The 57,671-nt window shown below is 45.7% G+C and carries 42 protein-coding genes (1 of these 42 cut by a window edge); 14 read left to right on the forward strand and 28 right to left on the reverse strand.

Annotation, left to right across the window (positions count from 1 at the left end; translation table 11 throughout):
* Window positions 1-110: 110 nt before the first annotated feature.
* The 3 genes from minE to minC form a co-directional block, all read right to left on the reverse strand.
* On the reverse strand, window positions 111-482 hold the full coding sequence (gene minE / locus QT994_RS05200; protein ID WP_333172300.1) for a cell division topological specificity factor MinE: 372 nt from the start codon (window positions 480-482) through the stop codon (window positions 111-113).
* A 209-nt stretch (window positions 483-691) separates the two neighbouring features.
* Complete coding sequence (gene minD, locus QT994_RS05205) at window positions 692-1,498, reverse strand: septum site-determining protein MinD (protein WP_006635273.1); 807 nt, start codon at window positions 1,496-1,498, stop codon at window positions 692-694.
* Between the two features lie 407 nt (window positions 1,499-1,905).
* Window positions 1,906-2,709 (reverse strand): septum site-determining protein MinC, encoded by an 804-nt coding sequence (minC, locus tag QT994_RS05210; RefSeq protein ID WP_333048523.1) that lies wholly within the window; start codon window positions 2,707-2,709, stop codon window positions 1,906-1,908.
* A gap of 103 nt (window positions 2,710-2,812) precedes the next feature.
* Here minC and QT994_RS05215 point away from each other — a divergent pair, with 103 nt between their 5' ends.
* Together QT994_RS05215 and QT994_RS05220 are read left to right on the forward strand one after the other, a co-directional pair.
* Entirely contained in the window at window positions 2,813-4,363 is a 1,551-nt protein-coding gene (locus tag QT994_RS05215) for a leucine-rich repeat domain-containing protein (RefSeq protein WP_333172302.1), read from the forward strand.
* Window positions 4,364-5,079: 716 nt separating this feature from the next.
* Window positions 5,080-6,810: an NAD(P)H-quinone oxidoreductase subunit 4 gene (locus QT994_RS05220; protein ID WP_333172304.1), complete on the forward strand. Its 1,731-nt coding sequence runs from the start codon at window positions 5,080-5,082 to the stop codon at window positions 6,808-6,810.
* 67 nt (window positions 6,811-6,877) lie between these two features.
* Here the strand turns inward: QT994_RS05220 and QT994_RS05225 are convergent, their stop codons facing one another.
* From QT994_RS05225 to QT994_RS05240, 4 genes are all read right to left on the reverse strand, one after another.
* Window positions 6,878-8,500 (reverse strand): NB-ARC domain-containing protein, encoded by a 1,623-nt coding sequence (locus QT994_RS05225; protein ID WP_333172306.1) that lies wholly within the window; start codon window positions 8,498-8,500, stop codon window positions 6,878-6,880.
* Window positions 8,501-8,931: 431 nt separating this feature from the next.
* Window positions 8,932-10,896 carry an ABC transporter ATP-binding protein/permease gene (locus tag QT994_RS05230; protein ID WP_333172308.1) on the reverse strand — a complete coding sequence of 655 codons (1,965 nt, stop codon included), beginning with the start codon at window positions 10,894-10,896 and terminating at the stop codon, window positions 8,932-8,934.
* Window positions 10,897-11,124: 228 nt separating this feature from the next.
* Window positions 11,125-11,964 carry a DUF1361 domain-containing protein gene (locus tag QT994_RS05235; protein WP_333172310.1) on the reverse strand — a complete coding sequence of 280 codons (840 nt, stop codon included), beginning with the start codon at window positions 11,962-11,964 and terminating at the stop codon, window positions 11,125-11,127.
* A gap of 247 nt (window positions 11,965-12,211) precedes the next feature.
* Window positions 12,212-16,867, reverse strand: coding sequence for a PAS domain S-box protein (locus QT994_RS05240; RefSeq protein ID WP_333172312.1), 4,656 nt, complete (start codon window positions 16,865-16,867; stop codon window positions 12,212-12,214).
* 516 nt (window positions 16,868-17,383) lie between these two features.
* On the opposite strand from QT994_RS05240, the gene QT994_RS05245 reads away from it, so the two are divergent.
* The gene (locus tag QT994_RS05245; RefSeq protein ID WP_333106075.1) at window positions 17,384-18,751 is read left to right on the forward strand and encodes a TldD/PmbA family protein; all 1,368 of its coding nucleotides are present in this window, start codon (window positions 17,384-17,386) and stop codon (window positions 18,749-18,751) included.
* A gap of 362 nt (window positions 18,752-19,113) precedes the next feature.
* On the opposite strand, the gene QT994_RS05250 is transcribed toward QT994_RS05245, so the two are convergent.
* The 7 genes from QT994_RS05250 to bioF all read right to left on the reverse strand — a co-directional run bounded on the left by QT994_RS05250 (window position 19,114) and on the right by bioF (window position 31,162).
* A complete protein-coding gene (locus QT994_RS05250) occupies window positions 19,114-20,505 on the reverse strand; it encodes an ATP-binding protein (protein ID WP_445243872.1) in 1,392 nt (463 codons plus the stop codon).
* A 157-nt stretch (window positions 20,506-20,662) separates the two neighbouring features.
* A complete protein-coding gene (locus tag QT994_RS05255) occupies window positions 20,663-22,000 on the reverse strand; it encodes a response regulator (RefSeq protein ID WP_333172314.1) in 1,338 nt (445 codons plus the stop codon).
* Between the two features lie 152 nt (window positions 22,001-22,152).
* Window positions 22,153-22,524 carry a response regulator gene (locus tag QT994_RS05260; protein WP_333047325.1) on the reverse strand — a complete coding sequence of 124 codons (372 nt, stop codon included), beginning with the start codon at window positions 22,522-22,524 and terminating at the stop codon, window positions 22,153-22,155.
* A gap of 22 nt (window positions 22,525-22,546) precedes the next feature.
* A complete protein-coding gene (locus QT994_RS05265; RefSeq protein WP_333172316.1) occupies window positions 22,547-25,465 on the reverse strand; it encodes an ATP-binding protein in 2,919 nt (972 codons plus the stop codon).
* Window positions 25,466-25,618: 153 nt separating this feature from the next.
* Window positions 25,619-28,558: an ATP-binding protein gene (locus QT994_RS05270; RefSeq protein ID WP_333172318.1), complete on the reverse strand. Its 2,940-nt coding sequence runs from the start codon at window positions 28,556-28,558 to the stop codon at window positions 25,619-25,621.
* Between the two features lie 985 nt (window positions 28,559-29,543).
* Window positions 29,544-29,693, reverse strand: coding sequence for an arginine synthesis PII-interacting regulator PirA (pirA, locus tag QT994_RS05275; RefSeq protein ID WP_172185012.1), 150 nt, complete (start codon window positions 29,691-29,693; stop codon window positions 29,544-29,546).
* 296 nt (window positions 29,694-29,989) lie between these two features.
* Window positions 29,990-31,162, reverse strand: coding sequence for an 8-amino-7-oxononanoate synthase (gene bioF, locus QT994_RS05280; protein ID WP_333172320.1), 1,173 nt, complete (start codon window positions 31,160-31,162; stop codon window positions 29,990-29,992).
* Between the two features lie 66 nt (window positions 31,163-31,228).
* Between bioF and QT994_RS05285 the strand changes: the two genes are divergently transcribed.
* Window positions 31,229-32,164, forward strand: a complete 936-nt coding sequence (locus QT994_RS05285) for an exopolyphosphatase (protein WP_333172322.1) — start codon at window positions 31,229-31,231, stop codon at window positions 32,162-32,164.
* Window positions 32,165-32,287: 123 nt separating this feature from the next.
* On the opposite strand, the gene QT994_RS05290 is transcribed toward QT994_RS05285, so the two are convergent.
* The 7 genes from QT994_RS05290 to QT994_RS05320 form a co-directional block, all read right to left on the reverse strand.
* On the reverse strand, window positions 32,288-32,521 hold the full coding sequence (locus QT994_RS05290) for a hypothetical protein (RefSeq protein WP_333047315.1): 234 nt from the start codon (window positions 32,519-32,521) through the stop codon (window positions 32,288-32,290).
* Between the two features lie 11 nt (window positions 32,522-32,532).
* Window positions 32,533-33,654 (reverse strand): glycosyltransferase family 4 protein, encoded by a 1,122-nt coding sequence (locus QT994_RS05295; RefSeq protein WP_333172324.1) that lies wholly within the window; start codon window positions 33,652-33,654, stop codon window positions 32,533-32,535.
* A gap of 127 nt (window positions 33,655-33,781) precedes the next feature.
* On the reverse strand, window positions 33,782-36,595 hold the full coding sequence (locus QT994_RS05300; protein ID WP_333172326.1) for a chloride channel protein: 2,814 nt from the start codon (window positions 36,593-36,595) through the stop codon (window positions 33,782-33,784).
* A gap of 123 nt (window positions 36,596-36,718) precedes the next feature.
* Window positions 36,719-37,141 (reverse strand): HAD-IA family hydrolase, encoded by a 423-nt coding sequence (locus QT994_RS05305; RefSeq protein ID WP_445243873.1) that lies wholly within the window; start codon window positions 37,139-37,141, stop codon window positions 36,719-36,721.
* A 295-nt stretch (window positions 37,142-37,436) separates the two neighbouring features.
* The gene (locus QT994_RS05310) at window positions 37,437-38,393 is read right to left on the reverse strand and encodes a GDSL-type esterase/lipase family protein (RefSeq protein ID WP_333172330.1); all 957 of its coding nucleotides are present in this window, start codon (window positions 38,391-38,393) and stop codon (window positions 37,437-37,439) included.
* 93 nt (window positions 38,394-38,486) lie between these two features.
* Window positions 38,487-39,782: a TldD/PmbA family protein gene (locus QT994_RS05315; RefSeq protein ID WP_333172376.1), complete on the reverse strand. Its 1,296-nt coding sequence runs from the start codon at window positions 39,780-39,782 to the stop codon at window positions 38,487-38,489.
* A 447-nt stretch (window positions 39,783-40,229) separates the two neighbouring features.
* Window positions 40,230-41,090, reverse strand: coding sequence for a Tab2/Atab2 family RNA-binding protein (locus tag QT994_RS05320; RefSeq protein WP_333172332.1), 861 nt, complete (start codon window positions 41,088-41,090; stop codon window positions 40,230-40,232).
* A gap of 271 nt (window positions 41,091-41,361) precedes the next feature.
* On the opposite strand from QT994_RS05320, the gene QT994_RS05325 reads away from it, so the two are divergent.
* The 3 genes from QT994_RS05325 (at window position 41,362) to QT994_RS05335 (ending at window position 44,406) form a co-directional block, all read left to right on the forward strand.
* Complete coding sequence (locus QT994_RS05325; RefSeq protein ID WP_333172334.1) at window positions 41,362-42,147, forward strand: nucleotidyltransferase domain-containing protein; 786 nt, start codon at window positions 41,362-41,364, stop codon at window positions 42,145-42,147.
* 62 nt (window positions 42,148-42,209) lie between these two features.
* Window positions 42,210-42,932 carry a pyridoxine 5'-phosphate synthase gene (locus QT994_RS05330; RefSeq protein WP_333047305.1) on the forward strand — a complete coding sequence of 241 codons (723 nt, stop codon included), beginning with the start codon at window positions 42,210-42,212 and terminating at the stop codon, window positions 42,930-42,932.
* 727 nt (window positions 42,933-43,659) lie between these two features.
* Entirely contained in the window at window positions 43,660-44,406 is a 747-nt protein-coding gene (locus tag QT994_RS05335; protein ID WP_333172336.1) for a hypothetical protein, read from the forward strand.
* A 92-nt stretch (window positions 44,407-44,498) separates the two neighbouring features.
* Here the strand turns inward: QT994_RS05335 and QT994_RS05340 are convergent, their stop codons facing one another.
* Window positions 44,499-45,521, reverse strand: a complete 1,023-nt coding sequence (locus QT994_RS05340) for a tetratricopeptide repeat protein (RefSeq protein WP_333172338.1) — start codon at window positions 45,519-45,521, stop codon at window positions 44,499-44,501.
* A 351-nt stretch (window positions 45,522-45,872) separates the two neighbouring features.
* Complete coding sequence (locus QT994_RS05345; protein ID WP_333047302.1) at window positions 45,873-46,235, reverse strand: hypothetical protein; 363 nt, start codon at window positions 46,233-46,235, stop codon at window positions 45,873-45,875.
* Between the two features lie 389 nt (window positions 46,236-46,624).
* Here QT994_RS05345 and deoC point away from each other — a divergent pair, with 389 nt between their 5' ends.
* From deoC to QT994_RS05370, 5 genes are all read left to right on the forward strand, one after another.
* Window positions 46,625-47,302, forward strand: a complete 678-nt coding sequence (deoC, locus tag QT994_RS05350; RefSeq protein ID WP_333172340.1) for a deoxyribose-phosphate aldolase — start codon at window positions 46,625-46,627, stop codon at window positions 47,300-47,302.
* 187 nt (window positions 47,303-47,489) lie between these two features.
* Window positions 47,490-47,651 carry a four helix bundle protein gene (locus tag QT994_RS05355; protein ID WP_333172342.1) on the forward strand — a complete coding sequence of 54 codons (162 nt, stop codon included), beginning with the start codon at window positions 47,490-47,492 and terminating at the stop codon, window positions 47,649-47,651.
* 211 nt (window positions 47,652-47,862) lie between these two features.
* Window positions 47,863-48,738, forward strand: coding sequence for a DNA repair protein RecO (recO, locus tag QT994_RS05360; RefSeq protein ID WP_333047300.1), 876 nt, complete (start codon window positions 47,863-47,865; stop codon window positions 48,736-48,738).
* A gap of 231 nt (window positions 48,739-48,969) precedes the next feature.
* A complete protein-coding gene (locus QT994_RS05365) occupies window positions 48,970-50,532 on the forward strand; it encodes an MFS transporter (RefSeq protein WP_333172344.1) in 1,563 nt (520 codons plus the stop codon).
* A gap of 24 nt (window positions 50,533-50,556) precedes the next feature.
* Window positions 50,557-51,783, forward strand: coding sequence for a glycosyltransferase family 4 protein (locus QT994_RS05370; RefSeq protein WP_333172346.1), 1,227 nt, complete (start codon window positions 50,557-50,559; stop codon window positions 51,781-51,783).
* A 136-nt stretch (window positions 51,784-51,919) separates the two neighbouring features.
* Here the strand turns inward: QT994_RS05370 and QT994_RS05375 are convergent, their stop codons facing one another.
* Window positions 51,920-53,599, reverse strand: coding sequence for a phosphatidylglycerol lysyltransferase domain-containing protein (locus QT994_RS05375; RefSeq protein WP_333172348.1), 1,680 nt, complete (start codon window positions 53,597-53,599; stop codon window positions 51,920-51,922).
* 11 nt (window positions 53,600-53,610) lie between these two features.
* The gene (locus QT994_RS05380) at window positions 53,611-54,531 is read right to left on the reverse strand and encodes an alpha/beta hydrolase-fold protein (protein ID WP_333172350.1); all 921 of its coding nucleotides are present in this window, start codon (window positions 54,529-54,531) and stop codon (window positions 53,611-53,613) included.
* A gap of 179 nt (window positions 54,532-54,710) precedes the next feature.
* Between QT994_RS05380 and QT994_RS05385 the strand changes: the two genes are divergently transcribed.
* Window positions 54,711-55,139 carry an NUDIX hydrolase gene (locus tag QT994_RS05385; RefSeq protein WP_333047295.1) on the forward strand — a complete coding sequence of 143 codons (429 nt, stop codon included), beginning with the start codon at window positions 54,711-54,713 and terminating at the stop codon, window positions 55,137-55,139.
* Between the two features lie 110 nt (window positions 55,140-55,249).
* A complete protein-coding gene (locus tag QT994_RS05390) occupies window positions 55,250-56,167 on the forward strand; it encodes an NAD(P)H-dependent glycerol-3-phosphate dehydrogenase (RefSeq protein ID WP_333172352.1) in 918 nt (305 codons plus the stop codon).
* A gap of 261 nt (window positions 56,168-56,428) precedes the next feature.
* Here the strand turns inward: QT994_RS05390 and QT994_RS05395 are convergent, their stop codons facing one another.
* From QT994_RS05395 to QT994_RS05405, 3 genes are all read right to left on the reverse strand, one after another.
* Window positions 56,429-56,659, reverse strand: a complete 231-nt coding sequence (locus QT994_RS05395; protein ID WP_333137261.1) for a hypothetical protein — start codon at window positions 56,657-56,659, stop codon at window positions 56,429-56,431.
* 82 nt (window positions 56,660-56,741) lie between these two features.
* The gene (locus QT994_RS05400; RefSeq protein ID WP_333172354.1) at window positions 56,742-57,047 is read right to left on the reverse strand and encodes a small RNA NsiR4-regulated ssr1528 family protein; all 306 of its coding nucleotides are present in this window, start codon (window positions 57,045-57,047) and stop codon (window positions 56,742-56,744) included.
* An 82-nt stretch (window positions 57,048-57,129) separates the two neighbouring features.
* Window positions 57,130-57,671 carry the 3' portion of a threo-3-hydroxy-L-aspartate ammonia-lyase gene (locus QT994_RS05405; RefSeq protein ID WP_333172356.1) on the reverse strand. It continues 436 nt past the right edge of the window, so only the last 542 of its 978 coding nucleotides appear in the window; its start codon lies off the right edge, out of view; its stop codon occupies window positions 57,130-57,132.

Below are 57,671 nucleotides of genomic sequence, written 5' to 3' on the forward strand. Positions count from 1 at the left end.
TTTGTTTTTGTAGCGATCTTCAAGAACTCGCTTGGACAAAACTCACGATCGCTTGCGAGCTCGCAATCAAATAAAAAAAATATTTTTACCAAGGCGAAAATGCACCCCTGTTAATCTCTAGTGTCCGGGAGAATTTCGACTACATACTCCGGTACATATTCGGGTCGATTTTCTGACGGATTCGGGGGCACATTCTGGGGCACATTCTCCGGTGGATGTTCGAGCCTGACGCGCCTGATCGGGAGATTTGCAATTAGTGCTGTGGCCCGTTGGTCGCTCTCCAGCGAGAACTCAGACCCGGTGGTATCGATTTCCACGTAGCGAGATACCACCTCTAGAATTTCTCGGCGCATCGACTCAACCATTTCTGGGCTGAGCTCTGAGCGATCGTGGGCTAGAACCAGTTTGAGGCGCCGTTTTACCTCGTCGCGGCTGTTGTCAGGGGTGCGCGGGAAAAGTCGTTCGAGAAGTGTAGATAGCATGGGTCTGGCGGGTTTTTCAAGGGTTAGGCATAGAAAAGGTCATACCATTTTCGATTTTCGATTTTCGATTGGGGAATCACTAATTCCCTAAGGGTTGGGAGTTGACATACAGTTTCATTTTTTTGGGGAACGGGTATCACTCGGGGAAAATCTTGACCAGTTTTTGTGATGCACTTGCTGCGGTTGAAAACCGATCGCCAATGAGCACATCACATAATTTTAGTATTTAAGAACTTGCGGAGGCGAGTAAAGAAGTTTTCGCGACGGGGATTGAGATCTAGAAAATCAACTTTTTCGCCTTCTAAGCGGCGGGCAATATTGTCGAAGGCAGTTCCAGCTAAAGAGGCCGTTTCCGACAATACTAATGGTTCGCCTCGGTTGGTGGAAACAATGACGCGCTCGTCGTCGGGAACGACGCCTAACAGCGGAATGGCGAGGATTTCCCGCACGTCTTGTACCGACATCATATCATTTGCCAGCACCATTGCGGGTCTGATCCGGTTGACGATCAGGTTGATTTTCTTGACGTTGTTGGCTTCCAGCAGGCCGATGACTCGATCGGCATCGCGGACAGCAGCGATTTCGGGAGTGGTGACAATGATGCCTTCTTGGGCCGGGGCGATCGCATTTTGAAAACCTTGTTCAATTCCAGCAGGAGAGTCGATCAAAATATAGTCGTATTTTGCTCCCAACATCCCCACAAGCTGCTTCATTTGCTCGGCGCTGATGGCATCTTTCATCCGAGTTTGGGCAGCCGGCAACAGCACCAAGCGCGGCTGTCGCTTATCTTTCACCAAAGCTTGCTCTAATCGGCACTCTCCTGCGAGAACTTCTAATGCCGTATAAACAATCCGATTTTCTAAGCCCAGCAGCAAGTCTAAATTTCTGAGACCAAAATCGGCATCAATTACGGCAACGTTGCGCCCCCGCTTAGCTAAAGCCATGCCGAGATTGGCTGTGGAGGTGGTTTTTCCTACCCCGCCTTTCCCTGATGTAACAACAATAATGCGAGCCATAAGCGATTTTAGATTTATTGGGAATTGGGAATTAGTGATTGGTAATTGGTAATGGCTAAGTGGTAATTGGTCTTATTGTTAATTGATAATTGGCAATTCTTCTTTGGTAATTAGGCAGCAATGGGTTATTCAGGAAATTACAGCAGATGGCAGGTTTATGAAAGACACCGCGCGATCAATCTATCCCCGCCGTAGGGACACGGCGAAAGCCTTTGCCCCTACTTCATAAACTCACAACTTTCCTTGTTCTACTAATTCTTTTTAATCCTGCCCTTAATTTTTAAAGCGTCCTTTAGTGACTGATTTAGCCCCGGCAAAAATTATCAAGTGCAGGATTAAAGAGAAAGAGTATCACCAATTACCAATTAGCACTGACCAATTACCAATTATCACTGACCAATTATCGATTACTCATTACCCCCGACTAACTGCGATTTGTCAAAATCAGAGGCTCTGCCGATCCTAATCCCCTGAGGCGTCACATAGGCGACTTCCGGGAAAAACTGAGCGGGTGAGGTTTCTGGGCCTCTGGCAACATACTTAGCAATCCTAATCACCATCGGTTCCATCTGCAAGGTCATAATCACACTTTTGGTATTGCCACCGGCACCGGCGTGCACGACGCCCCGCAAACGGCCCCAAACTAGGATATCCCCTCCGGCGATGACTGAGCCGCCGGGATTTACGTCTCCTAAAAGTACGACGGTGCCTGGATGACGAATTTCTACGCCCGATCGCACTGTCATCTGCAAATATAAAGGTTCCGCCAGCGATTGCGGTTTTTCGGCAGTGGCTTTATTCAGGGAAGAAACCGGAGGCTGCTGTTCTACACAATAGCCTGCCGTAGCTGCGGCAACGGCTGTTTGGCGGCGACTGGTGTGGACTCGTTTGAGTTGCAGTTCCACTTCGGCTAGTGCATCAGCGATTTCTTGGAGTTGGCGGATATCTAAAAGTCGATCGCTCGCCATCAATTGTACTTCTGCGTTTGGCTGCCAAAAGCGTTCTCCCGCATTCAGCCTGACTTTTAGCTGCTGCCAAAGTTCAGTCCAAGTCGAGGCGGAGGCTGTTGCAGGTTCGCTATTGGTTTCTGGGGGGAGTAGCAACAGTAGCTGTCCATCTTCTGTCTTGAGTCGGACTTGCAACTCTAAGCTGACTTCGGGTGTTGATTGAGGGGCGGCAGCAGCGGCTGCGGCGGAGGCATCGGGTGTCATGGGACAGTTTGATCTCGGGTAGGGACAGGTTAACATCAATATTAGCCTGAGTGGTCAGATTTGCCATTTAACGCCATCTTTAAAGATATCTGGTGACAGAAAAATGACTTCTTACAAAATTCGCTCAAAAATTCAACAAGTCAAGGAACAACGCCTCACTGAATTAGATTTGAGCGCTAAATCATTAACCGAAATTCCTACGGAGGTGTTTGAGTTAGCATGGTTGGAAACGTTGAATTTAAGTTACAACAAACTGACTACTGTACCAGAAGCTATCACCCGTCTGACCAATTTATCCCAACTCAATTTAAGTCACAACAAGCTGACAAAACTACCAAACTTCTTCAACCAACTGACCCATTTGTCCCACCTCAATTTAGGTACAAACAAACTAATATATTTACAAGAGACTACCCCCCGTGCAACCAATTTAGCCGTAGTTAAATTACGTGTAAAAAAAGTGGTAGCCGTACCAAAATTTATCACGCCACTGACTAATTCATTAGATTTGAGCGGTAATTTATTAAGCGGAATTCCGACAGAGGTGTTCGATTTAGAATGGATAGAAAAGTTGGATTTAAGTTACAACAAACTGACTACTGTACCAGAAGCCATCTCTCGTCTGACTAATTTGTCCCAAATTAATTTAAGCCACAATAAATTGACAAAGTTACCAAAATTTCTCACCCGGTTAACCCATTTATCTGTACTTAATTTAGCTTCCAATCAACTAAAAAATGTTCCCGAAGCTATCACCAATTTAACACATTTATCCGTACTTAGTTTAGGTGGGAATAAACTGACTGGTCTACCAGAAGCTATCACTCGTCTTACCAATTTATCCCAACTTAATTTGGCTGCCAATCAACTGACGAGCGTACCAGAATCGCTCACCGATCTCACCAATTTATCCCAACTAGATTTAAGTTACAACCAACTGACAAGTGTACCAAAAACGCTCAAACTTCTGACCAATTTATCTCAACTAGATTTAGGTAACAACCAACTGCTGAGCGTACCAGAAGCGCTCACTCATCTCACCAATTTATCCCAACTTAATTTGCGTTCCAATCAACTGACGAGCGTACCAGAAGCGCTCACCCGTCTCACCAATTTATCCCAACTTAATTTAAGTTTAAACCAACTGACAAACCTGCCAGAAACGTTCAACCTTCTGACAACTTTATCCGAACTTAATTTAAGTTTCAACAAACTGACAAGCTTACCAGAAGCGCTCACCCGTCTGACCAATTTATCCGAACTTAATTTAACTTTTAACCAACTGACGAGCCTACCAGAGGCTATAAACAGGATGACCAGTTTATCGGAACTTAATTTAACTTTAAACCAACTGACGAGCGTGCCGGAAGCTATCACCCGTATGACAAATTTATCCGTACTTGATTTACGTGGAAATAAACTGACAAGCCTACCAGATGCTATCACTCGCATGATTAACTTATCTTATCTCGATTTAGCTTGCAACCAACTGACGATAGTACCATCAACTATCACCCGTCTAACCAATTTATCCCAAATTTATTTAGGTCGCAACCCCCTCGAAGACCCCCCAATTGAAATTGCCGAACAAGGTATTGATGCGATCCGCGAATATTTCCGTCACAAGCAAGCAGGAGAAGACAAACCGATTTAAACTCAAAAGTGTGTGGGCTAATGGATGATCATCAATACTTCGGACAGTTTTAGATATAGTCAAGTCTCCGAAACCCTTGCTGGCTATATGCTGGACTATTTTTTCAAGGTTTAAGTAAGCGCGCTAAGTTTCAGAAAATGCGTAAAAAATGGCAGGGCTTCCTCCATAAGGCTTACAGGGCCGTTAAAAAACTGTCCGAAGTATTGGATCATGAAAGTTTCTAATAATTAATGAAAATGGCGATCACCCCATTACTGTTAATTGGTAATCTGTTAGGCAAGGTTTTAAATCAAGGGTGACAATTCCCAGGAACCAGATAAATAATTGGCGTTGCTTAATCAGGGTATGAAAAACATCAATTGAAAATCCCGAAGTTTTGTGAATACTGGTTTCTATGACTTGCATATTTAGCCTTTCATACCCTAAATCAGCAACGCCAGCTAATTTGCGATCGCCCTTAATACACAGGACTTACCCAACCATCTACCAGAATACGCGCAACCACAGGCAGATTGCGTCTACAAAACGCTATATTTTGTTGTTCGTAAGTCCGAATCGAAAATCAAAAATCGAAAATCAATTGACGTGTGTAGCAATTCGTGATACTATTCTACGCATTTGTCTCGATATAAAAAATATTTATGAATAAATCTTAAGTTTTAATTAAATTTAGTATTATAATTTTGGTAACTTCCAACTAAGTATTTATTCTCACTATGATAGCGGATCAATTTCCTTGGCTGACCGCAATTGTCATCCTACCCCTCCTCGCTTCCCTCGCCATCCCTTTTGTGCCCGATACAGACGGCAAAACCGTCCGCTGGTATGCGCTAGGCGTAGGTATTGCAGATTTTGTATTAATGTGCTGGGTGTTTTGGACTCATTACGATCCGAGTATCTCTAGTTTCCAAATCGTAGAACAATATTCCTGGATACCTTCTTTAGGCCTAAACTGGTCTGTTTCGGTTGATGGGCTTTCAGTTCCGTTGGTACTGTTGGCGGGATTGGTGACGACGCTATCTATTTTTGCTGCATGGGAAGTCGATCGCAAGCCCCGACTCTTCTACTTCCTGATGCTGGTGATGTACTCCGCACAAATAGGAGTGTTCGTCGCCCAAGACATCATGCTGCTGTTCATTGTCTGGGAACTAGAACTAATTCCGGTGTACCTACTAATCTCGATTTGGGGCGGACAAAACCGCCGCTACGCAGCTACCAAATTCTTGATTTACACCGCAGGCGCTTCCATCTTTATTTTGATAGCTGCCTTAGCAATGGCATTCTACGGCGGAGGCACCCCCACCTTCGACATGGTAGAACTAGGCTTGAAGGACTACCCACTGGGTTTAGAATTACTGCTTTATGCGGGATTGTTAATTGCCTTCGGTGTGAAACTGGCGATTTTCCCCTTCCACACTTGGCTACCTGATGCCCACGGTGAAGCATCTTCTCCCGTGTCGATGATTCTGGCCGGCGTATTGCTGAAAATGGGCGGATACGGACTGATTCGCCTGAATTTGGAACTTCTTCCCAAAGCACACGTTTACTTTGCACCGATTATGGCGGTGCTCGGCGTGGTCAATATTATCTACGGCGCGCTGAATTCCTTCGGCCAATCGAACATGAAGCGCCGCTTAGCGAATTCGTCGATTTCTCACATGGGATTCGTGTTGTTGGGTATTGCTTCCTTCACGGATTTGGGAATCAATGGGGCGCTGTTGCAAATGATTTCCCACGGTTTAATCGCCTCAGTATTATTCTTCCTGGCTGGCGTTACTTACGATCGCACCCATACAATGATCATGGACGAGATGGGCGAGATTGGAAAAGTCATGCCGAAAGTGTTTGCCTTGTTTACAGCAGGCGCGATGGCATCCTTGGCACTCCCGGGAATGAGCGGTTTTGCTAGCGAATTGTCAGTGTTTGTGGGCGTCGCAACTAGCGATATGTACAGCAGTTCTTTCCGCGCGGTGACAGTGTTCCTGGCTGCTGTAGGACTGATTTTGACGCCGATTTATTTGCTCTCTATGCTGCGACAGTTATTTTACAACTGTGGGACACTAGCGGCTTGCGACCTTGAGGATCTCAATTTGCAGAATCAGAGAAACAATCTGGATGAAGCGGTTTGTTTTGGTAATAGTTGCGTTTTGCCTGGTGATGCACAGTTTATTGATGCTAAACCTCGCGAAGTGGCGATCGCATTTTGCTTTTTGATACCGATTGTCGGCATTGGTTTTTATCCCAACATGGCGATGCAAGTCTACGATGCCAAGACTGTCGCAGTGAACGCCACAGTCCGTCAATCTTATATCCAAATAGCTCAAGACAATCCTCAGATTTATGCGAAGGGATTTTTGGTTCCCAGAATTGCACAAGCTCAAAAAGCGCCGACTTTGGGCAAAATTACAGGGTCTGAATCTGCATCGGTTTTTGGCATTGTCAAATAATTTTATCGAATTCTGTTTGTGTTGAAAATTAGGCGATCGCTTTTGTCAAAAAGCGATCGCTTTTTTCTTATCGCTGAATTTCTGAAATAATTGGCGCCAGATTCTCCCTAGCATATCCCACCTCAAGAATGGATTTATCCTCCAGATCAGAGGCAACTTTCTTCAAGATATTTAGCGGTTCTTCAGAGCCTGTCGTCTTCACAAACAACACTTGCAACCGATTTTTTACTACTGCTAAAATAGAGATTTTTGGTTCGCCTTTATCCCATTTCCGTTTAGCAACGTTGATGCTCAATTTGTGAGTTTTCAACAGCCGCATTCTTTCTATTCCTTGCGTCTTAACCGTCTCCAAAACCTCCGCTCGAATCTGCTCGACTAATCGGTCTGTCACATATTGCACGATCAAAGGTTGAAGCATAAAAACAGTTTCCCCGCCCTCAGTGATTTTGTCAATCAGCGAGCGACGACCCAGAGAATCGAGATTTTTCAGTAAATCCGAAAGCGATGAATTGACCAACATCTGCTCTCGTAAAGTTGCCAGGGAAATCGGGCTTTGAGCAATAGCAATCCAGTAGGCAATATCTTGTTCTGAACTCGACATTCGATCGAACTGCTGCGCCAGCAAATTGCTGATATGTTCTTCAATAAATAAAGCAGTTGCTTCCAAAAGCTTTAAAACATTTCCCTCGAAAAACTCGTTAATTGTTGTCGCTACAATCTTTAATGCTAAGAGATTGCCTCCGTACCGGGATAACAAGATTTTTAACTCTTGATCTTGAGGCGACAAACCTTTTTCTTGGAAAATTTCCCGGGCTATTTCCTCGGAAATAGCAGGTTTTAAAAACCGCACTTTTTCTCCCGCCAGCAAAGCCAGTTCCGTAGGTTCTTCTGAACTAACTACGACTACACAGCTATTGTGATTGACTTCACAGAGCCGCACAATTAAATCTCGATATCCTTCGTAGCCTTCGCGGTAGTGTCCCGCTAATTCTTCGGGTCTGAGAACCGCTTCCAAATCGTCTAAAATTACCAAACAGCGGTGTTTCCGCAGATACTCGACCAATCGCGTAATTTGGCTGTTGAGGTCGATGGGTACATCGGGTTTTTGTTGGTTAGAAAAAAGTTGAATTAAGCTTCCTAGGAAGTCGGATGGTGCTGGTGTCGATCGCAGCGATCGCCAAATCACAAAATCAAACTCATTCTGTACCTGTTTTGCCAACTGCACCGACAGAGTTGTTTTGCCGCTACCAGCCAAACCTAGCAGCGCTACCAGGCGACAATTATCTGATAGAATCCACTGCTTTAAAGTAGTTAATTCTTCAGTCCGTCCGTAAAAAACCGAAACATCCGGTGCTTGGCCCCAATCTTCCTGTCGGTGTCCAATCGCCATCTTCAATAGAGAGCCTTTACCTCGATTAAAATCGCTCGTTCCCTGATCGGTGTGGTATGAAAACAGCAACTGATGCCTCAATTCCGAAAGCTTTCCAGGGCCGTTCCCCCCGATCTGAAACTTTTTGTAAACTTCGCCGAGTCTTTTGCGAACGGCGATGTCGCTAATGCCAAGCTTTGTGGCGATCGTCGCCGTAGATTGACCGTCGAGAGCCATAAACACAGTTTCTAACTCGGCATCTGTGACACCGCGCTGTTTGGCGATCGTTTGCACAAAGTTTTGAGGAATCGGAGTAGTCAAAGTAGGAATCTCGCCTATACTAAAAATCTATCTTCTATTATATTGTGTGAGTTCTCGCAGACGAGCAATTGAATCGAATCTACAAACGTTCAGCTTGCTTTTTGTTGTTTGGGCAGTTTTAGATATTTATACCCCATTATCGATTGTGATATCAGTTTAAACAAAGAGTGCAACTGTAGGCCCGTGATCCAAACCCATACCGAATCAGTCATTCCCAATTCTTCAATTCTTTAATTCTTTAATCTAAAAGGGTAGGAGAAACCGGGAATGGCTCGGCATTAATTGTTGCTATTTCCCTACCCGTAAAACCTATTGTAGCGTGGAGGCACGGCGCTTAATTTATAGCACCAAACCATACATCTTCAACCGCGCCACCACTCACCGCCAACCACAAACCGGGTAAATTTACCATTTTTGAAAGCAGCCCTGTATCAGCCAAAAACCTTCGTACTAGCGCTGTATTCTTCCGGCGAAAGCAGTTGCCAACTTCCATCGCCCAAAAGTTCCAAAACCTGCTGGTGATATTTCACTAAACTCACTCGGTGGCCGACACTCACAAACATAGTTTTAGTGGCTTGCAACTGCTGGTATAAATGTTGCTCGTTCTTCAAATCCAAAGCACTTGTCGCCTCATCCAAAATAGCGTATCTCGGTTCCGTCAATAACAATCTAGCAAAAGCTAAACGTTGCTGTTCTCCCAGCGACAAAATCTCACCCCAATCTAAATCCGCATCAAAACCGCCCAATCGGTCTGGCAAATCTGCTAAGTTTACTGATGCTAAAATGCGGCGCAATTTTTCCTCATCAACCTCGCTGCTGGTATTGGGATACAAAAGTTGCGATCGCAAACTACCCAAAATCATATAAGGACGCTGCGGCAAAAACAGCATTTCCCCCAATTCCGGCCGCGCCAAACGGCCCGTTCCCGAGTCCCACAAACCCGCTATAGCCCGCAGCAAAGAACTCTTCCCAGCACCGCTTTGACCGACAATTAACAGTCCTTCCCCTGGCGACACCGCTACCGACAAGTCCCTAATCAAAGTCTTTTGATGCTTCGGAGTATCTAAAGTAACGTGTTCCAGTGTCAATTGCGAACTTATAACTGTATCGATTGTTCTGAAGTCTAGTTGTACAGCACTTTTTTCATTTTTTATAGACTCATTAAACGTGGCCAAACGATTAATTCCCGCTGCAAATAAACTCAAGCTTTCAATACTATATACAACCAAAGAAAATGCTTCTGAAGCCTGACGAAAAGCAAATTCAGCTTGAGTAATATCGCCGTACTTTATCTGACCAGCAAAGTAGATAGAAGCCAGGAATAAAGAGGGAATAATATAAGTTGCATATCTATAGCCAACTCTAAAATATCCCAGATTTCGCTGCCAACCAATTAGGAAATTAAAGTTCCGAACTGCTGCCAAAAATCGTTTTTTTACCTGAACAGATTCCTGTGCTTCTCCCCGGTAAAAAGCAATTGATTCTGCATTGTCCCGAATGTGAATCAATCCATAGCGAAAGTCCGCCTCTTTGGAGAGCTGATTGAAGTTCAAAAATATCAACTTTTGGCCAAAAAATATCATGACTGTCGTGCCAAAGACAGCATAAATAATTAGTCCGAGCGAAAGACCTTTGGAAATAGACCACAGAATGCCTGTAAAAGAAATAATATCGATAACTGCCCCCAATATGAGCAGCAAAAACTCTAAACTTGTGCTAGTGAAAGATTTGATATCTTCAGCAATCCGCTGGTCGGGATTGTCGATTTCCTTCTGAGAATTGATTTCGTAATAAGCGCGGTTTTGAAAATAACTACCTAGGAAACTATCAGTCATCCACTCTCGCCAGTACAATCCCAGTTTATCTTGGGTATACCCGTAAATAACAACTATCGGGGTACCGACAATAAAAACTCCAGCATAAACCCACATAAACCGCCAAAAAGTAATCTGATCTTTTTCAGCCAGCGCTGTCGTGAAAAAATTACTAATATAGCTAATGACTACGTTAATTCCGCTAACAGACAGCGACAAAAATAGCAGCAGAGCTAACATTATCCACTGCTTCCAGCGCGGTATCAACTTGCTTCTAAAAAAGACAAAAGCAGCCAGCGGGAGGATGAGCATTAAACCAACGATCGCAATTGTCGGTGAGTAGATAATTCCTCTGATCAAAGTAGCTAAGCCAGCCGCAACCCCGTTAAAAGCCTCTGGAAAAAAGAGTTGAGTACCCAAACTGACAACACTGACAGCCACAAACATAGCAGCGAACAGAAATATCAACAACAGCGCCACTAATCCTAAAAAAATTCTGCCGCCTCCAGGCTCTAAAGGATAAAAGTAAGGTTGGGCGATCGCAATAAATCTCTGCCACAACTGACGGTCAAATCGATTCATCTTTGCTGTTTACAAAACTACTTTCACTGTTCTAACATATCAAGTCTTGTGACAAACGGCCGCCGTAATTTATTTCGGAGTTTGGCGAAAAAATTTGTCTCACCCACAGACGGAAACTTGTTTTCCGAGCTAACTGGTGGAGACAAAAAATGGGGGAGCTTAGTTCAAGCTCTTAGATTCATCAGTTGAATCAATTCTTTAATCTCAAATCTCCAATCTCAAATCGCTCTAGCTGGAAGAAGTTGCGCTATCGCCGGCTAAGTCCGACTGCAATTCGCTCCTGTAAAATCGCTGGCTAATTCCTAAAATTACTTGTTTCATTAACCAATATAAAACAGCAATTACTACAAAAGTTACAGCCATTACTAAAACCGGACGCTTGCCTATCAAATCGTTCATTACGGTGTTAACCAGCACATCGGGGTTAGTCAGAATATCCCAACTGTTGAAGCGGATAAATCGCCCTAAATAAATGCCGATCGCCGAAAGTGCGTGTATAGTCATCTCGGTTGCCAGGATAAATCTACTCAAACCCTGTTGCTTCAAATAGTAACCCAAATTCATCACCGACAGAACGTAAGCCCCAAACCCCGCCAGCATAAACACCAGATACTGCGGGATCAAAGCTAGAGCCACAATCCACACCGAGTTCCCCTCTTTAATCTGCTCAATCAGATGAATGATATCAGTTAAAACGTAGGGCGCATTGGGCAAAAATGCGATAAACCAGAAAAAAGCGCCCCACCACCGGAGAGAGCGAACTCCACGCTGCCGCAGTACCCAGATGTCTAAAGCCATCAGTGCCAGCGTAATCGCGATCGCCCCCAAAACGTAAGTTTTGCCCACATCTTGCACAATGTGCTTCAGATAGGACAAAACATGGCGCGTACTGGGCAAAAAAGTAGCGCCTAGTAGAATGCCCGTACCCCACAGCAGCCAGCGCGATCGAGGTTTGCGGAACAGCCAAAAACTCAGGCCCAGCGGTACTAAAGCCAAAAACAAATTCCAAGACATCCAGCGGACATTGTGTCCCATTGCTTGCAGCGCTTCCAGGATTAATCCCATCATGTCAATTTTTATACAATTAAAGGTTTGATGCAGCACCGCTTCATTCGCAGCTTGCGTCTATTTTAGTCTTTAAGTTGTAGGTGAGTCAGCTTATCGCTGCGCGCCTAAAAATCAAGAACTGGGGACGCATAATACCACTGTGGAGTCAATCTCAAATCTCAACTCTCAAATCGACTGACGCATCCTACCACTGTGGAGTCAATCTCAAATCTCAACTCTCAACTCTCAAATCGACTGGTGTACCCTACTATTTATACACTTTGTTGATCGGAATCTCAATCTTAAAAGTTGTTCCGTATCCTATGGACGAAATACAGTCAATCTTGCCCTTGTGCTTTTCCACCACAATCGAGTGCGCGATAGACATTCCCAACCCCGTACCTTTCCCCACAGCTTTCGTAGTAAAAAACGGGTTAAAAATTCGATCCAGTATTCCCTGCGGAATGCCCGTACCGTTGTCCGAAATTTCTACCCTAACAGTGTTCTGGAGGGTTACACCCGTGGAAATAGCAATCCGTCCACTCTTGGTCTCTGATTGTGGAATTGATAACTTTTGATATTTTTCTTCAATAGCATCAATTCCATTAGCAATAATATTCATAAACACCTGATTCAGTTGGCTCGCATAGCACTCCACCAGCGGCAGTTTCCCAAACTCCTTAATTACTTCAATTTCCGGGCGGCTATCGTGACTCTTCAAGCGGTGCTGCAAAATTAACAACGTGCTTTCAATTCCCGCATGAATATCGACCGGCTTCATTGCCGATTCGTCCAGCCGCGAGAAATTTCTGAGGGACAACACAATTTGTCGGATGCGATCGGTTCCTACCTGCATCGAACCCACAACTTTTCTTAAATCCTCTGCCATGAAGTCCAAATCAATCTCTTGAATGCGATCGATAATTTTTGAATTAGGATTGGGATACTCCTGTTCGTAAAGAGTCACCAGATCAAGCAACTGTTTTGTATACTGGTTGAGATAATCAATGTTAGCGTAAATGAAGTTAACGGGATTATTAATTTCGTGAGCGATGCCTGCCACTAATTGCCCCAAAGAAGACATTTTTTCAGTTTGAATAAGCTGAGTTTGAGTAGAGCGCAATTCCAGCAGCGCTGACTCTAAATCTCGAGCTTTTTCTCTTTCTCGCGCCTCGCTTTGTCGCAGTGCTTCCTCTGCTTGCTTGCTAGTCGTAATATCCTGGGAAACTCCAATTATTACCTTCGCCTGACCATCCGAATTCCTACTAAAAATAGTATCCCGACTTTGCAGCCACAAAATTTGACCGTCTGCTGCCCGCACCCGGTACTCAATTTCCCTAGTTTCGCCATCTTCCATTCCTGCAAAGCTGGCCTGATGTTTCACGATTTTAGGCAAATCTTCCGGGTGTATTAACTGAGGCATCAGTGACGAATCCATCGCTGTAATTTCGTCGCTGGTATAGCCCAAAAGCGTGAACATAGAAGTATTAGTGTAGATATTTCGCTGTTCTTCCAAGTCGTAGAGATACAAAATACCGGGAGTAGCATCGGCTACTTTTTTAATGAACTGCTGGCTTTCTTGCAACGCTAACTCAGCTTGCTTGCGATCGGTAACATCAACTGCGATTCCGTCCCAAATAATATCGCCGTTTTCTTTAGCTTCAGGACGCGAAATTATCTGAAACCATCGAATTTTACCGGAAGGTAGCACGAACCGTCCTTCCCAGTGCCAAGGTTGCAAAGTTTGGGCTGAAATAGCAACGGATTCGTCATGATTTTGGCGGTCATCGGAATGAATTAAATCTGTTATTAAAGCCGCATTTTGCAGAACATCTTCGGGTTCTCGTTCAAACATTTCTCGGCAAGCCGGACTAATGTAAGGGAAACTGAAAGAGCTATCTGTACGCAATACAAATTGATAAATTACTCCCGGCACATTACCCGACAGCTTTTGGAATTTTGCCTCGCTTTCCCGCAGTGCTTCCTCTGCTTGTTTGCGCTCCGTAATGTCAGTAATTGAACCAACCATGCGGACGGCTTTTCCAGATGCGTCCCACAAAGCTTGTCCCCGACTCAATATCCATTTGTAGGCGCTGTTGTAGCACCACAAGCGGTATTCGGTGATGTAATGCGGCGTTTTTCTATCCAAGTGTTCTTGAAAGAGTTGCTGATTAATAGCCAAATCATCTGGATGTAAACTCGTATTCCATTTGTTATTGTAATCGCTAATGTCACTATCTTCGTAACCAGTGATTTCCTTAAAGCGCTCGGACACAAAAAGTTCCCCTGTTTGTAAGTCCCAATCCCAAATGCCATCGTTGTTGCCTTTGAGCGCTAACTGCCAGCGTTCTTCAGTTTGCATCAATTGAGAAGTTCTCTGTTTGACTCTGCTTTCTAGTTCGAGATTGAGCTGTTTGAGACTTTCTTCTGCCTGGTTGCGTTCGATCGCAATTCCTGCTAAGTTTATGATCGCCTCTATCAATTGCAGCTCAAAAAAATGGGGGTGGCGCGGTTGGGAATAATACATTCCAAAAGTTCCCAAAACTTGACCCTGAGATGAGAAAATAGGAGTAGACAAGCAAGCTCTCAGTCCAGAACTCAAGGCTAAATCTCGAAAATTTTTCCACAAAGGATCGCTGGCAATATCTGTAACGATCACCTGTTGGCGACTAAAGGCAGCAGTGCCGCAGGAACCGACATCCGGGCCGATGGCTATGCCATGAATAGCAGCATTGTAACTGTCGGGCAAACTGGGCGCGGCTCCCTGTAGTAAATGTTGGCCATCTGGAGCTAGAAGCAATATCGAACCGAGGACATCTCTAGATTGCTGCTCGATAATTTGAACTAAAGTATTTAAAGTATCGCCCAGAGGAGCGCCCTTAGCAATCATTTCTAAAATTTGTTTTTGACCGGTCAACCAACTTTCAGCTTGCTTGCGCTCCGTAATGTTGCGGGCTACCCACAGAACGGTGTTTTCTTTCAGTGGCGAAATGGTAGCCGCAAACCACGTTTGTACGCTGGCAATTTCCAGGTTATATTCACAAGTACAGGTTTGATTGGTACCAAGGGCGGTGCGAATTTTATCCTGAAAAATATCTGCAATTTCTGGCTCGAATAATTCGCTGATTTTTTTGCCGACAAGTTCTGCCGGCGGTTTGTATAAAAGTCCGGGATTTGTCGGGGCAATTTTCAGGTAGCGTCCCTCAATATCAATCACCAAAATTACGTCGTTCATGGCAGCGAACAAAGCTCGAAGTTCCGATTCAGAAGCTTGGAGGGCGATTTCAGCTTGTTTGCGATCGCTAATGTCGCGCCCCACTCCTTGACACTCAATCAAGCTGCCCGTACTGTCAAAAATCGCCCGATTCGTCCACTGCTGCCAGCGAGTTTCCCCTGTTTCGAGAACGACGCGGTGTTCACAGGTAACGACGGGGTTTTCTAGGCTTAGAGAACTGAAACTGCGGCTGATAATTTCTCGGTCTTCTGCCGGCATCAAGGGCATAAAAGTATGGCCCTCCAAATCCGATCGCGATTTATTGAAATAGCGGCAGTAGGCATCGTTGACAAAAGTCAAAACTCCGCTCGGCAAGAAACGGCAAATCAGTTCGGTTTGGTCTTCAATAATTGCCCGATAGCGAGATTCGCTCTCAAGCAGCGCGACTTCTGCTAAAACGCGATCGCTAATATCCGTCCCGATACAAAGCACTCCTGCCAAATTTCCCTTCGCATCTAGTAAAGGTTTATTTGTCCACGCTATCCACACCCTTTCTCCATTGCTGCGGATGTTTTCATTTTCGTTTTGCAAGTATTTTTCCGGCTGTGCCAAACAGTCTCGAATTATTGCCGCGAGGTCACTTTCTGATAAATCTGTTTTCGGTATAATTGTGCCGATCGCACTTTTGCCAATGATTTCCGCTTCTGAATACCCGAAAAAAGTTTCAGCACACTCGTTAAAAAAAGTAATCTTGCCTTCACTGTCTAACTGCACAATCATGCTGTTAGCATTCTCAACTAATTGCCGATACTTAACTTCGCTGGAACGCAGTTTCGCACGCCCGTACACCCCGCTAAAAACCGCCACCCCGCTCAAAAGTGCCAGCAAGCCACCTCCAAAAAGCAGCCAGCCCCGAAACGGCGAATTCGCAGGCCATCCCCCCGCCGGAATTGCTGCCAACTGCCAGGAACCGTTGGGCAAAGTGACTTCCAGCAGCACGGGATTGTGCTGAAACATTGACCCGTCGCCGAAAAAGACTGCGCCGGATGCTCCCTTCCCGTCTTTGCCCCGCAGAGAGTAGTGCAGCTTCGCTGAGGAGTCCTTGAGTCCTGCTTCCTCCATCAGGGAATTTTTGTCGATGATCAGACCTGTCAAGCCCCAGTAAACTCCTGTTTCGGGATCGGTGCCGGAGGGTGTGAGAAAAATCGGCGATCGACTGATGAACGTCTCGTCCCCCTCCAATAATTTCACGGGTCCAGCAACCAAAGTTTTTCTGGTGTGCATGACTTCTTTGACCATTTGCCGGTGTTCGGGTAGCGCCGTCAAGTCAACCCCGATCGCCGATTCATTTCCGTCCCGCGGATAAATGTAAGCGACCGTCGTGCCTTTAACTAAAGTTATGGCGCGAATGCCCGGTTGCTGTGCCACCAGAATTCTCGCCGTCGCTGCAAACTCGGCTTCGGTGATATTTGGGTTGTTGGAAAGGTAAGCCACAAAACCCCGCATCAGAAATAGCCGGGAATTTAAAGAGCCTTCTAGCTTAGAACGGACTGTGCTGAGCCGATCGAGGGTGCTAGCGCGGTTGTATTGAAAAAACCGCCGCTGTTCCGATCGATCTAAAATGCCAACTCCGACCAAAATTGCTATTGATGCCGAAATAGCTGCTAAATACGGTGAAATTTGGAATTTTTTAACCTTAAAGTAATCCATCTGCCGGGGGTTAAGGTATTTTTTTTACATCTTTAGATAGATTTAGTTTAGTTTGATTTCTCTCGGCAAAGGCAAGCTTTCGGGGATACCGGGCTTTTGGCAAGCGGGCGCGAGTTTGTTGTGTTCTAGGAGGCCCGTCGAACGTCGGCGATCTGTAAGCCTCTAATCATCAATTCTCTGGAAAAAGTTTTAAATCTACAATCGACTGACCGAAAGTAAGGTGGTCATAAGCCCCCGGATTCATTCCTTCGCAGACTCAGGACAGAGACTTTAAAAAGCTTTGCATCCTTCCTAAAAAGCCCCCGGACTCCTTCCTTCGCAGGCTCACGACGGGATCAATCTAAAATCTAAAATCTAAAATCTAAAATTGGTTGACTCGCTTGCTCGGGTAGGGTGCGCGCTCCCCCACCGATGTGGTGCGGGAGCGCGCACCCGAAAGACGGGAGTTATTAGCTAAAATAGGTTTAGCAATAATTTTTTTCAGCGCTACGGCTAATCATTCATAGGGGCAATTTGATGCAAGAACAGTTGATGGAAGCGATCGCCCCTTACCGCGATCGCGTAGATTATCTAGAAGTTCGCCTCGAACAAAGCGAGTCAACTGCGATTAGTTTTCGCGGCCCTCAGTTAGATGCTGTCAACCGCAGTTTTAGTCTCGCCGGCGGCATCCGCGCCTGTCACAAAGGCGGCTGGAGTTTTGTAACTTTTAACGGTTTAGATGAGTTAAAAGACCGCATTGAAGAAGCTGTAGTGCAGTCTCGTTTGGTTGGCAGTGAAAAAACTCTACTAGCAGATGTCACCCCAATTCAAGATTATGTAGCGGTGGAATTGGGCCGCGACCCGCGCTCTATTACTTTAGCCGAAAAGCGGAAATTGCTCGAATCTTACAATCAGTTGCTGTTAGATTATGACCCGCGAATTCAGACGACAATGGCCGGTTACAGCGACAGATTTGGGATTACTTATTTTGTGAATTCTCAAGGTACTTGCATCGCTCAAGAGCGCTTGGACGTGACCGGGCGTTTCGGGGCGATCGCCCGCGGCGAGGGTGGTGTCGTCCGCCAAGGGTTTGAGTCGATTCACTCGCGATCGGATTACGATGTCTTGACAAATATTGAAGATCGTGTTAAGAGTGCGGCCGTTCGAGCTGTGGGCCAACTAGAGGCAAAATCGGTGAAAGGCGGTCAGTATCCCGTGATTTTAGACCCTTATTTGTCGGGGGTGTTTATTCACGAAGCTTTCGGGCATTTGTCGGAAGCAGACGGCATTTACGAAAACCCGAAAATGCAGGAATTGTTGACTTTGGGCAAGCCTGTGGCGATCGAACAATTAAATGTAATTGACGACGCAACTGTGCCGGGATTGCCGGGAACTTTGAAATATGACGACGAAGGCGTGCCGGCTCAGTGCAAGCATTTAATTAAAAATGGAGTTTTAGCGGCTCGGATGCACAATCGCGAGACTGCGGGCAAAATGGGCGAAAGTCCGACGGGAAATGCCCGAGCTCTGAGCGCTACTTTTATGCCTTTGGTGCGGATGACTAATACTGCGATCGAGTCTGGCGAACATTCTTTTGACGAAATGGTTGCGGACATTGACGAAGGAGTTTATGCAGTGCGGATGTTGGGAGGACAAACCAACGGCGAAATGTTTACCTTTGCGGCGGCTCAAGGGTTTATGATTCGGGACGGCAAATTGGCTGAACCGGTGAGCGATGTCACTTTAAGCGGCAATGTATTTCAGACTTTAAAGGATATTGAGTCGATAGGAAACGACTCGGTTTATGCTTACGGCGGTTGCGGTAAAGGCGGGCAGAGCGGTTTGCCCGTAAGTGTCGGGGGCCCCCATTTGCGGATTAAAAATGTCGTCGTCGGAGGAAGATAATCATTAGTCATTAGTCATTAGTCATTAATTATTAGTTCAAAACTTACGCAACTGGCAGATGGTGAAGGCGTGCTCGCGCCCTCACGCCTCACCATCTGCCAGTCCCTCCCGGACACTGACAAGTTGACAAACCACTCAAAATCTACCATTGAGGGCTTCAGCGAGGTCGTTCGGTGTTTGGGAGACTTCAGAAATTACACAGAAATTGAGGAAGTGCGATCGCGATTATAGACTTTAAGTAGTTGTGCAGAATTAATTACACAATATTTCTACTGAAACCCTTGCCTAGCAAGGAGTCTTTATGTAATTAATTTTGTGTGGTTACTTAGCAGACTTTCCCCTGCTTTTTTGTTTAATTCCCCTTAACTCGCCTTCATCTCTACCCGATTATTCTGCCTAACAGGAATCTCAATCACAAATTCTGCACCTTGATCTGGCTGCGACAAACACTTCAAATCTCCGCCGTGCTTCTCCACCACAATCTGATAGCTGATAGATAATCCCAAGCCCGTGCCATCACCCACAGGCTTAGTTGTGAAGAAAGGATTAAACAGCCGATTTATTACATCACTCGTCATCCCCGGCCCATTATCTTTAAAACTGATTCTTACCCAATCGCAATTCAGCATAGAAGTACGAATCGTAATCGTCCTAGGCTGGTTTTTCATTTGCTTCTGGCTGCGTTCTTTATCACAGTGATTCAACGCATAAATGGCATTGCTCAGGAAATTCATAAATACCTGATTCAACTGACCAGCATAACATTCAATTTGTGGCAAATCTCCGTATTCTTGAATAACTTGAATAGACGGACAATTCGACCTAGCCTTGAGTTGACTCTGCAAAATCACTAGAGTGCTATCGATGCCCTCGTGAATATTAACGGGTTTCATCTCCGCTTCCTCTAGGCGCGAGAAGTTCCGCAACGTCAGCACAATGTTACGGATACGTTCTGTCCCCAATTTCATCGAATCCAGCATTTTAGGCAGATCCTCTTTGATAAAATCCAGCTCTATTTTCTCACTTAAAAATTCGATTTCCGGGTGATTATGGGCATCGTGCTGCTCGTAAAGGTTGATTAAATCTAATAGCTTCTGACTATACTCATTGACATAAGTTAAATTGCCATAGATAAAATTAACCGGATTATTAATTTCGTGGGCAACACCAGCAACTAACTCTCCTAAGCTAGACATTTTTTCAGTCTGAATAAGCTGAGATTGGGTGCGCTGTAAATTTTGCAGTGCCAGTTCTAGTTGGATGGCTTTTTCTCGCTCTCGCGCTTCCGATTGCCGCAATTTATCCTCTCTTTCTTGGCGGGAGCGCTCGTTTTCCTTGAGCTGTTGCACATGGCATAAAGTTTTGTTAATAGTAATTTCTAAATCCTGAAAATTTATAGGCTTAATCAAAAAGTCAAAGGCCCCGCCATTCATCGCCTTTCGGATATTTCCCAAGTCGCCATAGGCAGATATAACTACTGTTTTGACCATAGTAACTAGCTCGTTAAGTTTCGCTAGCAAAGCCATGCCATCCATGACCGGCATATTAATATCTGTCAGGATAATATCTATATCCGGCTGCTCTCGCAACGTTGACAGCGCTTCTACGCCATTGTGTGCAAAAAAAACTTGATATTCTCCTGTTCGGATCTTTTGTCTAAATTTCTGGCAAATTAAAAATTCTAAATCAGGCTCGTCATCCACAAATAATATTTTTGCGGACATATTGGGAGCTATTTCGGTCGTAGGCAACATTTTGTTGACCTCCTTGATTGATATTCACTTATTCTGAGTAACATTTATATACTTTTAAATTCAATTATACATTATTTCAGGAGGAATGAAAAGGCTGATTTCTGCAAGGGTAAACCGGATAGCTGGAATAGCTTTGAGTTTGGTAAAAGTCGATTGATTAGCTAAGGTGGAGTGTCGCCCTCGTTTGTCTGATTGGAATTTCAATCCAGAACTCTGCTCCCTGCCCCACCTCCGAAAAACAGTTCAATGCGCCCCCATGCTTGTCCTGTATAATTTGGTAGCTGATATAGAGGCCCAAACCAGTACCCTCACCTACAGCCTTAGTCGTAAAAAATGGTTCAAAAATACGGTCTTTCACGTCTGCCGTTATTCCCACCCCATTGTCCCGAATTTGAATGACGACACGGGATTTTTCCTCTAGCAGAAAAGTGCGAATAGTAATTGCGAGCGGGCAAGCGAGGATGTCATCTAGCGATCGTTGTTTGTGGTACTCATTTAAAGCATCAATCGAATTAGAAATAATGTTGATAAACACCTGGTTGAGTTCTCCAGCATAGCATTCCACTAAAGGCAGATTGCTGTACTCCTCAATCACTTGAATCTCTGGACGCGCTGCCCTTGCTTGAAATCGATTATGCAAAATCAGCAGGCTGCTTTTTATTCCCTCGTGAATGTCAACAGACTTTATATTAGCTTCATCCAGCCTTGAGAAGTTACGCAAAGACAAAACAATCTTCTGAATGCGGTCAACACCCCCTTTCATCGAAACCAAAATTTTGGGTAAATCTGCTATCAGAAATTCCAAATCTATGGCTTCCATTTCAGTTTGAATCTCAGAAGTGGGAGGAGTATACTGCTGCTGATAGAGATGCAGCAGGTTCAGTAAGTCTTGGATATAATCACTGACGTGGCTAATATTGCCGTAGATAAAGTTGACGGGGTTGTTGATTTCATGGGCAATCCCCGCAACCACTTGACCCAAAGAAGACATTTTTGCGGTCTGAATCAGTTTAGCTTGGGTCTTTTTTAGGTCTTGCAGACAGTGCTGTAAATGCTGAGCTTGTTCTCTAGCCCAAGCTTCAGATTGCCGCAAGCGCTGGTTTTCTTTTAACTGTTGCACCTCGCGCAGCGTTTTGTTGATGGTAATTTCTAGATCCTGAAAATCTATCGGCTTGGTTAGAAAGTCAAAGGCACCGAAGTTCATAGCCTTTCTTATATTTGTCATGTCGCCATAGGCTGATACAACTACTGTTTTGAGTGGGAGGTCTATCTGATTAAGTTTAGAGAGTAAAGTCAGGCCATCCATTTCAGGCATATTAATGTCGGTCACTATCATATCTAGATCCGGGTGCTCTTCCAATTTTTCCAGCGCTTGTACGCCATTATGGGCGAAAAAAAGCTGCCATTTTTCGGCGCGTATTTTTTTTCTAAATCTCTGAGAAACTAGAGATTCTAAATCTCGTTCATCATCCACGAACAGTATTTTTGCTGACATATTAATTGTTCAGTGACTATTAAAATTCATAAAAATTTAGCGCTCCAGAAGGACAGAAGGAAAATGCAATCGAGAAATTTTAACTCGACTGAGGTACTGCTTTCACTTAGCAATTACCCCTTACAAATTACTAAATATGTTTCCTTGTGAATTTACTCCAAGTTAAGTATTTTATTTTTGAGTGTATCAAAATTAACAGGCTTAGTAATATAGTCATCAGCTCCATAAGCTATTGCGGTTTTGTAATTTTTCTCATCTCCATAAGCCGTAATCATAAAAACTTTTAAATCGGGAAACTTTTCTTTGAGAATCCTGAGCAGTTCGAGCCCATTCATTCCTGGCATATTAATATCCGATAAAATCAAGACAATAGACGCTTCATCCTGGTTTTCTAAGTAGTTCAAAGCTGCCTCTGCGGACAGACAAAAATGAAATTGAATTTGCCCTGCTTTGATTTCTTTCCTAAATTTCTGCTTGAACAGTGACTGGATATCTTCCTCGTCGTCTACCACCATTACTTTCATTTTTTTAACTCCTTAACTGAGACTATTTTTTGGGCGGCAATATGATGATAAACTCTGTGTATTTTCCTACTTCTGTTTCGACTTTTAGTTCTCCTCGATGTTGCTGGACGATAATATCCTGACTGATAGAAAGACCTAGACCAGTACCTTCGGCTGGTGGCTTTGTAGTAAAAAACGGATTGAAAATTTTATCGAGTACCTCGGGTTTTATACCTGAGCCATTATCGCGAATGCGGATTTCAATCGCGGCACCAAGATTTCGAGTTCTCACGTCAAGCCGCGGTGAAAATTCCGCTCCCATTTGTTGTTTCTTTTTATAGGCTGCATAACAAGCATTGCTAATAATGTTAAGAAAAACCCTGCCGATGTCTTGTGGCACCACGTTGACTTTGCCAATATCATTGTCGTAGTCGGTTTCTATGGTAATGTTAAAAGCAGATTCCTTGGCTCGCATCCCGTGATAGGCTAGATTGATATATTCAGCCAATAAACTATTTATATCTGTGGCTTCCCACTGGCCGCTTTGTCCTCTTGAATGCAAAAGCATATTACCAACGATTTTGTCGGCTCTTTGACCGTGTTGATTGATCTTTTTAAGGTTGGCTTTAAGATCGGTTAACAACTCGGCAATATCCTCACTGGTTTCGGGATCTAAACGTTCTGCTTGATTTTTAATTTTTTCAAACAGTTCTTCGGTTAATTCAGCAGAAAGTTCAGAGAAATTGTTGACAAAGTTTAAGGGGTTTCTGATTTCGTGGGCAATCCCTGCGGTTAAACTTCCTAGAGAAGCTAGTTTTTCTTGGACAACAATCTGATTTTGCATAGCTCTGAGATTTTCTTCTATCTCTTGGCGCTCTTCAATCTCATGCTGCAATTGCTGCACAGTATGGGTGAGTTCAGATGTACGATTCTCAACTTTGATTTCTAGTTCCTCATTAGCTTTTTCTAGAGATTCTTGGGCTTGCTTGCGATCGCTGATGTCGCGCAGAATCACCACATATTCTTGCATACCTTGATTTGAAAGCGAAGCATTTTGAGAAAATCGGTCAGAGATGGCAACTTCCAGGATACGCGAGTCGCGATTGGGTAGGTTAAGAGCTTGTTCGCTGCGACTGGGCCACTGATCGGGTTCAAAAGCTAATCCGGGCAGTAGTTTGTTCAGGTGATGCCCTAAGATCCCAGTGGTGTCGATTCCGAAAACGCTTTCAGCAGCGGGATTAGTCTGACGAATCACTCCGGTTTCATCGAGCACCACGATCGCATCTAGGGCAATGGTAAAGAGTTGTTCTGCTCCCTCTCGTGCTTCATTCATGGAGACGACTTGGGGTAAGCTCGTCCAGCAGGCAACTGCCACTCCGACAAAGCCTACGGTTATTACCAGAACAATCAAAAGATTATCGGCAGCATCACCTGGAAGTCCATCTAACGTGGCTCTAATCACCCAGGCGATCGCAGCAGTGCTACAGATTAGAAAGATCAGGATGCCTACCTGAAGCGCCACAAAATCTTTAGTTATCCTGTAGGACTGACCTCGATAAAGCTTAATCCACCACCCAGGATGGAAGGGGGGAAATGCAATGCGACGTATCGCAGCATCCCCTACCAAAATAGCGATCGGCAAAAGCAGTCCGATCAGCAGGTCTTGCCAGTTCCAAGCCAAGCCCCCAACAATCAGGATAACTGATTCTACCAGGAAAAAGACTCCCGACCACCAAGGCCATAGCACTTCTGGCCTATCCCGACGCAGCCATAGCCCTAAATGGACTGTCATATAGGCGGTCAGGAAGGCAGTAGCGGACACCATTACTAAACGCGCTATATCTCCCCACGCTAGACAGATCAGACTGAGCAAGAAAGTCAGCAACAGGGCTGGGCCGAGTACACCGCGTGGGGAGACAACACCGAATACTGGCGATAGGTGTCCGTCTAAGGCAAGTTGGTACAAAACACGGGGAGAGTTGGAAACCGCTGTGGCGGAACTTAGGAGGCAGCCCGCGACGATCAAAAGCGTCACCATAAATGAGCCCCCCGGCCCCCAAAAGAGTTTAGCTGCGGCTAATAGGTTTAAGAAGGTGTCGTCTTGTAATCCAGGTTCTGTTGCCAAGCGCATCAGTACCCAGGAACCAGCCAGATAGGGAACAGGAATCAGCCAAGCCGCAAAGCTCAGAAACCGCAACGTCTCCCCAGGTCGTTGGCTATCAGCTACAAATGAGGCAGAACTTTCACAGGCATAAGCAGCGTAGACGGCGAAAAAGTACCATTTTGCCCATTCAACAAAGGAAAAGCTAGGCCAACTGTCGGGAAAAAAGCCGGGACTAGCCGGGGATAGTAATAACCAGCCGATGCCTTGAGTGCAAAAAACAAACAGGAATCCCGCAGCGGGTAGAATGAAACATAAATGCAGGATACTTAAGGCGCGGGTGCCACTAAACGCCACAATAAAGGCGAGTACCGTAAAGCCAATTTTGAGGGGTATCTCAGGACATGAAATCCCTAATGGTTTCAGGTTGGCTTCAATCAGGGCTGTGACGATTAGGGCGTTGATCGTTGTCACCGCTAACCAACTAAAAAAGTATCCAATCGCCCCATACCTAGCTAACCAGGGATAATTGTTCAGCAGCCGCGCTGTGTAGTTGGGCGTTCCTCCTGCCATCTCTGGCCACTTCCTGCCCAAGCTTTGCATCTGAAAGTTCAGCAGCATCGCCACGATTGTTGCTGGCAACCAGACGAAGATAGCTTGAGGCCCTAGAGCGGCGTGTATGGCGGGTGCAGCACTAATCCATAGCAGATGACCCGTAAGGCCAAACCCCCAAGTTTCGAGGGTCGTTAGGGTTGGCTGAAGGCGCATGAGCGATCGCCTATTAAGATTTTCTGTTGGAGAAGGCTGAGTTGGTTCTGAATGGTAGCCGTTTGCTGGCTGGTGTCGGATGTCTGTCGCCATTAATTTTACCTAATTACATTTTATTTTTGACTTCTGATTTAAGCTAATTTCGCCTTCTTTTACCCTATTGAATTTGCCCTGCTTTAATTTCTTTTCTAAATTTCTGCTGGAACAGTGACTGAATATCTTCCTCGTCGTCTACCACCCTTACTTTCATTTTTTTAACTCCTTAATTTCGGCTATTTTTTTGGGCAATATGATGATAAACTCTGTGTAATCTCCTACTTCTGTTTCGACTTTTAGTTCTCCGCGATGTTGTTGGACTATCACATCCTGACTAATAGAAAGACCTAGACCCGTACCTTCGGCTGGTGGCTTTGTAGTAAAAAACGGATTGAATATTTTATCGAGTACCTCGGGTTTTATACCTGGGCCATTATCGCGAATGCGGATTTCAATCGTGGCACCAAGATTTCTAGTTCTCACGTCAAGCAGCGGTGAAAATTCTGCTCCCATTTCTTGTTTCTTTTTATAGGCTGCATAACAAGCATTGCTAATAATGTTAAGAAATACCCTGCCGATGTCTTGTGGCACGACATCTATTTCGCCAATATCATTGTCGTAGTCGGTTTCTATGGTAATGTTAAAAGCAGGTTCCTTGGCTCGCATCCCGTGATAGGCTAGATTAATATATTCAGTCAATAAACTATTTATATCTGTAGCTTCCCACTGACCGCTTTGTCCGCGAGAATGCAAAAGCATATTGCCAACGATTTTATCGGCTCTTTGACCGTGTTGATTGATCTTTTTAAGGTTGGCTTTAAGATCGGTTAACAACTCGGCAATATCCTCACTGGTTTCGGGATCTAAACGTTCTGCTTGATGTTCGATTTTTTCAAACAGTTCTTCGGTTAATTCAGCAGAAAGTTCTGAGAAATTGTTAACAAAGTTTAAGGGGTTTCTGATTTCGTGAGCAATCCCTGCTGTTAAACTTCCCAGAGAAGCTAGTTTTTCTTGGACAACAATCTGATTTTGCATAGCCTTGAGATTTTCTTCTATCCGCTGGCGCTCTTCAACTTCATTCTGCAATTGCTCTACAGTATGGCTGAGTTCAGATGTACGCTCCTTGACTTTAATTTCTAGTTCCTCATTAGCTTTTTGTAGGGCTTCTTGGGCTTGTTTGCGATCGGTAATGTCGCGCAGAATCACCACATATTCTTGTAGCTCTTGATTGGAAAGCGAAGCCTCTTGGGAGAATCGGTTTGAGATGGCAACTTCCAGGATGCGCGAGTCTTCAGTGGGCAGGTTCAGGGTTTGTTCGCTGCGGCTAGGCCACCGTTCTGGCCCAAAAGCCAATCCGGGGAGTAATTTGTTCAAGTGACTCCCGATTAATTGACCGCTACTTAACTCAAATAGACGCTCAGATGCTGGGTTAGCCTGACGAATCATCCCATTTTCATCGAGCACTACAATCGCATCTATGGCAATTACAAACAGTTGTTCCGCCGCCTCTCGTGCCTCGTCCATTGAGACAACTTGGGGTAAACTCGTCCAGCAGGCAACAGCCACCCCGACAAAAGTGACTGTCAAGATCAGCACTGCCAAAAGATTAGAACCAACGCTAGAGTTGGCATCTAATTGGGATCTAAAAACCCAGCCAATACTGACGGCGCTACAGACTAGCAAAATCAGGACTACAACCTGAAACGCCACAAAATCTACGATCTGGCTCTTGCGTCGGGCCCTGTAATGCCGCATCCACCAGGCCCGATGGAAGGGCGCAAAGGAAATGCGACGAATAGCCGCATCCACTGCCAAAATAGCCACAGGCAACAGTAAGCCGATCGTTACGTCTTGCCAACTCCAGTTCAAGCCTCCGACCATCACAACAACTGCAAGTAAAAAGAAGAAGCCTGCCGCCCACCAAGGCCATCGCACTTGTGGCGAGCCTCGCCGCAGCCACAGTCCTAGATAAAATGCCATCAGCATTATCAAGTAACTAGCACCACCGACCACCACGATATCGGTTACATCTCCCCAAAGCAGACCGATCAAACTGAGTAAAAGGGAAAATACCAGGGCCGGTTCGAGAACGCCTCGTCGGGAGATGAAAGCGAAGACGGGTGAAACGTACCCGTCTAGAGCGAGTTGGTACAAGATGCGGGGGGAGTTGGAAACCGCAGTGGCGGAACAAAGAAGGCAGCTTGAGGCCAGCAGGAGTGTGACGATCAATGAAGCTGACTGACCCCAGAATGGTGAGGCGGCAGCTAATAGGTTATTAAACGAGTCATCGCCCAGTCCTGGGGAGGTTGCTAAGCGCATCAGTACCCAGGAACTCCCCAGATACACCGGTGGAATCAGCCAAGCGGCTAAGTTCATAACCCGCAAAGTTTCAGTTGGACGGCGGCTGTCGGCGACAAACGAGGAAGCCGTTTCACAGGCGCAGGCACCGTAGACCGCAAAGAATGACCACTTGGCCCAGTCAACAAAGGTTAAAGTTGGCCAACTGCTGGGGAAAAATCCGGGGCTATCTGGGGAGAGAGCTAACCATCCTATGCCTTGAATGCTAAACACCAGTAGGAATCCCACTGCCGGGATAATGAAAAATGCGTGCAGTATCGCTAAGGCGCGACTGCCGCTAAATGCCAGAATATAAGCGATTAGTGTGAATCCAATTTTTAGCGGCGTTTCTGGACAGGGGATGCCCAAGGGTTCTAGGTTAGCTTTGATTAGCGCCGTAATTACGATCGCGTTTATTGACGGATATAGTGCCCAGCCAGCGAAGTAGCCGATCGCTACATAGCTGCCCAGAAGCGGATAGTTGCTCAGTAGCCCGGTGATATAGTTAGGCGTTCCGCCGGACATTTCTGGCCAGTGTTCCCCTAAGCGTTTCACTTGCAGGTTCAGCATTACCCCCACCAGTACGGCGGGCAGCCATACCAAAATGGCATTGGGCCCAAGAGCCGCGTGCATTGCAGGTGCAATGGTAACCCACAAGATATGACCAGTCATCCCGAAGCCCCACGTTTCAAGGGGACTCAGGGTTCTCGGCAGGCGCATGAGCGATCGCTCATTGAGATTTTCTCGTAGAAAAGGCTGAGTTGGTTCTGAGTGGTAGCCGTTTTCCGGCTGGTGTTGGATGTCTGTCGCCATCAATTTTACCTATATATTTTTGGGATATTGCAGTCGCTACCCGATGTTCGGCTTTATAGAGATCAACTTTTTTATGTTAATTATTTTTACTATTCTTAAATTTTGGCAAAGCTGCCTTGAACAGTCAACCATAAAAATCTATCTCAATGCGTCTTCAATATTACTAGGACTTACGCAACTGTCACAGCTCGGTGTACCAGCACCAAAAAATTAGACAATAAACATCGAGCAAGAAGTTTTAGTTGCTCAATTAAATAACTTAATAGCAGCCCATGTTTAATTTGATCTATTGTTGTACCATTTTTATTGCCTAAAATTTTGAGCGCCTACGCCACACAAGTTCATGACAAGCAATATGATTTGTTTGAATTCTAGCTTGACGGGAGTGGCAAGAGTCTCTCCCGGTTAATTGCTTGATTTCCCTAGCAAATTGCTCAATTTTCCAACCAATAGCACACACATTAGTGTACGTTATTCGTGCGCTTATTATTGAGTTTGGTCGTTAGTCGCGACTGTCAACTTGTCAGTGATTCGGACTGGTTAAGGTGATGGGTGAGGGCGTGAACACGCCTTCACCATGTGTCAGGGGCTTTTAGTCCTGTAGTTATTAGTAGGGTGCGCCGAGGCGCAACTTACTACTACAGATAGTGTAAAAACAGAAGGAATCCAGCGTAAGTCTTGTTCTTTCCTCTTCCTTCTTCGTTCTGACTTCCGAACTTACGCAAAAAATGGTTCAATCGGCTATTGGTAGAGGCTCTGTGCGCCGAGGCGCACCCTACAAATAGAGTTTGTGCGTTTAGGAGTGTTATTTCTTCCTTCTTTCTTCTTCTTTCTCAATAAAAAACCCCGCTTTCTTGAAGAAACCGGGGTTTTTCCTACCAACTAAGAGAGAAGTCAAAACTTAACAGGTAGCGGTTGCCGGAATTCTGCATTTCTCGCACAACCCTCTAAACCAAACTACAGGCAAATTCTAGTTGCAGCTTGTTTAAAGCTGTCTCATTTCCTCTTCAAGCACCCGAACCAAATCTTGGTTCCCACTGGATCTCGCTACTTCTATGCGGTGCATCAGTTGCTTGTGAATGTTAGCGCGGTGGGTTTCTGCTACTTTTTTTACGTTTTGACGATTTGTGTTCATGGTGGACGTTCCTTATATTAAATTTGGTGTACCTGCTACTTCTCTAATATAGCGCTAAATTCCAAAAAGTATCTAAATTTACAAAAAATTTACAGTTGTTGACCGATCGACCAAACTCCTGTATAAGATTGGTCATAAGTCAATAGCGATATCTTGACAATCAAAAAAAAAGGCCGAACGCTAGAGCTGCTTAGGGACGAAAGCTAGAGCTGCAAAAGGCAAAAGGCAGAAGTAGAAATTCTGCCCATCTTCCAACATTTACCCAAAGGCTAAGGTACTTATGGCGGACTCAACATTTAGTCAAAACTCAAAACTTCCTCCAGCGCCTCTACCAACTGCTGAAGGTGTGCGAGCTCATGAGTTGCCATCAGCGAAATCCGAATTCGACTCACGCTTACAGTCGGAGGTCGAATCGCCGGAGCAAAAATACCCATGTCCTTGAGTTTACCGCCTACTATTAAAGCTGTTGCTGCATTTTTTAACGGAAGACTGAAAATTGGGGAAAGGGAATTGCTAATTGGTAATTGGTGATTGGTAATCGCGCAATATTTGAAAGTTTCGATATTTTGTCGCAACCGAACTCGGCGTTCTGGTTCTTGCTGTACAATCCTCACAGCTTCCAAAGCAGCCGCCGCATCAGCAGGCGTCAATGCTGTAGTATAAATCCAAGTCGCCGCTCGATTACGCAGAAAATCAATTAAAGCAGCAGAGCCCGCAACATAACCACCTAAACTTCCCAAAGCTTTGCTGAGTGTCCCCACTTGAATCAGCGGTGTTTCTGTACAACCGAAATGTTCTGCACAACCGGCACCGCTAGCACCGAAAACTCCTGTAGCGTGAGCTTCATCTACTAATACCATGCAGTTAAAGGTTTCGGCCACAGCCAACAACTGCGGTAGCGGACACAAGTCCCCATCCATGCTAAAGACGCTATCGGTAATAATTAAACACTTGCGGTATCTTGCGCGATTTTGCTCTAGCTTAGTCTTTAAATCCTCAAGATTGCAGTGATTGTACTCTAGGGCTGTTGCACCACTGAGTGTGGCTCCGTTTTTCAGGCTCGAATGGTTGTACTTGTCAGATAATATCAAATCGCGCTTGCCGACAACGGATGCGATCGCCCCTAGATTCGCCAAATATCCCGAACTGAATACTAAAGCATCTTCAGTTTGTTTTAAATTAGCAATAGCTTTTTCTAGCTGTCGGTGCAAATCACGGTGTCCGCTGACCAACCTCGAACCCGTCGCACCCGTACCAAATTCGTTAGTTGCAGCCATAGCAGCTTGAATTAACCTGTCATCGCCGGCAAGTCCGAGATAATCGTTGCTGGCAAAGTTAATCAGCCTGTGGCCTGCTAACTTTACCACAGGCCCGGGGCAACTATCGATCGATAGTGGCGATCGATACCAATCGGCACGGCGAACTGTGTCCAGGGCCTTCTCTATCCAAGCGTAAGGGTCTGCGTTCATATTGGAAAGCGATCGGGTAATACGTTATATTAGCTGGTGATCAGTTCCTCCCTATCACAGAAGCATATGCCACTCACTAAAAAATACAGATTAGTCACCCGCAGCGATTTTGACGGTCTTGTCTGTGCCGTTTTGCTCAAAGAACTCGATATGATCGACGAGATTAAATTCGTGCATCCTAAAGATATGCAGGATGGGAAAGTCGAAATAACAAATAACGATATTAGCACCAATTTACCCTATGTTGAGGGAGTTCATCTAGCTTTCGATCACCATTTCAGCGAAACTCTTAGACACGAGAAAATCAAAATTAACCACATCATCGATCCCTATGCAGCTTCTGCAGCTAGGGTACTGTACAAATATTATGGAGGCCAAGCAAAGTTTCCTGATATTTCTGAGGCCATGATGGCGGCCGTTGACAAATCTGATTCCGCTCAATTTGCCCAAGAAGAGGTGCTGCATCCGCAAGAATGGGTGCTGTTAAACTTCATCATGGACGCCAGAACCGGGTTGGGAAGGTTTAAAGAATTTACAGTTTCCAATTATCAGTTAATGATGCAGTTAATCGATTACTGCAAAAATCATACCATTGAGGAAATTTTGCAGCTTCCTGATGTGAAAGAAAGAGTAGACCTCTACTTCGAGCAAGAAGAAAAATTTAAAGAGCAAATACAGCGATGCGCCCAAGTTTATAATAATTTAGTTGTTTTGGATTTGCGTAACGAAGAGGTGATTTATGCGGGGAATCGTTTTGTAATTTATGCTTTGTTCCCTGAGTGCAATATATCGATTCACGTACTTTGGGGACTGAAACAACAAAATACTGTTTTCGCAGTGGGCAAGTCAATCTTTAACAAAACTTCTAAAACTAATATTGGGGAGTTAATGTTAAGATATGGCGGCGGTGGGCACCAGAATGCCGGAACTTGTCAGATTGAGAACGATAAAGCTAGTCAAGTTTTGAAAGAGTTAATTGCCAAGATCGAGCAAAATGGTTAAATTGGCTTTATCTTTTTTGCAGTCAGGACTTGAGTCTTTGATTATTTATTTTAATTTTCAGCACTAAAGTCCTTACTACAAACGGGAATTTTTAGGACTGAAGTCCTTACTGCAAATGGGAGTTTAGTCCTCAAGGCTTTGAGCGGGCGGCTTCTGGGCATTGAGATTTTCTGAACTGTTGCCTTTGGCTGGTGGCAAATGGTCTACCAAACCCATCTCAAAAGCGATATCCGGCAACTCATCAGCATTATATTTTCCGGGCTCAAACAATCGCCCAGGAGTAAAACAAGGCTGTTTCAATCGTACTACCTCCCCCGGTGAAAACATTCCCCTAAACATTTTGCGTTCGAGTCCCATAATTTCTGATCCTAAAATAACTTTCGCATTAATCTTAGCAATTTTTGAGCGGCAGCTTCCCAATTAAATAAATCCGCCGTCTCTTTAGCTTTTTGAGCTACCTGAAAACGCATCGGATCTTCAACAATTTTTCGCAACTGTTCGCGAACAGACTGAACATTTGGCTCGGCCCAATGAGGAGCATTTCTGATTTTTAGATACTGAGTATCATAACACTTTCCGACGGGAATTAGATCGTAAGCAATAGGATAGCAGTTATCAGCATTGGCATACTCGGTCGGGCCGCCGTACATAGTCATAGCGACGGGCAAACCTGCGGCAAAGGCATCCAAAATTTTAATTGCAAAACCCTCGCCGCGAAAGGGAGCTAAAAAAGCATCGGCAGACAAGTATAAATCAGCTAGTTCTGCTTTATTATAAAATTTAGGCTTGACCTGAACTTTTGACTTTAACTTGCCAAATTGTTTTTCGAGCTTTACGATATGTTCCACTATGACATCAGGATTTTTGCCGCCATCTTTGATAATTAGCTGTACGTTGGCATCATCTTTAAACTCTTCCCAAAAAGCTTGAATGGCGAGATCCGTGCCAAATCTATACAAATCAAAAGAATTGGTCATGTGCAGAATATACTTTACATTTTTGTGGGTCTTTTGCGGTCTTGAAAAATAGAGTTGCGAGATTAAAGGATTGAAACCTAGAGGCATTACTGATACCTTGGTCGCAGGACATCCAGCTTTTATTAAGACGTTTTTAGAATATTGGCTGACGGCTAGTTTGTGGGATAAGCTATTGACAGCATCGTAAATCCAGTAATCATAATCATCTGTGTTTTGGGCGAATTCGTAATTGATAGCAAAAAGTTCTAAGTTGAGATGTCCGTTGAGTTCTTTTAAAAGATAGGGTTTCCAGTAATGAGACCATTTTATGTGGAATAAATCTGATGGTGCGGTGTTCATCCACTTCTCTAGCAGGTGGTTTTCTTCGGGTGTGGAATTGCGGGTGAGGTGAGACGCTATTGTCGAAGGTTCGACAGAAATAGGAATGCCAATTTGGTCTAAAGTTTTTGCCAGGGATAGGGTAATGTCGGCGAAGGAGTTAAAGTGTTGAAAGGCAACGTTAAAGTGAACCATATTTATTGGGAATGGGGCATTGGGCATTGGGCATCGGAGGCAGAGCTTCCGGGTATGTATTCCCAGGCAGAGCCAGGGAACAAGACTAATAATTAATAACTAATAACTAATAACTAATGACTAATGACTAATTGGCCGATCGCACTAAAATGACTGTACAGTCGCACCCGCGCGCCACAGCTTCCGGGATGTTCCCGTGAATCACCTGCTTCAGCAGCCCTTCGCGGCTCGCCCCCAGGACGATCGCATCGCACTGATCGTTCTGAGCCAAATCAATTAAAGCATCAGAAACCGATTTAGCGCAAACCGAAGTCGCTATTATCGAACAGCTAACCCTGCGCTTGATAAACTCCGCCGCTTGCTTTAATTCGCCGCGATCGGGTTCTGCACCAGAAGGCTGGTGAACTTGACACAATTTAATCTCCGGTACAGCACTCGCAGCCACCAAAGCCGGTAGCAGTCGCAAAGCGGCAGCTTGCTTGTAACTGCCGCGAATAGGTACCAACCAGCGCTGCAAACCCATCAGCGTGTGCAGTCCCAATTCTGGCGCTGGAATGTCGGAATTCGGCGGGGAAAATTCAGTTTCAGGAGTCGCTGAAGAATCTGAGGATCTCGCCAATGTGGGATTATCTGTACCATCAACTCCTTCGGGATTTACGTCCCATTCTATAGACGCATATTTCCGCCCGCTAAGAGCGACGGAAAACTCATTTTTTTTGCGGCTTGCTAATATTTTTTCGCTCCATTTAACCAAAATAACCTCGCAGCCGGCTTGCCGAATTACGGTATCGACCACATCACCAAAAATGCGTCCAGTAGTGGATGTTTCGCCTTCCCATCCCATCAAAATTAAATCGATATGGCGCTCCTTAATTGTCTCCAAAATTGCGTGAGGCACGTCATGAGCTACCCGTATTTGGGTGTGTACAGGCAAGTTCCAATTGCGAACAATTCGCTCGGCTTGTTGCAGCAGGCGGCGGCTTTTAGTTGTCCGCACTGCGCTTTCTGAGGGGGAACTGTTGCGCGGTACTAAGATGATTTGCAGGCATTCTAATTCGTAATTACGATCGCGCGCAATCGCCGCGGCCAGTCGCAGCAAAGCGGGTGCTGTTTGGGGGTTGGAAAGTGGCACTAATAAGCGGCCGTTTCCGACTTGCGGAGCTCTGGTTTGATAGACAACATAGGAAGGTTCTGGATGCGGGCCCTGGGTTGTTTCTCCGCTGAGGCGATCGGATTCAACTCGGATAATGTCGCTGCGGGTAATAATTCCCACCAAACGCCGGCCTTCTACGACTGGCAAACGGCTGATATTGTAGTTGTTGAGCCTGTACAATACCTCGCTTAAAGTATCCTTTGCTTTGACTGCGATGGGGTGTACAGTCATAAATTCTTTGAGCAGCGAGTTGCCTGACAAATTGCGCTCGCTGGCATTTGCCAAATCGGTTTGACTGACAATTCCAACTAATTTGCCATCTTCAACTACTGGAAATCCTCGGTGGTGCGATCGCGAAAATGCCTGGATCACTTCATCGAAAGTCAGCAAACTCGAAAGAGTTTCAACTCGGCGCTGCATCACGTCCTCTGCGTACAAGTCGCTCAAAGTATTGGTGGCAGCTTTTGCTTTTGTCAGTTGAATGCCGTTAAACTCCAAAAGGTGAGTGTACAGTGAGCCACTGTCTACCTTTTCGGCGACTAAATAAGCAACTACAGAACAGATCATCAAAGGCAGCACTAATTTGAAATCCGCCGTAATTTCAAACACAATTACTACCGCAGTAATCGGCGCTCTAGTAACCGCGCAAAAAAACGCTCCCATTCCCGCCAAAGCATAAGTTACCGGCAAACCGATACCCAGGACATCTGCCTGGACAATGCCCACCATGTGACCGAGTGCAGAACCCATAACTAGGGAAGGGGAAAACAATCCTCCCGGAGCTCCAGAAGCAGCGGAAATAATTGTCAGAAAAAAGTGAGCTATAAAAGCAATTAAACTCGTTATTCCGCTTGCTTCCCCGGTTAGAAGAAACTCTCGCAAACCCGTATTGTTGCGGAAAGTTTCTGGGAGAAAAGCTATTACTGAACCGCAGATGATACCAGCTAGAGCCACTCGCGCGGGCAAAGCTAATTTGAGCGATCGCCTGTTAAATTGCAAGGTAGCAATAATCCCTTTGCTGAACAAAGCTCCCAGCAATCCTGCTAAAACTCCTAACAGTATGTAGAATGGAATTTCCTGAGCTTCAAAACTGCTTGGGTACTCGCGAAGGTTCAAATTTAAACTATCGCCCCCCAAAAGCTGCGAGACAACTGCACCGATAAATGAAGCGATAATTGCAGTCCCTAAAGTCAATCCCGACACGTCGTGCAGCAGTTCTTCAACTACAAACAAAACTCCTGCAATGGGAGCATTAAAACCAGCAGCCAATCCCGCCGCAGCACCGCAAGCAATCAATTGGCGGCGGTAGTCTGGGGAAGTTGGCATCAAGTGACCGATCCAGCCGGCCAAAGATGCTCCTATTTGCACAGTCGGGCCTTGCCTTCCTAAAGTTAAACCGGAACCAACGGCTAAAATAGTGGTCAGTAGTTTGGCGACAGCTACTCGCAAATCTAAGGCAAGATTGACGCCGCCGAGAGCAGCTTTGACGTGAGGAATCCCGCTGCCGGCAGTTTCGGGAGCAAAACGCTCTACCAAGAAACCTGTCAGCAACCCGCCGAATAAACCGACGCCAGGAAGCAATATCCAGGCTGGAATTACTGTCGAGGTAGCAACTCGCCAACTGCCGAGCCATCCTACCCCTGATTTGAGCAAAACACCTGCCAGTCCTGCCACCAAGCCGATCAGACAAGCTTCAAAAATAGCGAGGCGTTTCGGCCGTAAAAAAAGTTGAGATGTGATGACCCTGGAAGGTTCCCTAAGTTGTTTAGGGATAGTTATATACGGCATAAATAGCGTAGATAGCCTGAGAATTGTCTACTCGATCGCACTTTAGCAAAAAATCCTTCGATACTTACCTGAAATCTGCTGTAATTCCGATGCTACGGGATTGGATATCAATCTGCGATTTTTTTATCTTATAGCCTCGATCAGTGTTTTTAAATCCGGCACTTCCAAGTCTGGCTGGCCGCTGGCCGGCAGTGTCGCCCCAAATCCTGCTTTGTCGTGTTTGCGATTTACCCAAACCGTTGAGATTCCCCTGGATGCGGCTGGTACAATGTCATGATAGATGCTCTGAGCAACGTGCAGGAGTTTGTCAGTAGAAATTCTCATTGTTTCTAGGGCTATTTCAAAGTTGCGAGTTGACCGTTTGTACGATCGTACTTTTTCCGCCGTAATCAACCAGTCGAATTCAAGTTTTAAATATTTGGCTGTAGCAGCAAACAAGTCATCGTCAATATTGGAAATTACTGGCAGTTTGTATTTCTGCTTGAGTGCTGTTAAAGCTGCAACTGTCTCAGGAAATGGTTGCCAATTTCTGATAGAATCAACCAAACAATTTATTTCTGTTTGTGTCGGTGCAAAAGTAAATTTCTTACCGAACTTTTTCACTATTTCTTTAGTGTAAAATATTGCGATATCTTATATAAGGGTTATTCTGGTTTTCTAGTTCGGATTCCCATGCAGCAAAAAGCTCTAAAAAGCCGTCATCGCTGAAATCTATTTCCAAATTTGACAGCAAGTTTTTCAGGGCGGGCCATATCCCCCTTGCCCAATCTATTCAGAGTGCCGTACCACTCAAAATTTATCACTTCAAACTGATTAAATTTAAGCCGGATTTCCTCCTATTCTAGGGTTGATATTCCGCAAAAATTTCAATTTTTCCGACAATATTGCGATTAAATTCGACCAATTCTTCTGCGGGAATCCAATATTCTTGGTGAATCGAACTGCCCACATTTTGTACGGGATATTTTTTTAAGAATTCTGCAGCAACCCGAAAGCGAGTGACATAGCCGAAATATCCCGATGCTGCATCTCTTGTATTCCAATCTCGCGCGATTTGTATGGCATAGGCTTTGTGAACTACGGGGAAAAAAGTAGGCTGAAAGGATAAGCGTGGCGGAAATGCCAGAAAATCGCTTTCTTTAATCAGTTCCATTTCTTTTTTGCCGACGGCTCGGAACAGCGTGACTGTCTCTTGATCTGATATATTGATATTTTTAAACCACGCTTTCCAACCATCCCAATTGTGAACTATTTTAGCCAATTCAGCGTAACCGGCGGCGCGGGGATGGGCAAGGTCATTTTCGCTAAGTTCTTTATGCCAAATTTCCGAGTTTTGCAACGGGGTGCAAACATCTAGATAAGGCACATTTAACTCGTTGCAAACTTGGGAAAACTGTTCGGATAAGTTGGCAATCCGCCTTGTGCGATCGGTATCGATAACTGGCGGTGGCCCTACCATTAATACTGGAAATATATTTTGGGCTGACGTGAGAATAGAGCGGGCATTTTCAATTGATTTCTCAACTTCTATGCGAATTTTTTCGTTTTCTAGGTAAGTGTCGTTGACACCAAAAGAAAATACTATTCTGCCGTCGGTGTAGTGAGGTAAGCGGCCAGAAACTTCGTTGAACCAACGAGTTTCTATATCGGCACTGTTTTCTCCCCTTATTCCTAAATTGTAGTAGGTAATATCGTGTCCTTGTCCGCAAGCGGCAGCGCAAATCCGTCCTGTCCAACCGAGACATTTGGGATCGCAAGTACCGTTTACAAAAGAATCGCCGATAAAACAAATACGCATATTATGTGTGGGAATTGGGAATTGTTGACTGTTGACTGTTGACTGTTAACTGTTAACTAATGATGGAGGACTACTAACAACTGCCAAATGACTTTAATTCTTGCCGATGACGGACAATCCCTCTACAATTAGAGAGGGTGTGTGGCAAGAACCATTCCACTCGGAGTCTCCTCCCAATTCTACTAATTGTTTGAGGACGTTGTAGACGTTGCCAGCTACCATTGTGTCTTTGATTCTGCCGACTATTTGACCTTGTTTGACTCGGTAGCCTAGATCGACGTTTATTGAAAAATCGCCGGAAATTCCAGCACTGCCGCCAAGCATTTGATCTACTACAATTCCGTCGTCTAATTTAGCGATTAAATCGATTAGCGAAAGCGAACCTGGTTTAATCAAAACATTGAACAAACTCGGCGTCGGATAGCTGCCCAAACCTGGGCGAAATCCATTGCCGGTGGTGCCACTGCCCAAGGCTCGACCGGTGGTGCGATCGGTATAAAATAGCTGCAACACTCCGCTGTTGATAAAGACGATCGCCCGAGTGGGAGTGCCTTCGTCGTCAAAAGGACAGCTATAGGGCCCGATATCCGGCTGCTGCGAGAGGGTGACAAGCGGCGATGTCACTTGCGATCCTAAACGATCGTTCCAAGGCGAAGCGCCTTCGAGTACCTGTTTGCCGTTCAAAGCCGCACAGACAGTCCCCCACAGTAAATCGGCGGCTTTGGCTGTAAATAGCACCGGCACGCGGCCCGTGGCGGGGGCTACATTGTCTTTCGCCCATTCCAAACGCTGCAAAACTCGCCTGGCGCTGGTATTTAAGTCGAGGGTGCCACGTTCGGTTTCGCCTTCCCAAATGTTGAGGAAATCTTCGCCCCGCACTAATTCTGCTGATAAGTAACCGCTGAGGGTGGTGTCGGTGTGACTGGAATCCAAGCCTCTGGTGTTCACCAAGCGGGTGCTTTCGATTTCGCAGTCGAGTTCGGCGGTGCAGAGGCTTTCGGGATAGGCTTCGCGGACGATCGCGATCGCCTCTTTGCCCCAGTTTACTAGCTGTTCGGCCGGCACCGACACTCCGCGATCGGGATAAACAACTTTTTCACCGGTGCCGAGTTCGATGGTTTCCGGTTCGTTGAGTTGCGAAAGCGCGATCGCCCTGTCCACCAAAATTTGTAGTTCCACAGGCCCGTAGGCCACCGCCAAACCCGGTCGCCCATCCCGCCACAGCCGCAGTGCAATGCCTTCTGCTTGGGCGGTTTCTAGCTGTTTGAGGCGGTTTGCTTCAAAAAAGACCGGCCGTGAGAGCGATTGCGATTCCAATACCTCAGCAGCTTCTGCACCTGCTTTGGTGGCTAGTTCTAACAGTTGTTCTGCTGATTGGTGATTGGTCATTGTTGTCGATGGTTGGTAATGGGCGATCGGTAATACCATTTTCGATTTTCGATTTTCGATTTTCGATTAAAGAATTGGCAATGACTTACGGGATATGGGTTGGGCTCACGGGCCTACATTTAGATTCTTTTGGGAAACTGGTGCAATGGGCGATAATAAGATTCTACGCATTTGTGATTGTTTGCATCCTGCCAAGGGCGTCAGTCGATTTTATATTTTAGATTTTAGATTTACTCCACAAATGAATCTGGGAGCTTTAACTATAATCTCAAATTTTGAACTCTCCACGACAGGATTACGTGGCACGGTATCCGTTTTTGGGCGGGGTCAGAAACCGACTTTTTTGCTGCGGTTCAGCTCTAAAAGCCGAGATTTTTCCTGAAAAAACCCGGTTGCTTAAATCTGATTGAGAATGCTGCCCGATATCAGTTATTGCCCAACGAGCGACTAAATATTTAGTTCGTGCAGCAGCCAGAATCCTGCAAAAGATTCCGATTCGGGATTCGACTGAATTGCTAAGAAATGTACTTGTTTTGCTTGTTTTTTCGCGACTTCAAATCCTTTCGCTTCTCTCTCAGTTGCTGCGTCTTTGAGATTAGCTAAAATCCAGCGATCATTAGCTCCGGTATCTAATACCAGCCTAGCGGGTGGGCCGCTCTCAAATTTCAGAAAAGCCAACTCCAAACCTGACATCCAACCTGCCAAAGCTGTTGCTCTCGACGAGTAGATAATTAGTCCCGGAATTTGCGTTTCTGGGGCGAGGCGTGTCATCGGCAGTCCGAAAGCTTCGCCAAATCCGATATCCCACTCGGACATTTCGTCAAAAGCTGCGATCGGCAAACTCACAAACGTCCATTTTTCGCCGATTAAAGCATCCGGCAGCGCAACTGGCGTTTCAGGTACAAATTGAACGCTCGGGTTCACAACCGCTTGATAGCCGGGTTCGGCGGGATAAACGTCTTGCATCCGTTCTTCCAGCCACAGGCTAAGGGCGAGGGTGCGGCGGCTGCAGGCGGCGGGAATGTCCAAATCCTCGCAGGCTTTGGTAATCATGTTCCCCATTTGGCGGCGGAAAAAGCGGATTTTTTCGGGTCGTTTCGGTGCTGCGGCGATCGCCTCTTTAAGTGCGCCAGCCAGCCACAGGGAATTCACGGTAGAACTGGAGCAGAATTGCGAGTAGCGAAACAGAGATTCGGCCTTGTCGCCTACATTCAGCGGGCTTTCGCAGATCAACACTTCCCATTTTTTTTTCTCTCGCTCGTCTAGGATTGGACGGCTGTAAAAGTCGAGTTCCCAAATAGTAGCCATGCCGCGCTGTTAAAAATTAATCCTTTCTCATGTTACCGGACAGCGGGCAAGTTTCTGATTCTGACAATATAAGGCTGATTTTCAATCGCGGGCGATCGCACTTTCCCAAAGATTCTGGCTTTCCCTAGCAGATTCCCGTGTAATTTGTGGCAGCAGTGCACAACCGGAAGCATTAGCAACTCCTCGGAGAACTGTCGCGGAGCAATCTCAACACGCGATCGTTTGTTAAACTTGTGCAAGCCAGGGAAAACAAACAGTATAGCTTGATTCCATGAGACAAATCATTCTCGAAAAGATTGTTTCTACCTTACAACCTTTAGATTTTGTTCTCGCTTTGTGGCAAGGAGGTTCAGCAGCCCACGGATACACCGACGAGTGGTCAGACCTCGATATTGCCGTTGTGGTTGAAGATAACTGCGTGGAAGAAACCTTTGAAATTGTTGAAGAAGCCCTCGCCGAAATTGCCGAAATCGAACTCAAATATCGAGTTCCCGAACCCGCTTGGCACGGTCAATCGCAGTGCTTCTGGCGGCTCAAAGAAACCCCGCCGTTTTTGCTAATTGATTTTGCCGTTTTTCGGCGCAGCAGCCGCAACGATTTTCTGGAAATAGAGAGACACGGGAAAGTGCCGATCGCCTTTGACAAAGCTAATCTAATTGTAGCCCTTCCTTTGGATACAAACAAGCATTTTTCCCAAATGCTAGCCAGATTCAACGAAATTAAAATCCGTTTCGATTTGCTGCAACCTCTAGTAAAAAAAGAGATTTATCGCGGACATTTAGTAGATGCGATCGGCAACTATCACAACTGGACGCTTCTACCCTTAGTCGAACTGCTGGGAATGATTTACCGTCCCCACAGATACGACTTTGAACTCAAATATTTCAGCCGAGACTTTCCGCCGGAAATAGTCGAGCGCATCACACCGCTTTTCTGCATTGCCAACCTTGAAGATTTGGCAGCAAAACAGCAAATAGCGGAGGCTTTTTTTGCAGAAAGCTTGCCCCTTGCAGAAGCTAATTTTTACTTTGATAACACCCCAACACTACCGCAATAGGCTCCAGGTTTCGTACCGAAAGCGATTAATATAGTAGCATCAACCTTAAAGAGTAACATCCCGTGACAAAACTCAGCGTCAACATCAACAGAATCGCCCTCCTCAGAAACTCTCGAAACATCGGCATCCCCAGCGTTACCGAAGCCGCAAAAACAGTAATTGCTGCCGGAGCTCATGGCGTTACAGTCCATCCCCGCCCCGACGAAAGGCACATCAAAGCTGCCGATGTTTACGAATTAGCCAAAATGCTAACCGTCGAGTTCAACATCGAAGGAAATCCGTTTCAGCCGCCATTTATGGATATAGTTTGCGACGTAAAACCGGCTCAGTGTACCTTAGTCCCGGACGCTCCCGACGTGCTAACATCGGATAGCGGTTGGGATATTCCCGAAAATCGCGATCGGCTTTTACCCATTATTGAAAAATTAAAAGACAACGGCATCAGAGTCAGCTTGTTTATGGACGCAGATGCTGCTCTCATGCCGCTAGCAAAAGAAGTTGGAGCAGACCGAGTAGAATTGTACACGGAACCCTACGCGAGTGCTTTTCGCGAAGGTAGAGTAGAGTTTGTTTTTCAACAATATGTCTTAGCAGCTCAAGCCGCTCAATCAGCAGGTTTGGGAGTGAATGCCGGACATGATTTAAATTTGCAAAACTTAGCTAAATTTTGCTCTATTCCTGATATATTAGAAGTATCGATCGGTCATGCTTTAATTGCTGAAGCCCTAGAAATGGGCTTGTCCAATACAGTAGAAGCTTACCTGAAAATCCTGGCAGGTTCGTAGTACAAATTAACCTCGTCGGGTAGGGCGGGTTTGGCAGTGGTAAACTGGTTTATATCTGATATTTTGCACCATTATCAAGGCCAGGGTTTTCCACCTGTTCCACAAATAGTGAGTTTTCTTGTGCGGAGTAGGGGTTGGGATTTTGTAGTCCACCCGTCTAACACTTATGGAAAATAATGCAAGATGTGATTTTTATCAGAGATACTCACTAAATCCGCCTCTACAAACCCTAGAAGATCAAGAGTTACACAAAAAGTAAAAAGTGGTTTGACACGCTACGATTATGGTAAGGTGCGGTCTGCATGGAACTCTACATAATTAGTCGATCGTCAAAAACGAAGTAAGACTAGGGGCTGTCACCCTGTGGGGGTGCTAGCAGTTTTCTAGTAGCAAGGCAGAGGCAGAATCCCCGACACGGCGTTTTTTGGGCGTAGACATTTTTTTAGCAAGATTCTCGGAAACAGCTTTAATTTTCCTCAACCCAATGACTAATATTCTCTGATGATATTATGCGTAGGTAGTATCATTGAAATGTCTCGAAAAACAGAGGCGACTACTTAGCGGCCGCACTGCCAATCTGCTACCATCAGGTTTTGTGCAACTACGGGATATTTATGTGTATCCTCTATACTGCTGTAGCCTCTGTGCGATCGCCAGATTTAATCCGGTGAAAACAGGCAAACACAAGTAACCATATACAATTCCTTACCCCCCTCGGAAGTGCGACATGAAAAAACTAATTTTACTGACTGGAATGCTACTCATGATGACGGCAAAATCAGTATTTGCCAGCCCAGTAGCCCCCAAAATTGCACCGAGCGAGCTGATGGCTGCCTCGGAAATTACACAAACCCTTAACAAACCCGTTACCTCTGAATCGGTTCCAAAGCTCGAACCCATTGAGCGAATGTCAAGTTCCGAAATTCGAGAAACTATCAACCAACCCACCACCTATATTTTTGAAGGCGTTAAAGGGCGGGAACTGACTCTCTCCCTGTGGGCGGGACAACTGACAGCCGAACTGTACAGTCCCAACGGTGAAAATATGGGGGTTATTGAAAAAACAGATAATCAGTGGATCGGCCAGTTGCCAGAGTCCGGCATCTACCGTGTGCGAGTTACCCCGAAAGGTGAAACCAGCAGCTTCGTACTCGGACGCGACTTTAACGCCAAGTGGACTTATAGGCCCGATCGCGCAATTCCCATAGCCTTCAGGGAAAAAGAAGCCACAATCAAACTCAAAATGTCGGGCTACCAAATCCAGCCCATCACGGTTCAAGGCAAGCAGGGGCAGACAATTAGGGTGACAGCTAGCAAAAAAAATCTAGATCTGGCGATCGAATCTCCGTCGGGACAACTCCTAGATCAAGGTGAAGGTCAAACTTTTGCTCAACTCCCCGAGTCCGGCATTTACCGGGTAATCGTAGTTGCCAAGAGGCCAGTCAAGCCCTCAATCCGAGTATTTGTGCAATAGCAAAGATTGCACAAATACCCTTGAGGGCGATCGAATTTGCACCGCCCAAAAAAAACAGCTCGCCCCATTGGCGAGCTGTTTTTTGCGTAACATCAACCTTGGATCAGCGCTTCAAAACGTTCTTGTTTCCAAATGCAGCTTAAATCCGAGTCAGCTAAAGCTAGCTCTCGATATAAATTAGGGCTAAACTCAACAGCCCGCTGCAAATTGTCAAGGGCCAAATCAGCAAACCCCAGTAGTGCATAACAGCAAGCTTTATTGTAAAAAGCATTAGCAAAATCAGGATTTATTTCTAAAACTGTTTCGTAGCAAGCAATCGCCTCAGAGTAGCAGCCTTTTCGCGCCAATTCCACACCCCGGTTGTACCAAATCAAATAATCTTCAAAGGGACGCTCAGATGTGGGAGTAAACTTGCCATTTCTCTGATTTAAACCTACTAATTTCTCCAAAGCTACTCTCCGTACACCCACAGCTTCGGCTCTGCCCGGTTTCAGAGCCATCGATCGGCTAAAACTAGCCACTGCTTGTTTGTAAAGTCCCATAGAGTTCGCAGCTATACCGCGATTGTACCAAGCCTTCGCGTCGTCAGGGTTAAACTCGATCGCCCGCTCAAAACTGTTGAGCGCCTGATAGTAAAGCTTGAGTTCCAACAAAGCATTACCTCGGTTGTACCACGCCCAAGCAGCCTCCGGGTACAAATTTAAAGAGCGATCAAAACTCAGAACAGCCTTCTCGTAAAGCCCCATATCGATCAGCGTCAGTCCCCGGTTGTGCCAAATACTCGCCGCGCACGGACTGAACTCCAGAGCCCGGTCAAAACTATTGAGAGCCTCCAACCACTGGCCCAACTTTCCTAAAGCAATAGCCCGGTTGTGCCAGCCAAAGCTCGCATTCGGCTCTACCGCCAAGGCCTCATCAAAACTCTTCAGCGCCTCTAAGTGCCGTTCTAATTTCCCCAGAGCCATACCTCGCCCGAACCAAGCCTTATAATGATCTGATTGCAACTTCACAGCTCTGTTAAAGTTCGCCAGAGCACCATGATCATCGTTAGCTTCGAGGTGACGCGAACCGAGGTGGTAGTACCAAGCCGCTTCCAAGTTTTGAATTAAGTTCATAATATTTCGTATCTATCTTAAGGATGATTCTACATGAAACCATACCTGGAGTAAAACTGTAATTCCACTAAAAATCCGAAACTTTTGATACAGGGCGATCGCCCGTACATACGACCAGTAACAACCTCAACAATTTGCGGTCGAAACTAACTATTTTCCTCTGGTAAAAAGCTCTTTTAGCTAACCGCACTCATCGCTTATTGAAGCTGCTGCGAATCTCAAATCAGCCTGAATGACGCCACTATTACCGCATCCCAAATTAGGTTTGCAGTTACACAAAGAGTGCTAGAGCGCCCAAAGTCCAACTGCAAATCTCATACTGCTAATAGCTCCAACTTCTGCTTGCCCAGTTCAAGCAACCACAACCGCTGTTTTAGCATTCTCACTCAACATCAACTGGCCTGTTCCATCAATACTAAAATCTTTCCCCAGCACAAAACCCTTGCCTATCAACCGCTGGCACACAACCAGTGCAGTAATCCGGCGAATTTCTTCCATCACGTCGGCAGGAATCAAATAACTCAAACTCCAGATCACGGACTCGCAGTCAGACCAAATCAAACGCTCCATACTGACAATCATCAAAGCAGCTAAACTGTCAACAGACAGCCGCCCTCTGAGATCCGCAATCAAATCTTTACCAATTAAACTATTGCGACTCATCATCGCTATAGCCATTTTCCCAATTTCTTGTTCGAGTTCTAAATGATTCATGCTTGGCACTGGCTTTTATGTTTTTAAAGCACTACTAAGAGTAAAAACAGTAGACGCTACCAGGCTCTGCCATAGCGTAGCTGACGCAGGCTCTACCGCAACTCTTGTTAACAAAGTATACCTAAAGAAAGATCCAAAATGTATCTTAAGGCAGATACCAAAATATTGTTTTTTTGAAATTAATTTGTTAACCACTTCCCACCAGAGTTTTTACCAGCACATCGAGTATTTGTACTCAGTCGGGGTCGGAGTAAAGTCAATCGATTGGAGAATTGGAGAAAGCGACCTCACGGATGAATTCAGAGGGGTTGTACCCGGGCTGCTTTCGGTGGAAGATTGGTAAATTCGCTACATAATAAGGAAGTAGTTACTTCGGAGAAAAAACAGCAATGGCTGCAAACCAGGCAGACATCGATATTGCCCCCTTGATCGACTACGGCCTGATCGACCCCACCGCTACGCCAGAGCAAGTAGAAAACTGTTGCCAACAAGCAGAGAGATTTGGGTTTGTCACAGTTTGCGTGTATCCCGCCTACGTCAGACAAGCAGTTGAGCTGCTGCACGGCAAACGTCCCAAAGTCTGTACAGTTATAGGTTTTCCCACCGGTGCTTCGACTTCAACGGTGAAAGTTTACGAAGCTCTAGAAGCAGCAGATAATGGAGCCGTAGAGTTAGATGTCTCCGTTAACTTAGGATTGTTGAAAGCTGGAAGAATCGACGAATTTCACCGGGAATTAGCCCAAATTTGCGAAGAAACTAATCTCACCATCAAAGCAATTATCGAAAGTTCTCTCCTTTCCGATGCCGAAAAACAATTAGCGGCTGAGATTTGTATGGAAGCAGGTGTGGCTTATATCAAAACCAACACTGGCTTTTTTGGTCCGGCGAAAGTTGACGATGTGCGGCTGCTGAAGGAAGTTACGAAGGGACGGATTGGGATTAAAGCGGCGGGCGGAATTCGTACTCACGAACAAGCTCTAGATTTGATAGTAGCTGGGGCAACTCGTTTGGGGACTTCTCGTGGCCCCGAATTACTCCGCCAGCGAGATAATTTAGACAATCGTTAACTGTTGACTGTTGACGGTTGACTGCTGACTGTTGACTGTTGACTGTTGACTGTTGACTGTTGACTTGTATTCATTGGTCATTAATCAATTGTTGATAGTCAATGGTTTAAAGGAGTTAATATGGAGAAATTTTAACGGCTAGAAGTTTATCAATTAGCGGAAAAATTTTCAAACAAAATATGGTTTATTGTTAAAGAATGGGACGAGTTTACGAAGGATACGAGGGATAAACAAATCGCGAGATTGGCTGATAGATAGTGTTGGTGCTAATATTTTTGAAGGACATGGACGCCATAGTTATCAAAATAATCAGCGTTTCGTAAAATTTGCCAGAGGTTCATTAAACTAAACAATACACTGGTTAAAAAGTGCCTGTGTTCGCAATCTTTTAAATCAAGAACGGAGCGATGGATTGCATACGTTATTGAATGAACTTTCACCAAAACTTAATGCCTATCTTAACTCACTAAAACAAAAAGCTAAAGGTTAACAGCCAACAGCCAACAGTCAACAGTCAACAGCCAACAGTCAACAGCCAACAGTCAACAGTCAACTAACAAATGATTAGAACTTACAAAGCAACTGGAATCAATCTCAAGAGTGCGCCCATCGGCGAATCCGATCGAGTGCTGACAATTTTGACGCGGGAATTCGGCTTAATTCGAGCCGTAGCACCGGGTGTTCGGAAACAACGATCGACCATCGGCGGTAGAAGCGAATTATTTGTTGTCAACGAATTGCTAATTGCCAAAGGCCGATCGCTCGACAAAATTACCCAAGCCGACACCGTACAATCCCATCCGGGTTTGAGCCGCAACCTCGGGAAACTCTCCGCCGCGCAATATCTGGCCGAATTGGCGATCGCCAGCGCCCTTTCCGACGAACCCCAAGAAGAACTCTTTTGGTTGCTGGGCGAACATTTGAGCCGTTTGGAGCGTTTGTCCGATCGCACAGAAATCCAATCCGCCGCCGTGCTTGTCGCCCACCTCAGCCACGGCATTTTTCACCTGCTAGCCTTAGCCGGCCTCGCGCCCCAAGTCCAAGTCTGCTGCGCCACCAGACACCCGCTGATCCCAAATTTCACCGATCCGAACTGGCAAACCGGGTTTAGTATACCCTCTGGGGGAACCTTCAGCTTGTCCGAGCTAGCTAACTTAGAGGCAGAACTCTCTTCACAAATCGGTAGCTTGTACAAATCCGCCTCCCGTTCCCGCCAAATGGATAGCAGCAAACACTTGACAAATTTCGAGATTAATGCTAAGGAATTAGCAGCGCTGCAACAGTTGGCTAGTCCAGAATTAGGAGAGGGGATTGCCGATCAAACAACTTGGGTATCAGTAGAAAATATTTTGCGACAATATGCCCAGTATCATTTAGGTTGCACGATTAGATCGGGAAGCTCGATCGATACCTACTTAGAGAGTTTTGAGTTTTAAATTTTGAGTGTTGACTTAAATAGGTGAAGGAAGGATCGTACACCCCACCCCCAGGCTGGGGGATAGCCGAACCTAGCGGCAATTTCAGGTAAATTCTCAAGGTTGTTGGGACATCAGATAATAGATAGAGATAAAGTTACGAGATTATTAATAAACTTAGGGGTTAACACCTCAATTTGAAATTCACATCCCCCCAACCTCCACCATCCCAGACCATCCACCCTAAATCCTATGATGCGACTGTCTGATTCTGATTTGACAATATCTGTTTTAGCTGTTACCCACCACAAAATGGAAGAACGAGAAAATTTTCCAGATTTTCGCTCGGAACCCGCCTTGGGCGATCGACAATGGAGCAACGTCCCAGACCCAGAAATGGATAAATACCCCACAACTCCAGAAACAGAGTCAAGCAACGGCAAAAGCCCACAACCCGAAGCAATTCCCCCGGTGCCAACAGCAGAGATATCCGAAGCAGTAGCCGAAATTCCCGAAAAAGAAACGGGATTTCTGCCAGTGCTCAAAAACCCAAATTTTCTAGCATTGTGGAGCGGGCAAGTTTTCTCCCAACTAGCAGATAAAGTTTATCTCGTACTGACGATCGCCCTCGTGGCCAGCCGCTTTCAAGCGCCAGATCAAACCATAAGCAGGTGGGTATCGGCAATCATGATCGCCTTTACCATTCCCGCAGTGCTGTTCGGGGCCGCCGCAGGCGTGTATGTCGATCGCTGGTCGAAAAAAGCAGTGCTCGTAGCCACAAACCTCCTGCGGGGAGGCTTTGTTTTAACATTGCCCGTACTGCTGTGGCTCTCTGACGGGTGGGAACTCGGTCAACTGCCGCTCGGATTCTGCTTGCTGCTGCTAGTAACCTTCCTAGTCTCGACCCTAACTCAATTTTTCGCCCCAGCAGAACAGTCAGTGATTCCCCTAATTGTGGAACGTCGCCACCTGCTATCGGCAAACTCCCTCTACACCACAACCATGATGGGGTCGGTGATTATTGGCTTTGCAGTCGGAGAACCCTTACTAGCTTTAGCGGACACCCTATTTTCCAACCTCGGTGGCGGACTGGGAATCGGCAAAGAATTAGTAGTAGGCGGAAGTTACGCCTTCGCCGGAGTGCTGTTGCTGTCGATGAAAACAGGCGAAAAAAACGATGCCGAACACGAAGCGCCACACCCCCTAGCAGATTTGCGAGATGGCCTGCGTTACATCAACGATCAACCGAAAGTCCGCAATGCTTTAATTCAACTAATTATTCTCTTTTCCATTTTTGCAGCCTTGGCAGTTCTAGCGGTGCGCCTGGCAGAAATCCTTCCCGGTATGAAAGCATCACAATTTGGCTTTTTGCTGGCGGCGGTGGGCGTTGGCATGGCTGGTGGGGCGGCGACAGTCGGCTATCTCGGTCATAAATTTTCTCACTCCCAACTGAGTTTAATCGGATCAATCGGCATGGCACTTGCTTTGATGGGCCTTTCTGCATTTACACACCATTTGTGGCTATCGGTGCTGTTCATTACCCTGTTGGGTTTATTTGCCTCATTGGTGGGAGTGCCGATGCAGACTACAATTCAAGCAGAAACTCCAGAAGAAATGCGGGGAAAAGTCTTCGGGCTGCAAAACAATGCCACTAATATCGCTTTGAGTTTACCGTTGGCTTTGGCCGGGGTAGCGGAAACATTTCTGGGTTTGCCGACAGTATTTTTGGGTTTAGCAGGATTAGCGATGGCTGGGGGTGTCTTAACCTGGTATATTTTCCGTAGCAGTAATAGCAAAGTCGATCGACTCCCATAAAATAACAAACTCTGATTTACTGGAATGCACATCGCTTGGCTAGGAAAAAAATCACCTTTTTGCGGTAACGTCACTTACTCCAGGGAAGTCACCAACGCACTATTAGACCGGGGATACCAGGTCAGTTTCCTGCACTTTGCCCAAGAAGCTGGCCCGCTGGACAGGGACAATACGGCGTGGAGCATGGCAAATGGTTTATGGGGAAAGGGAATTGCTCAAACCTCATATACCAATTCGCTCTCGCCCGCGAGTTGCAACGAAGTCTCTTTACCCTGTCACTACAAATCGCAAATTTATACGATTCCCACTCTCAAGTCCCGCACAGTGCTGATGAAATCTCTGCGGCGGCTCAAACCCGATGTTGTTCACGCTTCCCTGACGCTTTCGCCTCTAGACTTTCTGCTACCGGAAATTTGCCAAGAATTGAATTTGCCTCTGGTGGCGACTTTTCACCCGCCGTTCGATCGCAAATTGCGGAATTTGACATCGGGAACCCAACACCTGATGTATCAACTTTACGCTCCGTTTTTGGCTAACTACGACTCAACGATCGTTTTTTCTCAGATTCAGCGGGATATATTGGTCAAGTTGGGAGTGCCACAGGAACGAGTGGCTGTGATTCCCAACGGCGTGGATGCTATTAAATATTCTCCAGGGCCTTCGGGGTTGAAGTCGGAATTAAAGGCAGATCGAATTTTTGTTTACCAAGGCCGCATTGCCCAGGAGAAAAATGTCGAGGCCCTGCTCAAGGCCTGGAAACAGTGCAATTTTGGCCGGGGCAACGTGTTGGCGATCGTAGGTGACGGGCCCCTAGCCACCTCGCTGCAACTGTTTTACGGCGAAGATGATGGCATTGTGTGGCTCGGATTTGTTGCCGAGGAGGAACGCCGGATCGAAATTCTGCGGGGTGCAGACGTATTTATTTTGCCTTCTTTGGTGGAGGGACTGTCGCTGTCGCTGCTAGAAGCGATGGCCTGCGGTTTAGCTTGTTTAGCAACCGATGCTGGTGCTGACGGCGAGGCATTGGAGGAAGGCGCGGGGATAGTTTTGAACACTCAGCGGGTACGGAGTCAGTTACAAACCTTGCTGCCACTGTTTTGCGATCATCCTGAGTTGGGAATGCTCCTTGGTCAAAAAGCACGCCAACGGGCTATGGAGCGATACACTCTCAGTCAGAATATTACTGAGTTGGAAAAGCTGTACTCAGAGGTTTTGCAAAAGCAGCGCGTACTAATTCGCGGTTTAGCATGAATGTTGGTCGTTCCCCGGCTCTGCCTCCTCCGATTCCCAAAAGAGGCTCTTCCCTCTGGGTATCTGTTCCCAGGAAGAGCCGGGAAGTTGATCCATCCGTTACATCCGAAGAAAGTGAATTCGTTGCCAAACTTTTCTACCCTCCCGGGCGCAAATAATCCAAAAGTCGATCGCCCGAATCGGCCCGAATCAAAGCAACCACAACATCCGGCAAACTCCCCAAACTCGGATATACAAAATAACGCGGTTCCCACTGCGGCCCAAACTTATCTTTAAAACTGTGCAGTCCCTTAAAATTATAAAACTTGCTCAAGTGAGCCGAAAGATAAATTAAAACCTTTTCCAACCGCCCGCCTTTCTCAGCTTCTCCAACTCCCGCCAATGCCGACAAACCCAAATCAAATTCTTCATATCCCAATTCTTGACAATGCTGCAACATCGAAGCAAACAAACACTCCATCGTGCCATTTTCCACCTCAGTCCGGCGTCGCATTAAATCCACTCCCACCACTTGATTTGCCGCCGATATCATATTAGCAAAAGCACTAATTCTACCGTCTGGAGTGTGGATCGCTACGGCGCGAGTTTCCCGCAAATATGCCTCGTCAAACCAACCCACCGAAAACTTTTTTTCCGCACCCTGAACCATTTGCAGCCACTCATCGCTCACGAGTTTCATTTGCCGCATCAATTCGGAACTTAAAGGAGGTTCGTAAAATTCGATTTGATAACCTGCTTTTGTAAGTCTGTTGATAGCAGTTCTCAAGTTTTGATTGCTCTTGCCTTTGAGAGTAAAATTTTTGAGATTAACAATAGCTTCTTCGCCAATTTGCACCACTCGAAAACCGAGAGTAGAATACATTTCTAGCTCGTCGGGCAAAGTTTGATAAAATGCTGGATACCAATCATTGCGATCGCAAAATTCTTGAAACCCTAGAATTGCTTCTTTACGGTCTTCTGCAGGCCCGATGGGGTCTCCCAAAGCAATCGCACCTCTACCTTTCGGCACATAGGCGATCGTACTTTTTCCAGAAGGACTAAAATAATAAGATTTATCCGGAAGCAACGCCAGTCTCCCTAGGGTTGTCCGCCCGTATTTTGCTACAACTTCTTGAGCTTTATTCCGTTCCGAAATACTTGCCGAATTTCGCAGCAGCACCGGCCGCAGCAGCATCAAAAGTGCGTAACTAAGCGTTACCGTACCTACAGCATAAATCGAATCCGCAAAAAAGTTCGCAAACCGAGTTTTCGGAACCAACCCGGCATTGTCCGCCGTAAAAAACATTGCAAAAGTCTGGAATATAGCATCGTCCCAATCGAAGTTAACCGCTCGTTCGTTAACTTCAAAACGCCCGTCCAGAATGTAAAAACCTGCCGTCCCGTAAGCCAGCGTAAACAGCAAAGCCCCTAGCAAAACCCGGATTCCTTGAGCAATTGAAGGGCGATCGGATTTAGCAGTAAATGTCTTCCGCATCATTAACAACTGAAACAGCAGCACCGCAGAAAGCAAACTTTCTTCAACATCCAACCCCTTGACTAAATGAATTACAATAGAAACGATTAACAATCCCACCGTCACCAACCAAGCAATCCGCTTGCGCCGCAACAAATTAGTTGCCAGAGTTAGCAGCATAAATCCGATAACTGCTGCAAAAAAATGCCCGCCCGCACGCACCGGAAAAGGAAAAAACGGTTCCAACCAATTTCGGCGATCGGGTAAACTGGGAGTTACAGAAGACAGCAGGTTAATAACTCCTACCAATCCGGTTAAAAATGATGCAGTCCAGAGTCCAATCCTAGTTTTTTGGGGTAACACTGTTGACCTTTCTAATTTTTCTGTGTTGCCAGTGATATTTTAAACTGTTTTCCAACATAACTCAAAGAATCGGCTAAATGCTTGTGCCAATAATTCCAACCGACATCGGGGCCGACAATCCCGTGTCCTCCCGGAAATTTGTTAAACTCGTTAGCAATACTCAAACTGTTTAATTGCTCGTGAAACTGTTGAGTTGAAGCCAGAAATTTTTCGTCTTCTTCCCCCGCATCCAAATAAGCACGCAACTGCTGTTTATCTTTAACAGGAAGTTTTTCCACTAAATATTTAGGACTGTTAGCGTTGCCACTTTGATCTGTAAAATAACCGCTGTGGCTGAACAGAATATTAAAATTATTCAAGTAGCGCAAACCGATATTAAAAGCTCCCCACCCCCCTGAAGATTGTCCTCCCATTGCCCAGAATTTGGGGTCTTCCAGCGTTCTGTAGCGCGATTTTACGATTGCGACTAACTCGGAGCCGATCGCGCTTCCAACCTTACCGTTCGGCCCGTCAAAATACTGCGGGTCCCACAAAGGACTCGTACCCCGCTTGTCGTTCCCGTCAGGAGTAATTACAATTGATGGCGGCAATCTTTTGCTTTTATATAAATCGTGAAGCACAGAAGTAACAGCAGCTTTGTCCTGATAAGCGCGCGCGTCTCCGTGCCCGCCGTGCAGCAAAAAAATCACTGGATAGCGCTGTTTGGGATTGTTTGCGTACCCAGGCGGCAAAATTAAGCCGTAGGTGCGTTCTGAATTCATCGCTGCACTTTGATATGTTTTGAGTTGAAAATTTAAGTCAGCATCAGCCACTACTTTCGGAGGGTCTAATTGAGGTGCTCCGGCAATAAAAACGTACCAGTATCCACTAGCACCGAGGAGGAGGATTGTACCCGCACCAATACCTAAAACTTTTCCCAGCCACTTAGGCATACTTTCAATCTCTCTTTTTTGTCTGCGATCGCAATCCGTACATTATATGCAAGTATATTGTAGAACTGTAGGTGAGGTCGATCGCACATTTTGCAGCTAAACTGCAACCGGCTCGGGGGCCCGTTCCACAGTTAAACTGCAACGATGCTAAATTCTTCAATTCTTTAATCTAAAATGGTATGACTTATCGAAATCCCGCTCCTACAGTTGATATTATCATCGAATTAGCCGATCGCCCCCATCGGCCGATCATACTCATCGAACGCCGCAATATTCCCTACGGCTGGGCAATTCCCGGCGGTTTTGTCGATTACGGGGAAGCGGTAGAAACGGCGGCAAAACGCGAAGCTTTAGAAGAAACAAGCTTGAATGTAGAATTAATTGAGCAATTTTACGTTTATTCCGACCCAAATCGCGACGCCCGCGAACACACTATCAGTATTGTATTTTTGGCTTCCGCCATCGGCGAACCTCAAGCCGCCGATGATGCTAAAAATTTACAAATTTTTGAATCTTGGCAGATTCCCCATCAATTATGTTTCGATCACGATCGCATTTTGCGCGATTATTGGCGTTACCGTCATTATGGATTGCGTCCGCGTTTGTAGGGTGAGGATTTGTTAACAGCAGATGTACGCGGATTAACGCAGATTAATTGCTATGATTTATCTGCGTTAATTTGCGTGCATCTGCGGTTAAATTCATTAAACTAAATTCTATGCCAAACTTGACAATATTAGGCGGAGGTGCTTGGGGTTCGGCACTGGCAAATCTGGGAGGCAAAAAAGGCGATCGAGTTAATTTGTGGTCGCGCAGCAGTTCTGTTAATTTAGAATCAGTTATAACAGGTGCGGATGTTGTTGTTTCGGCAGTTTCGATGAAAGGGGTGGGCGCAACAGTCGATCGACTTTTGGCTTTAGAGTTAAGTCCCAGTACAATTATAGTTACTGTCACCAAAGGTTTAGACCCCGCGAGTACGCGCACTCCGTCTCAAATTTGGCAAAATGCTTTTCCTAACAATTCAATTGTGGTACTTTCGGGCCCTAATCTTTCGGAAGAAGTTCAGCAGGGCTTGCCGGCTGCAACGGTAGCGGCGAGTTCGGATTTAGCAGCGGCCAAGCAAGTGCAAAATATTTACAGTTCTGATATTTTTCGGGTTTATGTGAATCAAGACCCGCTGGGAACTGAGTTAGGTGGAACTTTGAAAAATGTATTTGCGATCGCCGCTGGAGTTTGCGACGGTTTACAATTAGGAACTAATGCTAAATCTGCTTTGCTGACTCGCGCTTTGCCGGAAATGATTCGGGTGGGAGTTCGTTTGGGAGCTCGCGCAGAAACTTTTTACGGTTTGTCTGGTTTGGGAGATTTACTCGCTACTTGCAACAGTCCTTTATCCCGTAATTATCGGGTTGGTTTCGGATTAGCTAAAGGCAAATCATTAGAGCAAATTTTGGAGGAATTGCAGAGCACGGCTGAGGGGGTCAATACTACTAATGTTTTGATTCATTTGGCTAATCAACGCGGCATTGAAGTGCCTGTTTCTCGTCAAGTTTATCGCTTATTAAATAGTGAAATTACTCCTGAACAAGCTGTTTTATCGCTGATGGAACGAGCTTTGAAACCGGAGATTTTATAATTTGTACGGCTAGATAGGTAAGGACTTAAGCAAAGCTTAAGTCCCTACCCGTAGCTGAAGTTTCAAAAAGTGGTGTCACGAGTTGCTAGTTATGAATTAAGAGTTGTAAGCGACATTGGTTGAGCGGTCAGATTGATGTTTCCATCGCTCGGTAGAGAAAGAGTTTAAGGAATTGAAGATGAGTTGTGAATCCAAAACTCTTTAACTCATAGCTGCTACTTAACTCATAACTCATAACTTGCACAGCGAGTTGCACCAACTTTACATCTTGCCTTGCTGCATTACCTGTTGAAGGTGCTGCCGAATTTCCTGCGCGTGCTCCATGTCAGCTTGCTGCAATTTTTGAAACAGCTCAGCACAAGGCTGAGAACCCATTTCCTGAGCATCTTTCATGTAAGTGTCGTAGGCTTTCAAAGCTTCAGACTTGTTTTGCAAAACTGTTAACAAATCATACTCGAGGTTGCTGATGACTGTACTACCGTTAGTATTCATACACTGACCCTCTGCTAGGATTTGTCCCAAGTTTGACCGATTTGGGGATGACTGTTCATCTGTCTAAAAGGGTAGATAATTTTTACTTTCCGCCGTAATAAAACGCAACTTCTTTATCTTTCAGCGGTGCGAAGTCAGCAGCAACGAGCATTTTATCGAGTTCGTTTTGAGGCAGATGTTTGACACCGATTCGGACAATGCGCGATCGCATTGTATTTGACACGCCACTGCGCTGTCTGCCGGATTCTAATCCCATTACTTGCTGGTAGAGGTCTAATTTTGCTTGCGGAATCGGAGTACCGTCAAAGTCGATTCCAGAGGCGATCGCAACATCGATCGCATCTGCACCAGTTGTAGATTGAGCCGCTGAGTTTGTTTCTGAAGACATTGTGCTGTGTTATCAAAGTTTGCTCTGCAAGCATTTTATCAGAGAATCTGCTACATAAATTATTCAATCTAAAATCTAAAATCTAAAATCTATTGACTTCCCTCAAATCCACATTCCCGCCGCTGACAATCACGCCAATCCTCGCATTTTCCGCCTGCACAACACCTGAGAACAAAGCGGCCGCTGCTAACACTCCCGTCGGTTCCACAACTATCTTCATGCGTTCCCACATAAAAAACATTGTCTGGCGAATTGCGTCTTCGGAAACTGTTGCCATATCGTCCACATAATGCAGCACCAAAGGAAATGTTAATTTCCCCAAAGATGGCGTGCGCGCACCATCAGCAATCGTATCTGGGTTAGTGACAGTTTGCAGCGTTTTCGTGCGGAACGATCGCGTCGCATCGTCTGCTTGCTCGGGTTCTACCCCGATTACTTTACACTGCGGAGACAAAGTTTTTGCCGCGATCGCGCATCCCGACAGCAAACCCCCGCCGCCGCAGCAAACCAGCAGCAAATCCAACTCCCCAACTTCTGCGATTAATTCCAGCGCCGCCGTACCTTGTCCCGCAATCACTCGCCCATGATCGTAAGGAGGAATTATTGTCAAGTGTTGCTCCTCGG

The organism is Microcoleus sp. S13_B4, from assembly GCF_036700885.1.
Taxonomy (GTDB): domain Bacteria; phylum Cyanobacteriota; class Cyanobacteriia; order Cyanobacteriales; family Microcoleaceae; genus Microcoleus.

Excerpts from the sequence above, each read along its gene's own strand:
- minE (WP_333172300.1), bottom strand. The coding sequence starts at position 482 with ATGCTATCTACACTTCTCGAACGACTTTTCCCGCGCACCCCTGACAAC.
- minD (WP_006635273.1), bottom strand. The coding sequence starts at position 1,498 with ATGGCTCGCATTATTGTTGTTACATCAGGGAAAGGCGGGGTAGGAAAA.
- minC (WP_333048523.1), bottom strand. The coding sequence starts at position 2,709 with ATGACACCCGATGCCTCCGCCGCAGCCGCTGCTGCCGCCCCTCAATCA.
- QT994_RS05215 (WP_333172302.1), top strand. The coding sequence starts at position 2,813 with ATGACTTCTTACAAAATTCGCTCAAAAATTCAACAAGTCAAGGAACAA.
- QT994_RS05220 (WP_333172304.1), top strand. The coding sequence starts at position 5,080 with ATGATAGCGGATCAATTTCCTTGGCTGACCGCAATTGTCATCCTACCC.
- QT994_RS05230 (WP_333172308.1), bottom strand. The coding sequence starts at position 10,896 with ATGAATCGATTTGACCGTCAGTTGTGGCAGAGATTTATTGCGATCGCC.
- QT994_RS05235 (WP_333172310.1), bottom strand. The coding sequence starts at position 11,964 with ATGATGGGATTAATCCTGGAAGCGCTGCAAGCAATGGGACACAATGTC.
- QT994_RS05240 (WP_333172312.1), bottom strand. The coding sequence starts at position 16,867 with ATGGATTACTTTAAGGTTAAAAAATTCCAAATTTCACCGTATTTAGCA.
- QT994_RS05245 (WP_333106075.1), top strand. The coding sequence starts at position 17,384 with ATGCAAGAACAGTTGATGGAAGCGATCGCCCCTTACCGCGATCGCGTA.
- QT994_RS05250 (WP_445243872.1), bottom strand. The coding sequence starts at position 20,505 with ATGTTGCCTACGACCGAAATAGCTCCCAATATGTCCGCAAAAATATTA.
- QT994_RS05255 (WP_333172314.1), bottom strand. The coding sequence starts at position 22,000 with ATGTCAGCAAAAATACTGTTCGTGGATGATGAACGAGATTTAGAATCT.
- QT994_RS05260 (WP_333047325.1), bottom strand. The coding sequence starts at position 22,524 with ATGAAAGTAATGGTGGTAGACGACGAGGAAGATATCCAGTCACTGTTC.
- QT994_RS05265 (WP_333172316.1), bottom strand. The coding sequence starts at position 25,465 with ATGGCGACAGACATCCGACACCAGCCAGCAAACGGCTACCATTCAGAA.
- QT994_RS05270 (WP_333172318.1), bottom strand. The coding sequence starts at position 28,558 with ATGGCGACAGACATCCAACACCAGCCGGAAAACGGCTACCACTCAGAA.
- pirA (WP_172185012.1), bottom strand. The coding sequence starts at position 29,693 with ATGAACACAAATCGTCAAAACGTAAAAAAAGTAGCAGAAACCCACCGC.
- bioF (WP_333172320.1), bottom strand. The coding sequence starts at position 31,162 with ATGAACGCAGACCCTTACGCTTGGATAGAGAAGGCCCTGGACACAGTT.
- QT994_RS05285 (WP_333172322.1), top strand. The coding sequence starts at position 31,229 with ATGCCACTCACTAAAAAATACAGATTAGTCACCCGCAGCGATTTTGAC.
- QT994_RS05290 (WP_333047315.1), bottom strand. The coding sequence starts at position 32,521 with ATGGGACTCGAACGCAAAATGTTTAGGGGAATGTTTTCACCGGGGGAG.
- QT994_RS05295 (WP_333172324.1), bottom strand. The coding sequence starts at position 33,654 with ATGGTTCACTTTAACGTTGCCTTTCAACACTTTAACTCCTTCGCCGAC.
- QT994_RS05300 (WP_333172326.1), bottom strand. The coding sequence starts at position 36,595 with ATGCCGTATATAACTATCCCTAAACAACTTAGGGAACCTTCCAGGGTC.
- QT994_RS05310 (WP_333172330.1), bottom strand. The coding sequence starts at position 38,393 with ATGCGTATTTGTTTTATCGGCGATTCTTTTGTAAACGGTACTTGCGAT.
- QT994_RS05315 (WP_333172376.1), bottom strand. The coding sequence starts at position 39,782 with ATGACCAATCACCAATCAGCAGAACAACTGTTAGAACTAGCCACCAAA.
- QT994_RS05320 (WP_333172332.1), bottom strand. The coding sequence starts at position 41,090 with ATGGCTACTATTTGGGAACTCGACTTTTACAGCCGTCCAATCCTAGAC.
- QT994_RS05325 (WP_333172334.1), top strand. The coding sequence starts at position 41,362 with ATGAGACAAATCATTCTCGAAAAGATTGTTTCTACCTTACAACCTTTA.
- QT994_RS05335 (WP_333172336.1), top strand. The coding sequence starts at position 43,660 with ATGAAAAAACTAATTTTACTGACTGGAATGCTACTCATGATGACGGCA.
- QT994_RS05340 (WP_333172338.1), bottom strand. The coding sequence starts at position 45,521 with ATGAACTTAATTCAAAACTTGGAAGCGGCTTGGTACTACCACCTCGGT.
- QT994_RS05345 (WP_333047302.1), bottom strand. The coding sequence starts at position 46,235 with ATGAATCATTTAGAACTCGAACAAGAAATTGGGAAAATGGCTATAGCG.
- deoC (WP_333172340.1), top strand. The coding sequence starts at position 46,625 with ATGGCTGCAAACCAGGCAGACATCGATATTGCCCCCTTGATCGACTAC.
- recO (WP_333047300.1), top strand. The coding sequence starts at position 47,863 with ATGATTAGAACTTACAAAGCAACTGGAATCAATCTCAAGAGTGCGCCC.
- QT994_RS05365 (WP_333172344.1), top strand. The coding sequence starts at position 48,970 with ATGATGCGACTGTCTGATTCTGATTTGACAATATCTGTTTTAGCTGTT.
- QT994_RS05370 (WP_333172346.1), top strand. The coding sequence starts at position 50,557 with ATGCACATCGCTTGGCTAGGAAAAAAATCACCTTTTTGCGGTAACGTC.
- QT994_RS05380 (WP_333172350.1), bottom strand. The coding sequence starts at position 54,531 with ATGCCTAAGTGGCTGGGAAAAGTTTTAGGTATTGGTGCGGGTACAATC.
- QT994_RS05385 (WP_333047295.1), top strand. The coding sequence starts at position 54,711 with ATGACTTATCGAAATCCCGCTCCTACAGTTGATATTATCATCGAATTA.
- QT994_RS05390 (WP_333172352.1), top strand. The coding sequence starts at position 55,250 with ATGCCAAACTTGACAATATTAGGCGGAGGTGCTTGGGGTTCGGCACTG.
- QT994_RS05395 (WP_333137261.1), bottom strand. The coding sequence starts at position 56,659 with ATGAATACTAACGGTAGTACAGTCATCAGCAACCTCGAGTATGATTTG.
- QT994_RS05400 (WP_333172354.1), bottom strand. The coding sequence starts at position 57,047 with ATGTCTTCAGAAACAAACTCAGCGGCTCAATCTACAACTGGTGCAGAT.